The organism is Embleya sp. NPDC050154, from assembly GCF_044460165.1.
Lineage (GTDB): Bacteria > Actinomycetota > Actinomycetes > Streptomycetales > Streptomycetaceae > Embleya.
In genome coordinates, this window is the sequence record NZ_JBITJP010000025.1 from 114,410 (window position 1) to 171,334 (window position 56,925).

General features: G+C 70.9%; 52 protein-coding genes, 1 tRNA gene and 1 pseudogene (1 of these 54 running past the window's edge). 12 read left to right on the forward strand and 42 right to left on the reverse strand.

Translation table 11 applies throughout. The features are described from left to right. From ACIBSV_RS39055 to ACIBSV_RS39075, 5 genes are all read left to right on the forward strand, one after another. Positions 1-176, forward strand: partial view of an extracellular solute-binding protein gene (locus ACIBSV_RS39055; RefSeq protein ID WP_395871739.1) — the 3' portion only. 1,117 nt of this gene lie to the left of the window's left edge; 176 of the gene's 1,293 nt are visible here — the last part of the coding sequence; the start codon falls outside the window, past its left edge; it ends in the stop codon at positions 174-176. A 4-nt stretch (positions 177-180) separates the two neighbouring features. Beyond that, positions 181-1,146 carry a carbohydrate ABC transporter permease gene (locus ACIBSV_RS39060; RefSeq protein ID WP_395871741.1) on the forward strand — a complete coding sequence of 322 codons (966 nt, stop codon included), beginning with the start codon at positions 181-183 and terminating at the stop codon, positions 1,144-1,146. Between the two features lie 113 nt (positions 1,147-1,259). Then, the gene (locus ACIBSV_RS39065; RefSeq protein WP_395871743.1) at positions 1,260-2,090 is read left to right on the forward strand and encodes a carbohydrate ABC transporter permease; all 831 of its coding nucleotides are present in this window, start codon (positions 1,260-1,262) and stop codon (positions 2,088-2,090) included. A gap of 7 nt (positions 2,091-2,097) precedes the next feature. Then, positions 2,098-3,741, forward strand: a complete 1,644-nt coding sequence (locus tag ACIBSV_RS39070; protein WP_395871745.1) for a beta-N-acetylhexosaminidase — start codon at positions 2,098-2,100, stop codon at positions 3,739-3,741. A gap of 292 nt (positions 3,742-4,033) precedes the next feature. Beyond that, a complete protein-coding gene (locus ACIBSV_RS39075; protein ID WP_395871747.1) occupies positions 4,034-4,477 on the forward strand; it encodes a nuclear transport factor 2 family protein in 444 nt (147 codons plus the stop codon). Between the two features lie 162 nt (positions 4,478-4,639). Here the strand turns inward: ACIBSV_RS39075 and ACIBSV_RS39080 are convergent, their stop codons facing one another. From ACIBSV_RS39080 to ACIBSV_RS39095, 4 genes are all read right to left on the reverse strand, one after another. Then, a complete protein-coding gene (locus ACIBSV_RS39080; protein WP_395871749.1) occupies positions 4,640-5,656 on the reverse strand; it encodes an NUDIX hydrolase in 1,017 nt (338 codons plus the stop codon). A 268-nt stretch (positions 5,657-5,924) separates the two neighbouring features. Continuing rightward, positions 5,925-6,761 (reverse strand): DUF1932 domain-containing protein, encoded by an 837-nt coding sequence (locus tag ACIBSV_RS39085; RefSeq protein WP_395871751.1) that lies wholly within the window; start codon positions 6,759-6,761, stop codon positions 5,925-5,927. Further along, positions 6,758-7,210 (reverse strand): guanylate kinase, encoded by a 453-nt coding sequence (locus ACIBSV_RS39090; protein WP_395871753.1) that lies wholly within the window; start codon positions 7,208-7,210, stop codon positions 6,758-6,760. Before ACIBSV_RS39090 ends, ACIBSV_RS39085 begins: the two co-directional genes overlap by 4 nt. Before the next feature lie 296 nt (positions 7,211-7,506). Beyond that, positions 7,507-7,589: transfer RNA gene (locus ACIBSV_RS39095), tRNA-Tyr, on the reverse strand. Positions 7,590-7,764: 175 nt separating this feature from the next. On the opposite strand from ACIBSV_RS39095, the gene ACIBSV_RS39100 reads away from it, so the two are divergent. Further along, positions 7,765-8,253, forward strand: coding sequence for a YajQ family cyclic di-GMP-binding protein (locus ACIBSV_RS39100; protein WP_026217952.1), 489 nt, complete (start codon positions 7,765-7,767; stop codon positions 8,251-8,253). Positions 8,254-8,449: 196 nt separating this feature from the next. On the opposite strand, the gene ACIBSV_RS39105 is transcribed toward ACIBSV_RS39100, so the two are convergent. The 13 genes from ACIBSV_RS39105 to ACIBSV_RS39165 all read right to left on the reverse strand — a co-directional run bounded on the left by ACIBSV_RS39105 (position 8,450) and on the right by ACIBSV_RS39165 (position 20,699). After that, positions 8,450-9,430, reverse strand: coding sequence for a glycosyltransferase family 2 protein (locus ACIBSV_RS39105; RefSeq protein ID WP_395871755.1), 981 nt, complete (start codon positions 9,428-9,430; stop codon positions 8,450-8,452). Between the two features lie 214 nt (positions 9,431-9,644). Next, on the reverse strand, positions 9,645-10,049 hold the full coding sequence (locus tag ACIBSV_RS39110) for a YccF domain-containing protein (RefSeq protein ID WP_395871757.1): 405 nt from the start codon (positions 10,047-10,049) through the stop codon (positions 9,645-9,647). Between the two features lie 113 nt (positions 10,050-10,162). Further along, complete coding sequence (gene htpX, locus ACIBSV_RS39115) at positions 10,163-11,023, reverse strand: zinc metalloprotease HtpX (protein WP_395871759.1); 861 nt, start codon at positions 11,021-11,023, stop codon at positions 10,163-10,165. Between the two features lie 169 nt (positions 11,024-11,192). Next, positions 11,193-12,770 (reverse strand): NADH-quinone oxidoreductase subunit N, encoded by a 1,578-nt coding sequence (locus ACIBSV_RS39120; protein WP_395871761.1) that lies wholly within the window; start codon positions 12,768-12,770, stop codon positions 11,193-11,195. A gap of 1 nt (position 12,771) precedes the next feature. After that, positions 12,772-14,283 (reverse strand): NuoM family protein, encoded by a 1,512-nt coding sequence (locus ACIBSV_RS39125; protein WP_395871762.1) that lies wholly within the window; start codon positions 14,281-14,283, stop codon positions 12,772-12,774. 52 nt (positions 14,284-14,335) lie between these two features. Further along, on the reverse strand, positions 14,336-16,228 hold the full coding sequence (locus ACIBSV_RS39130) for an NADH-quinone oxidoreductase subunit L (protein WP_395871764.1): 1,893 nt from the start codon (positions 16,226-16,228) through the stop codon (positions 14,336-14,338). Then, complete coding sequence (nuoK, locus tag ACIBSV_RS39135) at positions 16,225-16,548, reverse strand: NADH-quinone oxidoreductase subunit NuoK (RefSeq protein WP_395871766.1); 324 nt, start codon at positions 16,546-16,548, stop codon at positions 16,225-16,227. Before nuoK (ACIBSV_RS39135) ends, ACIBSV_RS39130 begins: the two co-directional genes overlap by 4 nt. 7 nt (positions 16,549-16,555) lie before the next feature. Beyond that, on the reverse strand, positions 16,556-17,116 hold the full coding sequence (locus ACIBSV_RS39140) for an NADH-quinone oxidoreductase subunit J (protein ID WP_395871768.1): 561 nt from the start codon (positions 17,114-17,116) through the stop codon (positions 16,556-16,558). Further along, on the reverse strand, positions 17,113-17,667 hold the full coding sequence (locus ACIBSV_RS39145; protein ID WP_395871770.1) for a NuoI/complex I 23 kDa subunit family protein: 555 nt from the start codon (positions 17,665-17,667) through the stop codon (positions 17,113-17,115). The genes ACIBSV_RS39140 and ACIBSV_RS39145 overlap by 4 nt, the downstream gene beginning before the upstream one ends. After that, complete coding sequence (locus tag ACIBSV_RS39150) at positions 17,667-18,623, reverse strand: NADH-quinone oxidoreductase subunit H (RefSeq protein WP_395871771.1); 957 nt, start codon at positions 18,621-18,623, stop codon at positions 17,667-17,669. The genes ACIBSV_RS39145 and ACIBSV_RS39150 overlap by 1 nt, the downstream gene beginning before the upstream one ends. Continuing rightward, positions 18,620-19,738, reverse strand: coding sequence for an NADH-quinone oxidoreductase subunit C (locus ACIBSV_RS39155; protein ID WP_395871773.1), 1,119 nt, complete (start codon positions 19,736-19,738; stop codon positions 18,620-18,622). The genes ACIBSV_RS39150 and ACIBSV_RS39155 overlap by 4 nt, the downstream gene beginning before the upstream one ends. Then, positions 19,735-20,337 carry an NADH-quinone oxidoreductase subunit B gene (locus tag ACIBSV_RS39160; protein ID WP_395871775.1) on the reverse strand — a complete coding sequence of 201 codons (603 nt, stop codon included), beginning with the start codon at positions 20,335-20,337 and terminating at the stop codon, positions 19,735-19,737. Before ACIBSV_RS39160 ends, ACIBSV_RS39155 begins: the two co-directional genes overlap by 4 nt. Then, positions 20,328-20,699, reverse strand: a complete 372-nt coding sequence (locus tag ACIBSV_RS39165) for an NADH-quinone oxidoreductase subunit A (protein WP_395871777.1) — start codon at positions 20,697-20,699, stop codon at positions 20,328-20,330. Before ACIBSV_RS39165 ends, ACIBSV_RS39160 begins: the two co-directional genes overlap by 10 nt. 269 nt (positions 20,700-20,968) lie before the next feature. Between ACIBSV_RS39165 and ACIBSV_RS39170 the strand changes: the two genes are divergently transcribed. The 5 genes and pseudogenes from ACIBSV_RS39170 to ACIBSV_RS39190 form a co-directional block, all read left to right on the forward strand. Continuing rightward, positions 20,969-22,303 carry a sensor histidine kinase gene (locus ACIBSV_RS39170; RefSeq protein ID WP_395871779.1) on the forward strand — a complete coding sequence of 445 codons (1,335 nt, stop codon included), beginning with the start codon at positions 20,969-20,971 and terminating at the stop codon, positions 22,301-22,303. A gap of 119 nt (positions 22,304-22,422) precedes the next feature. Continuing rightward, positions 22,423-23,067: a response regulator gene (locus ACIBSV_RS39175; RefSeq protein WP_395871781.1), complete on the forward strand. Its 645-nt coding sequence runs from the start codon at positions 22,423-22,425 to the stop codon at positions 23,065-23,067. Positions 23,068-23,345: 278 nt separating this feature from the next. Continuing rightward, on the forward strand, positions 23,346-25,208 hold the full coding sequence (locus ACIBSV_RS39180) for a 2-oxoacid:acceptor oxidoreductase subunit alpha (protein WP_395871783.1): 1,863 nt from the start codon (positions 23,346-23,348) through the stop codon (positions 25,206-25,208). A gap of 67 nt (positions 25,209-25,275) precedes the next feature. Continuing rightward, positions 25,276-26,271 carry a 2-oxoacid:ferredoxin oxidoreductase subunit beta gene (locus ACIBSV_RS39185; RefSeq protein WP_395871830.1) on the forward strand — a complete coding sequence of 332 codons (996 nt, stop codon included), beginning with the start codon at positions 25,276-25,278 and terminating at the stop codon, positions 26,269-26,271. A gap of 174 nt (positions 26,272-26,445) precedes the next feature. Beyond that, a pseudogene (locus ACIBSV_RS39190) lies at positions 26,446-28,401 on the forward strand (APC family permease); the annotation flags it as partial. 371 nt (positions 28,402-28,772) lie between these two features. On the opposite strand, the gene zapE reads toward ACIBSV_RS39190, so the two are convergent. From zapE to ACIBSV_RS39210, 4 genes are all read right to left on the reverse strand, one after another. Beyond that, a complete protein-coding gene (gene zapE, locus ACIBSV_RS39195; protein WP_395871785.1) occupies positions 28,773-29,978 on the reverse strand; it encodes a cell division protein ZapE in 1,206 nt (401 codons plus the stop codon). A gap of 64 nt (positions 29,979-30,042) precedes the next feature. After that, positions 30,043-30,549, reverse strand: coding sequence for a helix-turn-helix domain-containing protein (locus ACIBSV_RS39200; RefSeq protein WP_395871832.1), 507 nt, complete (start codon positions 30,547-30,549; stop codon positions 30,043-30,045). A 124-nt stretch (positions 30,550-30,673) separates the two neighbouring features. Continuing rightward, positions 30,674-30,952, reverse strand: coding sequence for a hypothetical protein (locus ACIBSV_RS39205; protein WP_395871787.1), 279 nt, complete (start codon positions 30,950-30,952; stop codon positions 30,674-30,676). Between the two features lie 18 nt (positions 30,953-30,970). Beyond that, positions 30,971-31,540, reverse strand: coding sequence for a Uma2 family endonuclease (locus ACIBSV_RS39210; protein ID WP_395871789.1), 570 nt, complete (start codon positions 31,538-31,540; stop codon positions 30,971-30,973). A 134-nt stretch (positions 31,541-31,674) separates the two neighbouring features. On the opposite strand from ACIBSV_RS39210, the gene ACIBSV_RS39215 reads away from it, so the two are divergent. Beyond that, positions 31,675-32,016 carry a VOC family protein gene (locus ACIBSV_RS39215; protein WP_395871791.1) on the forward strand — a complete coding sequence of 114 codons (342 nt, stop codon included), beginning with the start codon at positions 31,675-31,677 and terminating at the stop codon, positions 32,014-32,016. A gap of 123 nt (positions 32,017-32,139) precedes the next feature. Here ACIBSV_RS39215 and ACIBSV_RS39220 read toward each other — a convergent pair whose 3' ends face one another. From ACIBSV_RS39220 to ACIBSV_RS39320, 21 genes are all read right to left on the reverse strand, one after another. Then, entirely contained in the window at positions 32,140-32,613 is a 474-nt protein-coding gene (locus ACIBSV_RS39220; RefSeq protein WP_395871793.1) for a hypothetical protein, read from the reverse strand. 113 nt (positions 32,614-32,726) lie between these two features. After that, positions 32,727-33,242 carry a hypothetical protein gene (locus ACIBSV_RS39225; RefSeq protein WP_395871795.1) on the reverse strand — a complete coding sequence of 172 codons (516 nt, stop codon included), beginning with the start codon at positions 33,240-33,242 and terminating at the stop codon, positions 32,727-32,729. Between the two features lie 122 nt (positions 33,243-33,364). Then, complete coding sequence (locus tag ACIBSV_RS39230; protein ID WP_395871797.1) at positions 33,365-34,753, reverse strand: S8 family serine peptidase; 1,389 nt, start codon at positions 34,751-34,753, stop codon at positions 33,365-33,367. Between the two features lie 78 nt (positions 34,754-34,831). After that, complete coding sequence (locus ACIBSV_RS39235) at positions 34,832-35,752, reverse strand: ABC transporter permease (RefSeq protein WP_395871799.1); 921 nt, start codon at positions 35,750-35,752, stop codon at positions 34,832-34,834. Further along, complete coding sequence (locus tag ACIBSV_RS39240) at positions 35,739-36,692, reverse strand: ATP-binding cassette domain-containing protein (protein ID WP_395871800.1); 954 nt, start codon at positions 36,690-36,692, stop codon at positions 35,739-35,741. The genes ACIBSV_RS39235 and ACIBSV_RS39240 overlap by 14 nt, the downstream gene beginning before the upstream one ends. Further along, positions 36,689-37,762, reverse strand: coding sequence for an outer membrane lipoprotein carrier protein LolA (locus ACIBSV_RS39245; protein ID WP_395871802.1), 1,074 nt, complete (start codon positions 37,760-37,762; stop codon positions 36,689-36,691). Before ACIBSV_RS39245 ends, ACIBSV_RS39240 begins: the two co-directional genes overlap by 4 nt. A 247-nt stretch (positions 37,763-38,009) precedes the next feature. After that, positions 38,010-39,020, reverse strand: a complete 1,011-nt coding sequence (locus tag ACIBSV_RS39250; RefSeq protein WP_395871804.1) for a polyprenyl synthetase family protein — start codon at positions 39,018-39,020, stop codon at positions 38,010-38,012. 43 nt (positions 39,021-39,063) lie between these two features. Beyond that, entirely contained in the window at positions 39,064-40,650 is a 1,587-nt protein-coding gene (gene nuoN, locus ACIBSV_RS39255) for an NADH-quinone oxidoreductase subunit NuoN (RefSeq protein WP_395871806.1), read from the reverse strand. A gap of 2 nt (positions 40,651-40,652) precedes the next feature. After that, positions 40,653-42,290, reverse strand: coding sequence for an NADH-quinone oxidoreductase subunit M (locus tag ACIBSV_RS39260; protein WP_395871808.1), 1,638 nt, complete (start codon positions 42,288-42,290; stop codon positions 40,653-40,655). A 64-nt stretch (positions 42,291-42,354) separates the two neighbouring features. Next, on the reverse strand, positions 42,355-44,289 hold the full coding sequence (gene nuoL, locus ACIBSV_RS39265) for an NADH-quinone oxidoreductase subunit L (RefSeq protein WP_395871834.1): 1,935 nt from the start codon (positions 44,287-44,289) through the stop codon (positions 42,355-42,357). A gap of 70 nt (positions 44,290-44,359) precedes the next feature. Then, positions 44,360-44,659, reverse strand: a complete 300-nt coding sequence (gene nuoK / locus ACIBSV_RS39270) for an NADH-quinone oxidoreductase subunit NuoK (RefSeq protein ID WP_020549317.1) — start codon at positions 44,657-44,659, stop codon at positions 44,360-44,362. Further along, positions 44,656-45,660, reverse strand: a complete 1,005-nt coding sequence (locus ACIBSV_RS39275) for an NADH-quinone oxidoreductase subunit J (RefSeq protein WP_395871810.1) — start codon at positions 45,658-45,660, stop codon at positions 44,656-44,658. Before ACIBSV_RS39275 ends, nuoK (ACIBSV_RS39270) begins: the two co-directional genes overlap by 4 nt. Then, positions 45,657-46,241 carry an NADH-quinone oxidoreductase subunit NuoI gene (nuoI, locus tag ACIBSV_RS39280; protein ID WP_395871812.1) on the reverse strand — a complete coding sequence of 195 codons (585 nt, stop codon included), beginning with the start codon at positions 46,239-46,241 and terminating at the stop codon, positions 45,657-45,659. Before nuoI ends, ACIBSV_RS39275 begins: the two co-directional genes overlap by 4 nt. A gap of 4 nt (positions 46,242-46,245) precedes the next feature. Beyond that, entirely contained in the window at positions 46,246-47,574 is a 1,329-nt protein-coding gene (gene nuoH / locus ACIBSV_RS39285; RefSeq protein ID WP_395871836.1) for an NADH-quinone oxidoreductase subunit NuoH, read from the reverse strand. An 11-nt stretch (positions 47,575-47,585) separates the two neighbouring features. Continuing rightward, the gene (locus tag ACIBSV_RS39290) at positions 47,586-50,141 is read right to left on the reverse strand and encodes an NADH-quinone oxidoreductase subunit G (protein ID WP_395871814.1); all 2,556 of its coding nucleotides are present in this window, start codon (positions 50,139-50,141) and stop codon (positions 47,586-47,588) included. 1 nt (position 50,142) lies between these two features. Next, positions 50,143-51,480 carry an NADH-quinone oxidoreductase subunit NuoF gene (gene nuoF, locus ACIBSV_RS39295; RefSeq protein WP_395871816.1) on the reverse strand — a complete coding sequence of 446 codons (1,338 nt, stop codon included), beginning with the start codon at positions 51,478-51,480 and terminating at the stop codon, positions 50,143-50,145. Further along, a complete protein-coding gene (gene nuoE, locus ACIBSV_RS39300) occupies positions 51,477-52,337 on the reverse strand; it encodes an NADH-quinone oxidoreductase subunit NuoE (protein WP_395871818.1) in 861 nt (286 codons plus the stop codon). The genes nuoF and nuoE overlap by 4 nt, the downstream gene beginning before the upstream one ends. Continuing rightward, on the reverse strand, positions 52,334-53,671 hold the full coding sequence (locus ACIBSV_RS39305) for an NADH-quinone oxidoreductase subunit D (RefSeq protein WP_395871821.1): 1,338 nt from the start codon (positions 53,669-53,671) through the stop codon (positions 52,334-52,336). The genes nuoE and ACIBSV_RS39305 overlap by 4 nt, the downstream gene beginning before the upstream one ends. Next, a complete protein-coding gene (locus tag ACIBSV_RS39310; RefSeq protein ID WP_395871822.1) occupies positions 53,671-54,420 on the reverse strand; it encodes an NADH-quinone oxidoreductase subunit C in 750 nt (249 codons plus the stop codon). The genes ACIBSV_RS39305 and ACIBSV_RS39310 overlap by 1 nt, the downstream gene beginning before the upstream one ends. Next, a complete protein-coding gene (locus ACIBSV_RS39315; protein WP_395871824.1) occupies positions 54,417-55,037 on the reverse strand; it encodes a NuoB/complex I 20 kDa subunit family protein in 621 nt (206 codons plus the stop codon). Before ACIBSV_RS39315 ends, ACIBSV_RS39310 begins: the two co-directional genes overlap by 4 nt. A gap of 94 nt (positions 55,038-55,131) precedes the next feature. Beyond that, positions 55,132-55,491 carry an NADH-quinone oxidoreductase subunit A gene (locus ACIBSV_RS39320; protein WP_395871826.1) on the reverse strand — a complete coding sequence of 120 codons (360 nt, stop codon included), beginning with the start codon at positions 55,489-55,491 and terminating at the stop codon, positions 55,132-55,134. Positions 55,492-56,925 lie beyond the last annotated feature (1,434 nt).

A 56,925-nucleotide genomic window follows, 5' to 3' on the forward strand; every position in this document is an offset into this window, starting at 1 on the left:
TCGACACCCTGAACGCGGGCACCAAGTTCGTGCCCAAGGACGCCGCGTGGGCCAAGATCGACTCGCAGTCCGTGGTGCCGACCATGTTCCAGAAGGTGGTCACCGGCAAGTCCGACGTCCCGGGGGCGACGGGCGAGGCCAAGACCGCGATCGACAACGCGTTCGCCGGGAAGTAGCACGGTGACCACGACCACCACGCCCGCGCGGGCGGACCGGCCGGCCTCGGCCCCGGTCCGCCCGCGCGGCGGCGCGAAGAAGACGAGGCCCGGGCGGCGCCGCTCGTGGATGCCGCTGTGGCTGTTGCTGCCCTCCGCGGTCGTCCTGATCCCGCTGTTCGGCTACCCGCTCTACCAGCTCGGCCTGCTCTCCTTCCTGAAGTTCGGGCAGCCGCAGGCCTCGGCGGGCGAGGTCGCGGAGTTCGTCGGCTTCGACAACTACTCGACCCTGCTGGGCGACGACCAGTTCTGGGACGTGCTGACCCAGACCGTGATCTTCGCGGCGGCCTGTGTGGTGGCCACCCTCGCGGTCGGCGCGGCGCTCGCGGTGCTGTTGACCCGGATCGGCAAATGGCCGCGGCTGCTGCTGATGTTCGCCGCGCTCGGCGCGTGGGCGGCCCCGGCGATGACCGGCTCGACGGTGTGGATGTTCCTGTTCGACACCAACCTGGGCCTGGTCAACGAGGTCCTGGGCATGCAGGGCCACAACTGGTTCTACGACAAGTGGTCCGCGTTCGCGCTGGTCGGCGTCGTGGTGGTGTGGCACTCGTTCCCGTTCGTGATGATCTCGCTGTACGCGGGCATCGAGTCGATCCCGGTCTCGGTCCTGGAGGCGGCCCGGCTGGACGGCGCGTCCACCTGGACCACCTTCCGGCACGTGATGTTGCCGATCCTGCGGCCGATCCTGACCATCGTGGTGATCCAGTCGATCATCTGGGACTTCAAGGTCTTCACCCAGATCTACGTGATGACCGGGGGCGGCGGCATCGCCGGCCAGAACCTGGTGCTCAACGTGTACGCGTACCAGAAGGCGTTCGCGTCCTCGGACTACAGCCTGGGCGCGGCGATCGGCGTGCTGATGACGCTGATCCTGCTCGTCGTCACGGTCTTCTACATCCGCGCGCTGCGTCGCTCCGGGGAGGAGCTGTGAGCACTGTGTCCACTTCTTCGGGCTCCGCGGTTCCCGGGTCGGGCGCCGCCGCCGTTCGCCCCGACCGGCCGCGTCGCCCCGTCGGGCCGCGTCGCTCCAAGGGGAACCGGAAGGTGTCCCGGCGGATCGCCAACACGACCGCGATCGTCGTCGCGCTGCTGACGGTGTTCCCGCTCTACTGGATGGTGCTCTCCGCGATCAAGCCGGACGGCGAGATCAACTCGGTGAACCCGCGGCCGTGGACGTGGCATCCGACGCTGGACAACTTCCGCGACGCGTTCGGGGTCAGCGGCTTCGGCGGCTATTTCCTCAACAGCCTGATCGTGGCGACCGTGGTGGTCGTACTCTCCGGACTGGTGTCGTTCCTGGCGGCGGTGGCGCTGACCCGGTTCAACTTCAAGTTCCGCACGACGATCCTGGTGATGTTCCTGGTCGCCCAGATGGTGCCGGTCGAGGCGCTGACCATCCCGCTGTTCTTCCTGGTCCGCGACATCGGCACGGTGGCCCCCGGATTCGGGCTCAGCACGCTGGGCTCGCTGATGCTGGTCAACCTGGCCTTCTCGCTGCCGTTCGCGATCTGGATGTTGCGCGGCTTCGTCAAGGCGATCCCCGAATCGCTGGAGGAGGCCGCCCGGATCGACGGCGCGAACCGGTTCACCATCCTGTGGCGGATCCTGTTCCCGCTGGTCGCGCCCGGGCTCGCGGCCACGTCGGTGTTCTCGTTCATCACCGCGTGGAACGACTTCGTGTTCGCGAAGACCTTCATCCTGGACACCGACCACCAGACGCTGCCGGCGGCGCTGATGGTGTTCTTCAAGCCGGACGAGAACGACTGGGGCGGCATCATGGCCGCCTCCACCCTGATGACCATTCCGGTCCTGATCTTCTTCGTGCTGGTCCAGCGGCACCTGGTCTCGGGGCTCGGCGGAGCGGTGAAGGACTGATTCCTCCATGACCACCTCCTCGTCCTCCTCGACCGGCGCCTCCTCCTCGCCGTCGCCGGCGACGTCCGTGCTGCCGCGGCCGGCTCGGGTCGTCCCGGGCGCGGGCACGTTCACCCCCACCGCGACCACGGGTGTGACCCATCCGCCGGAACTGGCGGCCGAGGCGGCGTGGTTGCGCGGCGCGCTCGGCCCGGCGACCGGATGCCTCCTGGGGTCCGGTCCGGGCATCACGCTGCTGCTCGACCCGGACGCGCTGCCGGCCGAGGGGTACCGGTTGGAGGTCACCGCGACGGCCGTCGAGCTGCGCGGCGGTTCGGCGGCCGGGGTGTTCGCGGGTCTGCAGACGCTGCGCCAACTGCTCCCGGCGGACGCGTTCCGGCGCGCGCGAGTGGGCACGGCCGGGTGGTCGCTGCCGGTGTGCGTGATCGAGGACGAGCCGGCCTTCGCCTGGCGCGGGGTGATGCTGGACGTGGCCCGGCACTTTCTGCCCAAGCAGGACGTGTTGCGCTTCGTGGATCTGATGGCTGTGCACCGGTTGAACGTGCTGCACCTGCATCTGACCGACGACCAGGGCTGGCGGATCGAGGTGCCGGGGTGGCCGCGGCTGACCTCGGTGGGCGCGTGGCGCACGGGCAGCATGCGGGGATCGCGGCAGCACGAGATGTTCGACGAACGTCCGCACGGCGGCTACTACACCGGTGCGGACCTGCGCGAGATCGTCGCGTACGCGGCCGATCGGCACATCACCGTGGTGCCCGAGATCGACCTGCCGGCGCACGTACAGGCGGCGGTGGCGGCCTATCCGTCGCTCGGCGCGGTGCCGGTGGAGGGGGTGCGCACCCGGTGGGGCGGGTTGTCCGACGGGGTGCTCGCGCCGACCGAGGAGGCGCTGGGGTTCTGTCGCGACGTGCTGGCCGAGGTGTGCGCGATCTTCCCGTCCCGGTACGTGTGCGTGGGCGGCGACGAGGTGCCGACCGGGCCGTGGGAGCGGATGGGGCACCCCGATCCGGGGTCGCTCGGCGGCTGGTTCGTGGCCGAGCTGGCCAGGATGCTGGCCGCGCGGGGGCGGCGGCTGTTCGGCTGGGACGAGGTCCTGGCGGGCGGCGCGGCGGTGCCGGCGGACGCGCTGATCGGCGGCTGGCGCGGCGAGCACGGCACGATCGCGGCGGCGCGGGCCGGCTTCGAGGTGGTGGCGTGCCCGGACACCTCGGTGTACTTCGACTACCGGCAGAGCGAGGGCGCGGACGAGCCGATTCCGGTCGGGCCGTTGTTGACGTTGGCGGACGTGTACGCCTTCCGGCCGGTGCCCTCGGCGCTGACGGCCGAGGAGGGCGCGCGAGTGCTGGGCGGGCAGGCGCAGATCTGGACCGAGCACATGGACTCGGTCCGGCGGATCGACTACATGGCGTTCCCGAGGTTGTGCGCGTTCGCCGAGGCGGTGTGGTCGGGGCCCGGCGACTTCGCCGAGTTCACGGAGCGGTTGACGTCGGCGCACCTGGCTCGGCTGGACGCGCTGGGGGTGGAGTACCGGCCCTTGGCCGGACCGCATCCGTGGCAGACCCGGCCGGACGCGATCGGGTGGCCTCGGGAGCGGGCGGATCGTGAGGCGGAGTTGTTGGAGTTGACGAGGGACATTCGGCGGGGGGTTTGAGGCGGGACTGGGCGGGGGTTGAGGCGGGGCTGGGGCGGGGGTTGAGGCGGGGCTGGGGCGGGGGTTGAGGCGGGGCTGGGGCGGGCGGGGCTGGATCGAGTCATTCGAGCCGAGACATCTGACGCTGCGTCAGCTACGGTCGGGCGGTCGGGCTGCGGCGGGCTGCGGGTCGTAGTGCGTCGCGGGACGCGGTGGGCTGCGAGTCGCGTTGCGTTCCGTTGCGGGACGCGATGCGCCGTGGGTCGAGCCGTGGCCGTCGGTCGAAGCGTCGAGAGGTCGAGAGGTCGCCGTCATGTCGTCCGGATACCACGCGATTCCGAATCTGATCGGGCTGTACGCCGAGCGCATCGACGCCGGCGACTACGCGGGCGTGGGCGAGTTGTTCGCGCACGCGGTGATCACCGCCGAGGGCCAGGACCTGAAGGTGGCCGGGGCGGACGCCGCCCGGGCGATGTTCGAGGCGTGGACGCGCCGCTATCCCGACAACGGCACACCGCACACCCGGCACGTGACCACGAACCTGATCCTGGACGTGGACGACGAGGCGGGCACCGGAACGTGCCGCAGCTACGTGACGGTCTTCCAGGCACTTCCCGACTTCCCGCTCCAACCCGTCTTCACCGGCCGCTACCACGACACCTTCGAACGGCCCGAGGGAACCTGGCGCTTCACCCGGCGCCACATGATCACCGACTACGTGGGCGACCTGAGCCGGCACCTGAACCAGTCGTTGTGACCGGGCGGGCGTGCCCGACTCGTGGTGACGCGCCGAAGCGCGCCCGACCGGACCGGTCGTCGTGACGGACGAGGTACGCCCGACGGTCGGCCCGATCACACCGGACCGCTCGTGGCCCCCGCGGTTCCGGCAGCCGGTGCGGGCCGCGCCCGCTCCGCGCGCCTACTCGAACGTGACGCCCTCCGGTGGTACGTCCACCCGGCTGTCGTCGTCGAGGATCGGGACGCCGAGGCGTTCGTGGGCGATGCGTTGCGCGGCCAGCGCCTGGGGCAGGCGCGCTTCGTAGCCACCGCCGAGGAGTGCGGCGGCTCGGCGCGGGGTGACCAGGGCGCGGCTCCACGACCATCCCGTCGCCGGGTCGGGGGCGAGCGGTCCGAGTGAGGCGATCCGGGCGGCGCTGCGGGACCTGACGTCGCCGCCGTCCGGGTCGGACAGATAGCCCACGTGGGTGGTCTTGCCCAGCACCGCGTTGGCCTCCTCGGCGACCTCGCGCGTCAGGGTCGCGAGCGCGTCCACGTCCTCCGGTTCGGCGCCGCCGCCGGGCAGCGCGTACCCGTCGTCCGGGTCACCGACCAGCAAAACCCGACCCTCCGGGTCGAACAGCCAGCCCGCCGCGCGGCGGACCGGGGCCCCGGCCGGGATCGGTTCGTCCTCGTGCCACACCCGCTCCTTGGCCGGCCGGTACTCGCGCCCGTCGACCACGTACAGACACGCCCCCGACGCGTACGCCTCCAACGCCACCGACACCCGCCGCCGAGTCCGCCCGGCAAAGCGCGGCAGCGCCTGGTCGGGCGTGAGCACGTACACCGCGTGTGACCCGGCGTCGACCGGGACCAGTGCGGCGACCTGCTCGTCGGTCAGCGTCGGCCCGTCGAAGAGGAAGTCGAGCACGACCCGGCCGTACGCCCCGGCCATCGAGGTGCACACCGCGAGCAACCGGCCGACGGTGAGGTCGAGAGCCAACACCTCCCGCACCGCACGCCGGGCGGCCTCGTGCGGAGCCTCCCCCGGCTCGGCCGTCCCGCCCGGAAGGCCGAGTCCCGGCTTGCGACCGGGATCCAACACCACCAGCCCGCCATGCCGATCGCGCAGCAGGACGGACGCGGCCACCGGCATCCCCGGCGAGGTCGCGTGGTAGTCGATCGGTCCCTGGGATACCGGCTCGTCGTTACCGCTCACGCTCATCCGCTCCCCCGCCGCGTCCGTCGTAGTCGTGGCTCCATCCTGGCCGACGATCGGATGTACCGAATTTCGGGGGCTGGATGCGGGACCGGATGCGGGGCCGGAGGCGGGGCGAACGTGGGGCGGATGGGCGGGTCCGATGCGCGGGTTCGGCGCGGGTGCCGGGGGCCGGGTACCGGGTACCGGGTGCCGGGGCCGGGGCCGGGTGCCGGGGCCGGGGCCGAATACCGGGGCCGGGTGCGGGAGTCGGCCACGGATGCCGCCGCTACGGGGTGTCGCGCAGCATCTCGATGGCCTCGGTCGGGTCGAGTTCGGTGTCCTTCGCGGGCGCCCACCGCGCGAGGACGTCGGCGGCGCCGAAGGCCATCTCGGCGGGCAGGCCGACGGCCGTCAGGGCCGCGGCGACCTCTCTCATCTCCGGCTCCCAGCGCCAGGCCTTGGCGGCGGCATCCGCGATGTAGTCCGGCTCCGCGAGATGCCGCGTGGAGTGATCCCGGGCGATGTCGAGCAGTTCCGCCCCGACGCCGTATTCGCTCGCCATCGCATGCGCCACGGCGGCAAGCGCCCTGCTCGCCTTCTGATAGCTCGCGAACGACAACTTCAGCCCGGACGCCTGCCCGATCCCGCCGGGAAGGGCTCGCACCCGCACCCTCGTGTCGGCGAACAACTCGGCGACACGAGCCACCTCGTCGCCCGCACCGGACAGGTAGAGGCGAGGAGACCGGGTCGGCGAAGGCGGGGACCCGACCACACCTCCATCGACAACGGCGGCGCCGCCCGCGCCAAGCAGCGCGGCCATGCGCCCCATCCGCTCCGGGCTCACCGCGTTCGCCTCCACGTACAACCCGGCGTACCGCCGCTCGGCGACCGAACGGGCAACCGCCTCCGCCGCCCCGGGAGGGCACAGCGAGATCACACAGGCACAGCGATCGAGCAACTCGTCGAGCTCCTCGACGGGTTCGAGACCGAACCTGTCCGCGCGTGCCGCGGTCGCCGCACCACGACCCGTGGGACACCACAACACGGTGATCCCGCGGCCGGTCAACTCCCCCGCCACCGCCGCGCCCATGCTGCCCGGATGAAGCATTCCGATCGTGGTCATGAGGCCCCTCGAAGCAGGTGGGCCGGGGTGAATCGATCCGGCGCCCGGTCACGCACAGCCTGCCGGATCAGCGCCGCGGACTCGTCCGGCGACGTCCGATCGGTCCGCACGATCACGGACCACCGCACCTCGCGGCGCGCCTCCAGATCGGCGTACGTCTCCTCCCAGACCCGCAACCGAGCATCACCGTCGACATCACCCCGACCGACCGAACGCTCGGCGGTGACGTCCCGCGAACACCACAACAGAACCCGCGTCCAGTGCACCGGATACGCCGCAAGCGCGAAGACCGCGTCGACCTGTCCGACGTGCACCACGGGAACACACCCGCGTGCCGTAAGCCGATCGAGCTCGGGTACGTCCGTCGCGTACTCCGCCCCGTAACGCCGGTTGCCGTGCACGATCAACCCGTCCCGCCGCATCCCCGCCAACACCCGGGAATCCGTCATGCGATACCCGGACGAACGCCCCGGCCCGGCCTTCAACCGCCGGAAGTGAACAAACGCCCCGTCCAACCGCGACAAAGCCGCCGTGACCGTGTCCTTCCCAGCCGCCGGCGGCCCATAAAGAACCACAGCCCCCGAAGTCACCGCCACCCTCCCCACCCACAACCCACGAGCGCAGCAGTATGCCGCCGACCCCACCCCACCCGCCCACCACCCACAACCCGCCGAACGGCCGGCCTCCGGACACGACAAAGGCCCCCGACCAGCGTTTCCGCTGATCAGGGGCCTTCTTCACGGTGTGGCGGGTGTTGGGTTCGAACCAACGTAGGCATACACCGGCAGATTTACAGTCTGCTCCCTTTGGCCACTCGGGCAACCCGCCGTGTGCGCCTTGCGGCGCGACGGGACAACAATAGCGGACCACCCGGGGTGCTTCGCCACTCGGTATCGGATCGGGCGGGGTGGGCGCGGCCGGAGTCCGGGTCGTGGGGGACGCTCTAGGCTGGAGGGGTTGCCTTCCCTCTCACTTCAGATCCCACAGAAAGCGATTCCGAGCCTTGGCTGACTCCTCTTTCGACATCGTGTCCAAGGTCGACCGTCAGGAGGTCGACAACGCGCTGAACCAGACCTCGAAGGAGATCGCGCAGCGGTTCGACTTCAAGAACGTCGGCGCGCACATCGGCTGGACCGGCGAGCAGATCGAGATGCGCGCCAACTCCGAGGAGCGCGTGAACGCGATCCTCGACGTGTTCCAGGGCAAGCTGATCAAGCGCAGCATCTCGCTCAAGTCGCTCGACGCCGGGGAGCCGAAGGCTTCCGGCAAGGAGTACAAGATCTTCGCGTCGATCCAGGAGGGCATCTCCCAGGAGAACGCGAAGAAGGTCTCCAAGATCATCCGCGACGAGGGGCCCAAGGGCGTCAAGGCGCAGATCCAGGGTGAGGAGCTGCGCGTGTCGTCCAAGAACCGGGACGACCTCCAGGAGGTCATCGCGCTGCTCAAGGGCAAGGACCTGGACTTCGCGCTGCAGTTCGTGAACTACCGCTGACCGAGGCCGCCACCCTGCGGCGGCGGGATCGTGGCGGGCCCGGTGGGTGACGGGTCGAGGGCACGGCGAGGGCGGATCGCCGGTCGGACACGGCCGGCGGATTCACCGCCCTCGCTGTGCCCTTTCTGTGCTCTTTCGCGCAGTCGAGGAGGGCGGTGTCCGCGTGCCGCGATCGGGTTCCCGAGCCGGAACCGCCCTACTGCTGCACGCGCTCCACCAGAGGCCCGCACGCGTCGATCGTCGGGGTGTGGGCGCCGGTCAGCACGGCGGACAGGCGGGTGGGTACGGCGTCCTCCTCCAGCCGGCCGGTGAAGCCCGCGTGCAGGACGCGCAGGGCGTCCTCGTAGGCGAACGGGGCCAGGTGGGCGCCGGTGGACAGTTGCTCCCGGGCGATCGCGAACATGGTCAAAGCGTGTCGGCGGAAGCGCGCGACACGGCCGGTGGGTGGGACCGGCCAGCGGGCGATGATCGTGCGGTAGGTGTCCTCGTACCGGCCCAGCGAGTCGAGTCGGGCCGCCGCGCCGCCGGACAGGCTGGAGTCGGCGGGTTCGCGGTGGTAGACCACGCCGGGCTCGGACAGCCGGGCGAACGACCAGCCCCGATCGTGCACCAGCCGCAACCACAACGACCAGTCGACCAGGAGGGGCAACTCCGGGTCGAAGCGGAACCACGACGCGGGCGCGGTGTGCGCGGGATTGCGGGCGACCACGGCGGTGGTCGGCACGAAGTTGGCCACCGAGAGCATGTCCGGGTCGTACGGGAAGTCGTAGCGATACGGGCTGCCCGGTGTCTCGCCCGGCGACGCCCGGTCGCCGCTGAGGATGCAGTCCGCGTACACGGCGTCGGAGCCGGTGCGCTCCAGGGCGGCCAGGGCCCGGTCGAGATGGCCGGGCAGGTACATGTCGTCGTCGTCGAGGAACGCGACGAACCGCCCGGTGGCGATCTCCAGACCGGCGTTGCGCGCCGCCGCCGGGCCGCGCGAGCGCGGGAAGGAGAGCAACCGCACGGTCATCCCCCGCACGCCCAGCGGCAGCACGCCCGCCACGTCCGCGCCGCCGTCGTTGACCACGACGACCTCGATGTCCCGCGTGCCCTGGAGGGCCACGCTGCGCAGGGCATCGGCCAGCAGGGCCGTGCGGTCGCGGGTCGGAACGATGACACTGACCGTCGCCGCCACGGCAACCTCCGCGCTTCCCGGTGTGGGTCTGCTTCCCGGGATGGGTGTCTTCTCCGTCCACCCGGGCCTACCGGGACATATCGACACACCGGGAGCGCGGCTGGAGCGGTTGGCTCCGGTCTCCCTCGTACGAGACCACACGATTGGCCTGTCCGGGCTCAGCAACCACCCGACGGGCGATCACCGAGGCCCGAACCCGCTCGAACCGACCCGCTCAGACGCCCACGTGCATCGGGTCGTCGGTCGAGACGATCTCGCGGCCCAGCGGAGTCAGCGACACCGGGATCAGCTTGAAGTTCGCCAGCCCGAGCGGGATGCCGATGATGGTGACGCACAGGATGAGGCCGGTGACCAGGTGCGCGAGCGCCAGCCACCAGCCGAACAGCACGATCCACAGGATGTTGCCGAGCATCGACCCGGTGCCGGCGTCGCGACGCCATTCCACCCGGCGGCCGAACGGCCACAGCGCGTAGGCCGCGATCCGCCAGGACGCGATGCCCAACGGGATGGTGACGACGAGGAAGAACAACAGAAAGCAGACGATGCCGGCGATGGCGTAGCCGATGGCCAGCCACAGGCCGGAGAACACGAGCCAAATGATGTTCAGGACAGTTTTCACGAACTTGTTCTACCCCGCCCCGGGCCCGCTGACGTCCCCCGCAGGACTGGCGGCCCACCGAATGCACCCGCCGGGCCGACTGCCGCCTCGGCGCCCCGCCTCGGCGCCCCGCCTCAGTGCCCCGCCATCGCCTCGAGCCGCGCGATCCGCTCCGCCATCGGCGGGTGCGTCGAGAACAGCTTGCTCATCCCGCCCGCGCCCCGGCGGAACGGGTTGGCGATCATCAGCGAACTGGTGGTCTGCAGCTTCGGCTCCGGCGGCAGCGGCAGCGCCTGCGTGCCCGCGTCCAGCTTGCGCAGCGCGCTCGCGAGCGCCATCGGGTCTCCGGTGAGGCGGGCCCCGGAGGCGTCCGCCTGATATTCACGCGAACGACTGACCGCCAACTGGATGACACTGGCCGCCAGCGGACCCAGGATCATGATGGCCAGCATCCCGAACAGGCCCGGCCCCTCGTCGTCGTTGCTGCGGCCGAACGGGATCAGCCAGGCGAAGTTGACCAGGAACATGATCACGCTGGCCAGCGCACCGGCCACCGACGAGATCAGGATGTCCCGGTTGTAGACGTGCGACAGCTCGTGTCCGAGCACCCCGCGCAGCTCGCGCGCGTCCAGGATGCGCAGGATGCCGGTCGTACAGCACACCGCCGCGTTGCGCGGGTTGCGGCCGGTGGCGAACGCGTTCGGCGCCTCGGTGGGCGAGATGTACAGGCGCGGCATCGGCTGCCGGGCGTCGTTGGAGAGCTCGCGCACGATCCGGTACAGCTCGGGGTTCTCCGCCTCGCTGACCGGTCGCGCGCGCATCGAGCGCAGCGCGATCTTGTCGCTGTTGAAGTAGGCGTAGCCGTTCGTGGCCAGGGCCACGAACAGGGCGATGATCAACCCGGTCCGACCGAAGAAGCTGCCGACGACCAGGATGAGCGCCGACATGCCGCCGAGCAGTACGGCGGTCTTCAGTCCGTTGTGCTGGCCGTGCACGGCAGAGTCCTCTCGCAAGCGTCCCAGGGGTGACAATGCGGGTCCGTGCGGGGTATCCGCCGGCTTGTCGCCCTCTGCCCGTTGTCTCTTCCTTCGCAACGGGACAACGCCTCGCAGAGTTCCCTCCCGAGGCGGGCGTAACCCCCCGCTCCGGGACCGGAACCGCAGGTCAGCCGAGTAGACCCGGCACGGTGAGCACGTGCAGCACAAGCTGTGGCGCGACCGAGAGCAGCACCCCGAGCGCCCCCGTGAGCACCAGCGCGGCGACCAATGGAGCCGGCGTCCGACCGCCGTCGACACCGCCGGGCGAGCCGGCCGAGACGCCCGAGCCCTCCGCGCGCCCCGACTCCCCCGCGCCCCCGACCGCGCCCGGCACCCCGGGTGCCGCGGGAGCGAACAACTGCGCCGTCCAGGCCAGGTAGTAGTACAGCCCGATCACCACGTTGACCGCCATCACCACCGCGAGCCACCCGGTGCCGGAGTCGATCACCGCCTGGAACACGGTCACCTTCGCGAACAGCCCGGCCAGCCCCGGCGGGATGCCCGCCAGACACAGCAGGAAGAACGCCATCGCCGCGGCGCCGACCGGGCGCGAACGGAACAGCGCGCGGTGGTCGGAGACCAGCCCGCCGCGCTCGCCGGCCACCAGCGTCACCACCGCGAACGCGCCGAGGTTCATCACCGCGTACACCGCGAGGTAGGCGACCGCCGCGGGCAGCGTGTCGGCCAAGTCCTCACCGTGCCCGGCGGCGGTTCCGAACGGGACCAGTACGTAGCCCGACTGGGCGATCGAGGACCACGCCAGCAGCCGCACCGCGTCGGTCTGCCGCAGCGCGGCCAGGTTGCCCGCGGTCATCGTCACCGCGGCGAGCACCGCCATGGCCGGACCCCAGATGTGCGCGTACGGCCGGAACGCGATGCCGGCGACCAGGAGCAGCCCGGCGAACCCGGCGGTCTTGGAGACCACGGACAGGTAGGCGGCCACCGGGATCGGCGCGCCGCGATAGGTGTCCGGCACCCACGAGTGGAACGGCACCGCCGCGACCTTGAACGCGAACCCGACCATGGTCAGCACCGCGCCGGTCGCGGCCACCTTGGTCAGCCGCGGGTCCAGGTTCTCCAGGTCGCTCGCGATCCTGGCCAGGTGCACGCTGCCGGTGCTCCCGTAGACCAGGCTCACGCCGAACAGCATCACCGCCGTGGCGGCCACGGACAGCAGGAAGAACTTCAGCGCGGCCTCGCCGCCCTGGCCGTCCCGACGCAGGCCGACCAGCGCGAACGCGGGCAGCGACAACGTCTCCAGGGCCACCACCAGGGTGAGCAGGTCGCGCGCGCCGGCCAGCGCGACCGCGCCGGTCACCGAGGACAGCAGCAGGAAGTGGTACTCGCCGCCGGGCACCTCGCCCTCGTCGCCGTCCGCACTGTGCCGGGTCATCGGCATGGACAGCAGCACGACCACGAACGCCGACCCGAGCAGCACCAGTTGCAGCACCAGGGTCAGGTCGGTGACCACGTACGAGCAGCCCGACGGCGAACAGAACGTGCCGCGCGCCTCGGAGTCGTCCGCGCGCAGCGGCACCAACAGCACCAGCGCCGCGCCGAGTCCGGCCAGGGTGAGCCAGGGCAGCGCGGCCTTGCGCGCGCCCTCCAGGAACAGGTCCGCGAGCAGCACCACGAGGGCGGCGACCGCGACGGCGACCACCGGCCCGATCGCGAGCCAGTCGATCGACTGGACGTCGAACGGCATGTCAGCTGCCTCCCATGAGGGCACGCACGGCCGGGTCGGTGATCGCGAGCACGGTGGCCGGCCACACTCCGGCAAGCAGGGTCAGCGCGACGAGCGGGGTCCACACCACGACTTCGCGGCCGGTCACGTCCACCTCGGGCCGCCCGGTCGGGGCCTCGCCCGCCGGGCCCATGCACAATCGGCGCACCAGGCCGAGCATGTAGGCCGCGGTCAGCACGGTGCCCAGGCCGGCCAGGACCAGGAAGGTCCGGTAGCCGCCGGTGGACAACCCGGCCGCGGGCTCGTACGCGCCGTACATCGCGAGCAGTTCGCCCCAGAAGCCGGCCAGCCCGGGCAGCCCGAGCCCGGCCACCGCGCCGAACGCCACGAGTGCGCCCAGTCGCGGGGTCCGCCCGTACATCCCGCCCCCGAGTCGGCCCAGCAGCGCGGTGCCGTGCCGGTCCTTGACCGCGCCGGCCAGGAAGAACAGCAGGCCGGTGATCAGGCCGTGGCCGATGTTGACGAACAACGCGCCGTTGATCCCCTGCGGGGTCAGCGTCGCGATGCCCAGCAGCGCGAAGCCCATGTGGCCCACCGACGAGTAGGCGATGATGCGCTTGAGGTCGCCGTCCGGGTCGCGCAGCAGGGCCAGGCACACCAGCGAGCCGTACACGATGCCCACCACGCCGAACGCGGCCAGATACGGCGCGAACGTCTCGGCGCCCTCCGGCAACATCGGCACCGCGATCCGGATCAGGCCGTACGTGCCCATCTTGAGCAGCACGCCGGCCAGCAGCACCGAGCCCGCCGTCGGCGCGGCGGTGTGCGCGTCGGGCAGCCAGGTGTGCAGCGGCCACATCGGCACCTTGACCGCCAGGCCCAGGCCGATCGCCAGGAACGCGAGCACCTGGGCGCCGTGCGACATGCCCGCGCCGTGCCGTTCGGCGAGCTCGACCATGTCGAAGGTGCCGGTCTTCGCCTGGATCAGCAGGAAGCCGAGCAGCATCACGGCCGAACCGAGCAGCGTGTACAGGATGAACTTGTACGAGGCGGGGCCGCGCTCGCCCGGACTCCCCCAGCGGTTGATGAGGAAGTACATCGGGACCAGCACGACCTCGAAGAACAGGAAGAACAGGATCAGGTCGAGCGCCGCGAAGGTGCCCAGCGTGCCGGTCTCCAGAAGCAGGAACAGCGCCACGAACGCCCGCGAGTCGCCGCCCGGCGGAATGTTCCACAGGCTGTGCACGGCGACCAGCAGCGTGAGCAGCGCGGTGAGCAGGAGCAGCGGCAGCGAGATGCCGTCGATGCCCAGGTGAAAGCGCAGGCCCAGCGAGGGCGCCCAGGACGCGTCGGTCTCGAACTGCATGCCACGCCCGCGGTCGAACCCGCACGCGAGCACGACGGCGCCGACCAGGGTCGCCGCGCTCGCGGCGACGCCGACCAGCCGGGCCGCGCGATCACCGACCCCGGGCAGCAGGAGCAGGGCGGCGCCGAGCAGCGGCGCGGCCACGACGAGGATCAGCACGACGCTCACCGCGAGGTCTCCTGGGCATGAGGGGGCGTCGGGGGCAACGGTCGACGGCGCGTCACGAGCCCACCGCCACCGCGACGGCGAGCACGACCACGCCCGCGAACAGGCCGGTCAGGTACAGCCGGACGTTGCCGTTCTGGCCTCGCCGGATTCCGCCGCCGAGCAGCCACGCGCTCTGTGCGGCGCCCTTGACGTAGGTGTCGACGACGGCCCCGTCGGTGAACCGGGACGCCTTGGCGGCGAGTCGGACGGGGGTCACGACCAGCGCCGCGTACAGCCCGTCCACATCGAACCCGCGCAGTGCCGGGCCGCGCAGCGGACCCAGCGCGCGGGCCGGATCGGCGGCCGGGTCGCGCCGCCACAGCGCGGCGACCGAGCCGGCCCCGAGCCCGAGCGCGATCAGGGCGAGCACCGTGGTCAGCGGGTTCGGGGTCAGTTCGGCATAGCCCAGGTCGCTGCCGAGGGGCGGCAGGCCCGGGAAGGCCACGAAGCCGAACAGCACGGTGGGCACCGTGAGCACGATCAGCGGCCACACCATCGCGGCGGGCGCCTCACCCGGGTGGGCGGGCTCGCCGTAGTCCGCGGCGTCCGCGTGCGCGGGCACCTCCGCACCGGGCGCCGTCTCGCGCGCCGGCCCGAGGAACACCCGCAGCCACACCCGGGTCGCGTAGGCCGCGGTCAGCACGGCGGTGAGCAGGCCGGCCACCAGGACCAGCCAGCCGGCCACCTGCGGTACCGAGCCGTGGCCGGCGGCGGTGTGCTCGGCCGCGCCGAGCACCGCCTCCTTGCTGAAGAAGCCGGAGAACGGCGGGACACCCGCGAGCGCGGCGAGCCCGGCGGTCATCGTCCAGAACGCGATCGGCGCGCGGTGCCGCAGCCCGCCCATGCCGGCCAGCGCACCGGTTCCGGCGACGTGGATGGCCACCCCGGCGCCGAGGAAGAGCAGCGCCTTGAACGCGCCGTGCGAGAGCAGGTGGAACACCGCCGCGTCGCGCCCGCCGACCGCGAGCCCGCCGGTCATGTAGGCGAGTTGGCCGACCGTCGACCACGCGAGCACCCGCTTGAGGTCCTCTTGGGCGAGCGCGGCCAGCGCGGAGCCGATCATCGTCACCGCGGCCAGCACCGCGAGCACGATCAGCGTCGCGTGCGCGGCCAGGAAGGCCGGGTACAGGCGGGCCACCAGGTAGGCGCCGGCGGCGACCATGGTGGCCGCGTGGATCAGCGCGGACACCGGGGTCGGGCCGGCCATCGCGTCCGGCAACCAGGTCTGCAGCGGTACCTGCGCGGACTTGCCCGCGACGCCGCCCAGCAGCAGCAGGGTGCCCGCGGTCACCCACCCGGCGCCGCCCTCGGGCACGGCGGCGAGCACGTCCCGGATCCGGAACGAGTCGGCGCCCGCGGTGAGCACGAGGATGCCGATCAGGAACGGCACGTCGCCGAGCTTGGTGACCACGAACGCCTTGATCGAGGCGGAGCGGGCCGCCTCGGTCTCCCAGTGGTGGCCGATCAGGAAGTACGAGCAGACGCCCATCACCTCCCAGCCGACCAGGAGCACGATCAGGTCGCCGGTGAACACGACGAGCAGCATCGCCGCGGTGAACAGCGACACCAACGCCGCGTAGGACGAGTAGCGCGGGTCCTCGCGCAGGTAGGCGGCCGAGTAGACCTGCACCAGCAGCGCGACCACGGTGACCAGCACCGCGGACAGCGCGGCGAGGCCGTCCACCCGTAGCCCCAGCGTGATGTCCAGGGCGCCGGTGGGGGTCAGCCGCACCACCGACTCGCGCGTGTCGTCGCCGATGCCGGCGGCCACGACGATCGCGAGCACGGTCGCGACCAGGGCCGCGGGTACGGCGAACAGGACCGGGCGCACCCGGCGCCCGAGGAACAGCCCGAGCAGGGCCGCGAGCGCGGGCAGGCCGGTGGCCGTCGCGGCGGCGACCGTCATACCGATCCCTCCTTGTGCTCGGCGAGCTCGCGCAGTTCGGGAACGTCGGTGGTGGCCCGGTTGCGGAACACCATCAGCACGATGGCCAGCCCGAGACCGATCTCGGCGGCGGCGATGGTGATCACGAACAGGGTCAGCGCCTGACCGGCGTGCAGCGTGTCGCGCAGATACATGTCGAACGCGACCAGGTTGACGTTGACGGCGTTGAGCATCAGCTCGATCGACATCAGCACGAGAATCGCGTTGCGGCGCGCGATCACCCCGTAGAGCCCGATGCCGAACAGCAGGACGGCGAGGACGAGCGGATAGACCAGATGCATCGCGGGGTCAGTCCTTCCGGCCCGAGCGCACGCCCGATCGGGAGCGGGACAGCACGATGGCGCCGATCAGCGCGGCCAGGAGCAGCACGGACAACACCTCGAACGGCAGCACCCACACCTTGAACAGGCTCTCCCCGGTGACCCGGGTGCTGCCCACGCTGTCGTCGCCCAGATGCAGGTAGGCGGTGCGGAAGGCGTCCACGATCACGGTGAGCAGGGTCGCGGTGGCGCCCAGCGCGACCACGGCGGCCGGGATCCGGGCGGCGGGGTCGGCCGGTTCGGAGTATCCGATCGGCGCCTTGGTGAGCATCAGGCCGAACAACAGCAGCACCACGACGGCGCCGACGTAGATCAGCACCTGGACCCAGGCGATGAACTCGGCGGTGAGCAGCAGGTACTCGGCGGCCAGCCCGCCGAGCGTGACCACCAGCCACAGCGCGGCGTGCACGACCTGACGGGTGCTCACCACGAGCAGCGCGGAGCCGAGCACGACGACGCCGACCAGGACGAAGGCGATCTCGGCGCCGGTGGGCGAGAGGAATCCGTGCTCGGTGGCGGCGAGGTTCACGGGGTCTCCTCCGCTTCCGGTGTGGCGGCCCGGGCCGCGGCCGCGGCCTTCTCCGCCTTCTCGACGGCCTTGCGGGCCTGGATCAGTTCCTTGGGGTCCTCGGCGTGTTCGTCCAGCGCGGGTGGTGGCGGCACGGTCCACATCCACTCGCGCAGCTTGTCCTTCTCGTGCGTGAGTTCGTGGATGTCGCCGGTCGCGTACTCGAACTCCGGCGACCAGAACAACGCGTCGAACGGACACACCTCGACGCAGATGCCGCAGTACATGCACAGCGCGAAGTCGATCGCGAAGCGGTCGAGCACATTGCGGGTGCGGTCGCGCGCGCCGGGTTCGCGGGCGGGCACGACCTCCTTGTGCGAGTCGATGTAGATGCACCAGTCCGGGCATTCGCGCGCGCACAACATGCAGACCGTGCAGTTCTCCTCGAACAGCGCGATCACCCCGCGCGAGCGGGGCGGCAGTTCCGGGAGGACCTCCGGATAGGACTGTGTGACGGACCTCTTGGTGAGCGTCCTCAGGGTCACCGCGAGGCCCTTGGCCAGGCCCTTCATCAGGTCGCCACCTTTACCACGCCGGTCAGGACGAGTTGGCCGAGCGCGAGCGGGACGAGCACCGTCCACGCGAGCTTTTGCAGTTGGTCCTCGCGCAGTCGCGGATAGCTGACTCGCAGCCAGATCACCACGAACGCCAGGAGGCCGGTCTTGAGCAGGGTCCACAACCAGCCGACCGAGTCCGACCACGGGCCGTGCCAACCGCCCAGGAACAGCACGGTGGTCAGCGCGCACACGATCAGGATCCCGGCGTACTCGGACAGCAGGAACAGTGCGAAGCGCAGGCCGGAGTACTCGGTGTAGGCACCGAAGATGATCTCCGAGTCGGCGACCGGCATGTCGAAGGGCGGGCGCTGGATCTCGGCGAGGCCGGCGGTGAAGAACACCACGCCGCCGATCGCCTGCCAGGGCAGCCACCACCACTCGAAGCCCTCGACGATCCCGGTCAGCGACACGGTCCCGGCGGCCATCGCGACCGAGGCCGCGGCCAGCAGCATCGGCAGTTCGTACGCCATCAACTGGGCGGCCGAGCGGATGCCGCCGAGCAGCGAGTACTTGTTGGCCGAGGCCCAGCCGCCCATCAGCGAGCCGAGCACGCCCACGCCCATCACCGCGAGCACGAACACGATGCCGGCGTCGACGGTCCGGCCGACCAGGCCGTTGGGGCCGATCGGGATGGCGATCAGCACCACGAAGTAGGGGATCAGCGCGACGGCCGGCGCGAGCTTGAACACCCTGCGGTCGGCGCCGGCCGGGACGATGTCCTCTTTCTGCGCGAACTTGACGCCGTCGGCGACCAACTGCGCCCACCCGTGGAAGGCGCCCGCGTAGATCGGGCCGACCCGCGCCTGCATGTGCGCCATCACCTTGTGCTCGGTCTGCCCGATCAGCAGCGGCAGCACGAGGAACGCCCCGAGCACGAGAACGAGCCGGAGGCACACGTCGAGGAGACTCACGGGGTGTCCCCTTCGGTGGACGGGCGGGTCGGACCGCTCTCGCGCGGTTCGACGGCGGGCGCCTCGGGCGACGCGGCGGATTCGGCGGGTGCGGTGGACTCGGCCGGCGCCTCGGGCTCGGATGGCGCCGCAGGCTCGGATGGCGCCTCGGGCGACGCACCGGATTCGGAGGGCGTCGTGGACTCGGGCCGCGCGGCGGGCTCGGGTGGCGCCCCAGGCGCCGATGCGGGCTCGGGTGGCGCCGCAGGCGCCGGTGACGCCGGCTCGGTCGGCGGAGTCGAGTCGGTCGCGGGAGGCTCGGGCGACGCCGGCTCCGGCGCGGCCGGCGGCGCGGCGCTCTGGCTCGCCGAACCCTGCGACACGCTGCGGGTGCGACGCGCGGGCGGTGCGCCCTCGCCCGGCTGGCTCGCCGAACCGGCCGCGGCGCCGCGGGTGCGGCGCGCCGGCGGCGCGCCCTCGCCGGCCTGACTCGCCGAGCCCGCCGCGGCGCCGCGGGTGCGGCGTGGGCGTTCCTCGGCGGCGGCAGCGGCCTCGGCCGCCGCCTCCTCCTTGTGCGGACCCCAGGTCGCCGGATCCGGTACGCCCGGCGGCAACGTACGGCGGCGGCCCGGCGAGCGGCCGGGCCCGGCACCGTGGTCGGACTCGCCCGGTTCCTTGGCACCGGGCCACGCCTTGGCCACCCGCGCGGCCAGGACGAACTCCTTGCGCAGCGGGTGTCCCTCGAAGCCGTCCGGCAACAGCAGCGGATCCAGGCCCGGGTGGTCGGTGAAGTCGATGCCGAACATCTCGTGCGTCTCCCGCTCGTGCCAGCGGGCCCCCGCGTACACCCCGGTCACGGTCGCGAGCACGGCGGCCTCGCGCGGCACGCGGGTACGCAGCAGCAGCCTGGGCCCGGTCGGGATCGCGCACACGTGCGCGACCACGTCGAACCCCTCGGCGAGTTCGTCGACACCGGTGAGCCAGTCGAAGAACGCGCAGCCGAGCACGTCGCGCGCGGCGGTCAGCGCGGCCGGCCAGTTCTGCGCCGCGACATCGACGGTGACCAGTCCGTACGCGTCCGACACCGCGAGCACCAGCTCCTCGCCCAGCCCCGCGCGGATCTCCTCCGGGGTCATCCGGCATCCCCCGCCGCGGGCTTCGGCGGCGCCACCAGCGGTCGCGCGAGCGCGGCGGCGGGCAGCTTGCGGGCGTACCGGGCGGCCGGGTTCTCCACCGCGATCCGCTCCTGGAGCTTGAGGATGCCCTGGAGCAGCGCCTCGGGCCGGGGCGGGCAGCCGGGCACGTACACGTCGACCGGCACGATCTGGTCCACGCCCTTGGTGACGCAGTACGAATCCCAGTACGGACCGCCGCAGTTCGCGCAGGACCCGAACGAGATGACGTACTTGGGCTCGGGCATCTGCTCGTACAGCCGCTTGATCGCGGGCGCCATCTTGTCGCTGACCGTCCCCGAGACCACCATCAGGTCGGCCTGCCGGGGCCCGGGCGCGAACGGGATCACGCCCAGTCGGATGAAGTCGTGCCTGGCCATCGAGGACGCGATGAACTCGATCGCGCAACACGCCAGGCCGAAGTTGAACACCCAGAGGGAGTAGCGCCGTCCCCAGTTGAGCACGAGCCGCACCGGGTCCGGCGCGAGCCGCGAGAGCACCCCGAGCCGCGGCTGCGGGAGGTCGACCGGTGTGCGTTCCACCGGTGCCGGTGTCAGGTCCATGCGAGGACACCCTTTCGCCACGCGTACAGCAGTCCGGTGGCCAGGAAGCCGACGAACACGAACATCTCCACCAGGGTCGCGGCGCCGAAGCCCGGCGCGTCGAACACCGTCGCCCAGGGGAACAGGTAGATCACGTCGACCGCGAAGATGACGTAGAGGTACGCGTAGAGGTAGTACCGGATGTGGACCTGCGCCCACCCCACCCCCACCGGGTCGACCCCGCACTCGTACGTCGTGAGCTTCTCGTGCGTGGGTACGCTCGGTCGCAACAGTCGCCCGCCGGCGAACGCCACCGCGACGAAGGCCGACGCGACGAGCAGCACCAGACCCACGAGCGCGTACGTTCCGTAGTAGCCCTCCACCTGGCGCCTGCCTCCCGATCCGACATTGCCCGAACGTTGCGTGGACGTTGCTTACGTTTGTGGCACGGGAGTCTAGGGGGGTTGCGCCGGACCTGTCCCCGGTGTCCAATCCGCCGACCGGCCGGATCGGCGATACCGCTCCCGAAGCCAAGGTGGTAGGGACAACCCCACCCCCAAGACACCGACCCGCGCCATGGGACCCGCCCGGGTCACCGGGCAGAGTTGACCCAACGGATCGGCTTCTCTCCCAGCGAGGCAACTCCATGTCCATGCCCTCACCCGTGACTGCCTACGACGGGTCCACAGGTGATGCCCCGGCCCGAGCGCGGCCGGGCATCCTGCGCGCGCCGTTCACGGTGCGCACGTGGACCGACACGATCCATCTCGTGCTCAATCTGCCCATCGGCATCGTCGGTTTCACCTACGCCGTGGTGTTCATCGCGCTCGGCGTCGGTCTGACCCCGCTGTTCCTGATCGGGTTGCCGATGTTGGCGTTGACCCTGATGGGCAGCCGGCTGTTCGGCCGGATGGAGCGGGCCCGGGCGAGCGCGCTGCTGGACGAGCATGTGCGCGCACCGGCCCCGCTCCGGCCGCGGCCGGGGTTCACCGGCTGGATCAAGTCCGCGCTGACCGACCGGACCGGGTGGCGGGCCTGCCTGTATCTGTGCGTGCAACTGCCCTGGGGCGTCTTCACCTTCGCCGTCACCACGGCGCTGTGGGCGGCGTCGCTGACCATGGTCACCTATCCGCTCACCCAGCCGCTGTATCGCCGGGCCGACATGCCCGGCGCGAAGCTCTCCGGCGACGGGCCGCACGCGCCGGGCGCCGACCACTACCTCGCCGGGCCTGGCCCGGTGACGCTGACCATGGCGGCGGGCGTGCTGCTGCTCCTGGCGACGCCGTGGCTGGTGCGCGGGATGGCCAACGTGGACCGGGTGATGGTGCGCGGACTGCTCGGCCCGAAGTTCCTGTCCGAGCAGGTGCGCGACCTGACCGTGTCCCGGGAGGCCGCCGTCGACACCGCCGCGTCCGACCTGCGCCGGATCGAGCGCGACCTGCACGACGGCGCGCAGGCCCGACTGGTCGCCCTGGCGATGGACCTGGGCATGGCGAAGGAGAATCTGAACGCGAGCCAGGACACCGAGACCGCGCGGATGGTCTCCTCCGCGCACGACGAGGTCAAGCTCGCCCTCCAGGAACTGCGCGACCTGGCCCGGGGCATCCATCCGGCGGTGCTCACCGACCGGGGTCTGGACGCGGCGCTGTCCTCGATCGCGGCCCGCTGCACGGTCCCGGTCCGGGTCGAGGTGGACCTGCCCGGTCGGCCGGCCGCGCCGATCGAGTCGGTCGCCTACTTCTGCGCGTCCGAACTGCTGACCAACGTCTCCAAGCACGCCCGGGCCACCCACGCGTGGGTGACCGTGGGCCACCAGGACGGCCGGATGTATCTGATCGTCGCCGACGACGGCGCCGGTGGTGCCTCGACCGGCAAGGGGTCCGGGCTGGCCGGCCTGATCGAGCGGGTGCGCGGGGTGGACGGCACGCTGACCGTGGACAGCCCCGAGGGCGGGCCCACCAGGGTCACCGTGTGGCTGCCGCTGTGAGGACGCGGCGGGGCTGAGATCCGACCCGCCCGCGGTACACCGCATCGACTCGAATCCGGAAGACTGTAGCCGCACCCGCTCCTCGGGTGCGGCTACCGGATTTGGGGGATGTGAACGCTGTGCGCGTCGTCATCGCTGAGGATTCCGTACTACTTAGAGACGGTTTGTCCCGCTTGTTGACCGCTCGCGGCCACGAGGTCGTGGGCGAGGTCGGGGATGCCGAGCGGCTGGTCGCCGTCGCGGGCGAGCTGCTCCCGGACGTGTGCGTGGTGGACGTGCGCATGCCGCCCACGCACACCGACGAGGGCATTCGCGCCGCGGTGCGGATGCGGGCGACGCTGCCGCAGGTCGGCGTGCTTGTCCTGTCACAGTACGTCGAGGAGCAGTACGCGACGGAGTTGCTGGCGGGCAACACCAGCGGGGTCGGCTATCTGCTCAAGGACCGGGTCGCCGACGTCGGCGACTTCGTCGCGGCGGTCGAGCGGGTCGCGACCGGCGGCACGGCGCTCGACCCCGAGGTCGTCTCCCAGTTGCTCGGCCGTTCCCGCAAGCGCGACGTGGTGGAAAAGCTCACACCGCGCGAGCGCGAGGTGCTCGGCCTGATGGCCGAGGGGCGCACGAACGCGGCGGTCGCGCAGGCCCTGGTGGTGTCCGACGGAGCGGTGGAGAAGCACGTAAGCAACATCTTCGGGAAGCTCGGTCTCGCGCCCAGTGACACCGATCACAGACGAGTCCTCGCGGTACTCGCATATCTCGGATCCTGACATCGTAGGGATCGAATTACTGGACCCATGCAATCATCCGGTCGATCGGAGCAGCCGTCCCGAATCGGGACGGGCTCTTGGTTTGCTCGGATATAGGCGGATATGTGCCCCCCTGCGGGTCATGTCCGCAGCGTGACACCGCTCACGTCACGCGCCAGGGCGGATCCTCGCCCGCTCCGGGGGGCGCCACGGCCCCCATCTGTACCGCCGTACGATGAAACTGCGACATCCGCGCGGTGCGCGGACCAACCGCCGCAGCGCCGAGGAGGTCCTTCCCCGTGACCAAGCAGGTCAAGCAGCTCGACCGGGTAGTGATCCGGTTCGCCGGCGATTCCGGTGACGGAATGCAGCTGACGGGCGACCGTTTCACGTCCGAGACGGCGACGTTCGGAAACGATCTGTCGACCCTTCCCAACTTCCCCGCCGAGATTCGGGCGCCCGCGGGCACCCTGCCGGGCGTGTCGAGTTTCCAGCTCCACTTCGCCGACCACGACATCCTGACGCCGGGCGACGCCCCGACCGTCCTGGTCGCGATGAACCCGGCGGCGCTCAAGGCCAACATCCGCGACCTGCCGCGCGGGGCCGAGATCATCGTCAACACCGACGAGTTCTCCAAGCGCGCGATGGCGAAGGTCGGCTACGCGAACAGTCCGCTGGAGGACGGCTCGCTGGACGCGTACAACGTGCACGCGATCCCGCTGACCACGCTGACCGTCGGTTCGCTGGCCGAGTTCGAGATCTCCAAGAAGGACGCCGAGCGGGCGAAGAACATGTTCGCGCTCGGCCTGCTGTCCTGGCTGTACCACCGGCCTACCGAGGCGACCATCGCCTTCCTGCGCAAGAAGTTCGCCAAGCTGCCGGTGATCGCCGAGGCCAACGTCGCGGCGTTCAAGGCGGGTTGGAACTTCGGTGAGACCACGGACGACTTCGCGGTCTCCTACGAGGTGGCCCCGGCGAAGCTGCCGGCCGGGACGTACCGCAACATCACCGGCAACCTCGCGCTGTCCTACGGCCTGGTGGCCGCCGGGCAACTGTCCGAGCTGCCGGTCTACCTCGGTTCGTACCCGATCACCCCGGCCTCGGACATCCTGCACGAGCTGGCCAAGCACAAGAACTTCGGCGTGCGCACCTTCCAGGCCGAGGACGAGATCGCGGGCATCGGTGCCGCGCTCGGCGCGTCCTTCGGCGGCGCGCTCGGGGTGACCACCACGTCCGGCCCCGGCGTCGCGCTCAAGTCCGAGACGATCGGCCTGGCCGTCTCGCTGGAGCTTCCGCTGCTGATCGTCGACGTGCAGCGCGGCGGACCCTCGACCGGCCTGCCGACCAAGACCGAGCAGTCCGACCTGCTCCAGGCCATGTTCGGGCGCAACGGCGAGGCCCCGGTGCCGATCGTGGCCCCGCAGACCCCGTCCGACTGCTTCGCGGCCACCATCGAGGCGGCCCGGATCGCGCTGAAGTACCGCACCCCGGTCTTCCTGCTCTCCGACGGCTACCTGGCCAACGGCTCGGAGCCGTGGCGCCTGCCGGAGACGTCCGAACTGCCGGACCTGCGCGTCGAGTTCGCGACCGAACCGAACCAGGAGATGCCGGACGGGACCAAGGAGTTCTGGCCCTACAAGCGCGACCCCGAGACGCTGGCCCGCCCGTGGGCGGTCCCCGGCACGCCGGGCCTGGAACACCGGATCGGCGGCATCGAGAAGGCCGACGGCATCGGATCGATCTCCTACGACCCGGCCAACCACGACCTGATGGTGCGCACCCGACAGGCCAAGGTCGACGGGATCGCGAACGACATCGAGCCGCTGTGGGTGGACGACGCGACCGGTGACGCCAAGGTGCTCGTGATCGGGTGGGGTTCCACCTACGGTCCGATCGCCGCCGGTGTCCGTCGGGTGCGGGCCGCGGGCGGCAAGGTCGCGCAGGCCCACCTGCGTCACCTCAACCCTTTCCCGGCCAACACGGCCGAGGTGCTCAAGTCGTACGACAAGGTGATCGTCCCGGAGATGAACCTGGGTCAGCTCGCCCTGCTCCTGCGCGGGAAGTTCCTCGTGGACGCCATGTCCTACACCCAGGTTCGCGGTCTGCCGTTCAAGTCCGAGGAACTGGCTCACGTGATCCAGGAAGTGATCGAGAGTGTCTGAGTCTGCGAACGGCGCCGGCGGTTTCCCTTCGCTGTCGCTGATCCCGAAGGCCGACGGCAAGCAGTCCATGAAGGACTTCAAGTCGGACCAGGAGGTGCGCTGGTGCCCGGGTTGCGGGGACTACGCGATCCTGGCGGCCGTGCAGGGCTTCATGCCCGAACTCGGTCTCCGCAAGGAGAACATCGTGTGGGTCTCGGGCATCGGCTGCTCCAGCCGCTTCCCGTACTACATGAACACCTACGGCATGCACTCGATCCACGGGCGCGCGCCGGCCATCGCGACCGGTCTGGCCACCTCGCGCGAGGACCTCTCGGTATGGGTGGTCACCGGTGACGGCGACGCGCTGTCCATCGGCGGCAATCACCTGATCCACGCGCTGCGGCGCAACGTCAACCTGAAGATCCTGCTGTTCAACAACCGGATCTACGGCCTGACCAAGGGTCAGTACTCGCCGACCTCCGAGACCGGCAAGATCACCAAGTCCACCCCGATGGGCTCGCTCGACCACCCGTTCAACCCGCTGTCGGTGGCCATCGGCGCCGAGGCCTCGTTCGTGGCCCGGTCGATCGACTCCGACCGCAAGCACCTGACCTCGGTGCTGCGCGCGGCGGCGGCGCACGAGGGCACCGCGCTGGTGGAGATCTACCAGAACTGCAACATCTTCAACGACGGCGCGTTCGAGCAGCTCAAGGACCCGGAGAAGCGGGACGACGTGACCATCCGGCTGGAGCACGGGCAGCCGATCCGGTTCGGCTCGGACGGGCAGTTCGGCGTGATCCGGGGTGCGCGCGGTTCGCTGGACGTGGCCGAGGTGGCCAAGGTCGGCGAGGACGCGCTGATGGTGCACGACGCGCACGCGGACAACCCGGAGTTGGCCTTCGCGCTGACCCGGCTGGGCGATCTGACCAGCAACACGCACACCCCCATCGGCGTCTTCCGCGACATTCGGCGCCCGGTCTACGACCGGCTGATGTCGGCCCAGATGGCCGAGGCGGCGAGCACCCAGGGCGCCGGCGACCTGGCCTCGCTGATCCGGGGCAACGACACCTGGACGATCAACTAGCGACACCGGCACGACCGGCGACGCCGGTACACGCGGATGGGGCCCGGCGGAATTCCGCCGGGCCCCACGCGTGTGCCGGGCCCGCGCCCGGCCGCACGTACCGGGCCTGCGCCACCGCCCCTGTTCGGCCGAGCGCGGGCATGTGCGCCGGGGCGCCGGGGCAGCCGAGGGGTCATGCAGCCACCGACCGGCCCGCCCGCTCCGCTCAGCGTGGACGTCCGGATTCCCGAGACGGTCGGATACCGGCTCAAGAAGCGACTGCTCGGCCCGCCGCTGGTGACCTCGCGGCTGCGCGGCGAGAAATTGTCCAACCCGACCGCGCTGGGCGTATTGGCCTCGGACTGCATCTCGTCGTCGGCGTACGGCACCGAGCAGATGTTGCGGGCGCTGGTGCCCTACATCGGCCTCGCGGCGTTCACCCTGCTCCTGCCGGTCACCTACGCGATCCTCGCGGTGCTGCTGTTGCTGACCCTGTGCTATCGGGACGTGGTGAGCCTGTACAGCAAGGCGGGCGGCTCCTACATCGTCGCGCGCGACAACTTCGGGCCGCGCGTCGCGCAGGTCGCCTCGGTCGCGCTGCTGATCGACTACGTGGTCACCGTCGCGGTGCAGACGGCGGCCGGCACCGACGCCATCGCCTCGCTGCTGCACCTGCTGTGGGGCACCGATATCAGCGGCTGGAAGCCGGAGATCTGTGTCGGCGTGGTCGCGGTGCTGTTCTACGGCAACCTGCGCGGGGTCAAGGAGGCCGGGCGCACGTTCGCGCTGCCCGCATACCTGTTCATGGGCGCGATGGCGATCGTGTTCGTGGTCGCGCTGGTGCGCTGGGCGAGCGACGGCGCGCTGCCGCAGGCGGACGTACACGCCGCCGGCGCCGTGCCGCTCGGCGAGTCCGGCAACGGACTGCTCTACGGCGCCTCGTTGTTCGTGGTGCTGCGGGCGTTCGCCAACGGCGGCTCCTCGCTGACCGGTCTGGAGGCGCTCTCGAACAGCGTGTCCACCTTCCGCGAACCGCGCGCCCGCAACGCGCGCAAGACGCTGGTGGCGATGTCGCTGGTGCTCGCGACCCTGGTGCTGGGCATCTCGCTGCTCGCGCACGCCACCCACGCGATCCCCTACCTGGAGGGCGATCCGACGGTGATCGCGCAGGAGGCGCACCTGGTCCTGGGTGAGGGCGTGCTCGGTCGGGCCGGGTTGATCTTCGTGCAACTGGCCACCGCGCTGATCCTGTACACCGGCGCGAACACGCCGTTCAACGGCTTCCCGTTCCTGGCCGACTTCGTCGCCGAGGACGCGTTCCTACCGAAGATGTTGCGCAAGCGCGGCCACCGGCTGGCCTTCTCGAACGGGATCATCCTGCTCGCGGTGCCCGCCGTCGCGCTGCTGCTGGCGACCGGGGCGAGCGTGGACTCGCTGGTCGCGCTGTACGCGATCGGCGTGTTCACCGGGTTCATGATGGCCGGCGCCGGGCTGACCAGGCACCACTGGAGGGTGCGCACCGGTCACTGGCGGGCCGCGACCGTGCTCAACGCGCTCACGGCCGTGGTCTCCGCCGCGGTGGTGCTGATCTTCGCGGTCACCAAGTTCACCGAGGGCGCGTGGCTGGTGGTGGTGCTCTTCCCGTTGGGCGTGTGGGCGCTGATCGGGGTCAACCGGCGCTACCGCGAGGAGGCGGCGGCACTCGCGGTGGCACCGGCCACGGCGGACTTCAACATTCGCGATCGCTCGGTGGTCGTGGTGCTGGTCGACTCGCTCGACGTCGCGGTGCTCCAGGCGGTGCGCTACGCCCGCTCGCTGCGCGCGGACGACCTGCGCGCGGCGCACTTCGTGCTGGACAGCCGGCATGCGAAGAAGCTGAGCAAGCGGTGGGAGGCGAGTCGGGCCGCCGACATCCCGCTTGAGCTGATCGAGTGTCCGGACCGGCGGCTGGCCCGGGCGGTGCTGGAACTGGCCGCGCGCGAGGTGGCGGACGGCGCGTCCGGAATCACCATGCTGCTGCCTCGGCACACCTATCCACCGGGCATCGGGCGCCTGCTGCACGGCCGCACCACCGACTCGATCGCGTCGGCGCTGACCCGGGTACCGCACGCGATCGCCACCATCGTGCCGTTCGACGTGGCCGCGGCGATGGCGCACCGGCCGATGCCGACGGAGCCTGCGGCGGCCAGGTGTGTGACCCGGTTGTTGCCGACGATGGACGCCGAGCCGGAGTCGGCGGACCGCGTGGCGGGTGCCACGTCGGTGGCCGAGCTCAAGTGGCGGCAGCGAGCCGAGGTGGTCGGCCGGGTCCGGTCGGTGTCCACGTCGCCGGAGAGCGCCCGGCCGGCCCTGGAGGTCGAGCTGTACGACCGCACCGGCGGCCTCAGGCTGCTCTTCCACGGCCGCCGGCACCTCGCGGGCGTGGAACCGGGCCGCCGGATGCGGGTGCACGGGGTGGTCGGCGAGTCGGAGGGCCACCTGGCGATGTCCGACCCGAGCTATGAACTGCTGCCGGAGGACGACTAGCGGGAGTGCTCCGCGCCGCCGCCTTTGTCGGCGCTCTCGGCGCCCTCGACGCCCTCGACGCCCTCGACATCCTCGACGCTCTTGCCGCCGACGCCGTTGTCCGAGCCGACGCCGTTGTCCGAGCCGTCGCCGCGGCGGAGCAGGCCCAGGCGGCTGGCCGTGCGGGTGATGTCCGTCGGCAGGTCGTCGCCGGCGAGGATTTCGGTCAGGGTGCGGTCGCTGCACAGGAAGAGCCGTACGTCGGCGTCGCAGCAGACGTCGATCAGGTTCACGAACCGCTGCCGGGCCTCGGCGCTCGCCGTCTTGAGCGCGGGCAGCCCGTCGAGCACCCACGTGGGGTACGTCTCGGCCAGGACGAGGTAGTCCAGCGGCGACGTCCGGCCCTCGCACAGCGCCGCGAACCCGCCCCACAACTCGCCCGGTCGGGCCGCCGCGACGGCGAGCTCGCGGTGGTTGACCCGCAGCGTGACCGCCTCGTCGGGCGTGGGCGGTACGAGTTGCTGCCCGCGCAACTGCTCGGGGTCGCCGGGCCACAACACCGCTCCGCGGGCGAACGCGGTGTCCAGGGTCTCGGTCCGGGGCAGCAACCGGTAATCCTGCGGTCCGGCGACGGTGACCACGGTCATCCGCGCCTCGATCTCGCGGATCGTCGGCTCGAACAGGTGGTGGTGGAGCGGGTTGGGCAGCAGCCCGGCGGGCGGGTAATTGGACGTGCAGACCAGAACCACCCCGCGCGCGTGCAGTTCCCGCAGCAGGCGGGTGACCAGCATCGCGTCGCCCGGGTCGTGCACGTGGAACTCGTCGAAGCACAACAGGTCGACGTCGCCGACCAGTTCGGACACGGCCGCGTCGACGGCGCTGCGCTCGTGGCCGTGGTCGTCGCGGTGCCGGCGGACCGCCTCGTGCAGGCGTCGGAAGAAGGCGTGAAAGTGCACCCGCGTCCGGCGCTCGGCGGGCAGCGGTACGGCCGCGAAGAACGTGTCGAGCAGCCAGGTCTTGCCCCGGCCGACCGGACCCCACAGGTACAGCCCCGCTGCCGGCCGGCGATGGAACAAGCCGTGCCCTCGGCCCCGACCCAGCGCCGCGCCGAGCTCGGCGAGCCGATCGGCGGCCTGCTCCTGTGCCGCGTCGAGCAGGTATCCGCGCGCACGTGCGGTCTCGTGGAAGTGGCCTCGCATCGTCTCGACCGTTGTCCGCCCCATGATCGGGATCGTAGTGAACGGCCCTTCGAGGGCTTCGCCGCCGGCCGGGATCGGGCGGCGCGGGTCAGGGGCGCGCGGCGAACAGCACGGTCAGGAGCGGTACGACGCGCATCGCGGGTACCTCGTAGTGCCCTCGGCCCACGGTGCGCAGCCAGCCGGCCGCGACCAGTTGGCGCAGGTGGTGGTAGACCTGCCCGCTGGTCCCCATCCCCTCCAGGGCGCCGAGTTCGGCCGCGGTGTCGGTGCCGCGCAGGATCTCGCGCAGCAGGGACAGTCGTACGGGGTGGCCGAGGGCGCCCAGGTGCTCGGCGAACGGCGCCCAGTCCTCGGCGAGCAACGCGTCCGCGTCGGCGGCCAGTTGCCACTCGACGGGCGTTCCCTGGGGCAGTCGCAGGGCGCCGGTGTACAGCAGCGCGCCGATCCCGTAGTGCTCCTTGAGCCCTTCCAGGGCCCAGAATGCCTCGGCGTCCGGGCTCGGCACGAACCGGTCGGCCGATCCGGTCGGCGGTTCGGCGGCCGCGGCCTCCAGCGCCGCGACGCGCTCGGTCAACGCGTCCAGGCGCGCGAGCAGGGCGGCCGGGTCGATCTTGTCGGCCTTGTCGGTCTTCTCGGTCGCAGTGGTCGGGTCGTTCCGTTCACTGTCGTCGTCCGGTCGATGCGCCACGTCGTGATTGTTACGCAGTTACGTAATCTCTTCAATCCATCGACGAGTCGTCGGCCCGCACGGGTATCGCGTGGTATTCGACCTCGACGTAGAACTGACCGTTGGGCTTCTTCAGCCGGCGCACGGTGCGGTGCCCGGTGGCGCCCAGTTCGCGCAACGCCTTCTGCACCCGGTACGGCCCTTCCGGCATCACGTCGGCCACATCCTTACCGGTGAACTTGATCCCCGCGGGCACCGCCAACATGCACGCGAGCACCCGCCGGGCGAGCGGGCTGAGGTCACTGTCGGCGCGCTCCGGTTCGCCCGTCACGGCGTCACCTCCCGCTGTTCAGTCGACCAGGTCGGCTGTGTCGATGGTCACCGAGAACGGTGCCGGCAGGGTCAGCTTCTTGCCGAAGGCAACCTCGTTGCGGCCGGCATAGGCATCACGCTCGGGGTCGGAGTACAGGATCACCTTCCCGTTCTGCCGGTCGATGAGCAGGTGGAACGGGATGCCGGCGAGCGCGTACGCCCGATGGTTCTTCATGCGGTCGCGGTTCGGATCGGAGGACGTCACCTCGACCACGAGCAGCACGTCGTCCGGTGGCATCCAGGACGGCGCGTGGCGCAGCCCTCCGTGCGGCACATAGGTCGCGTCCGGCACGACGAAGTCGCCACTGGGCAGCGCCAGCCCCTTGTTCCCGGACGCACTCAGCGCGACCGCGGACCCCAGCATCTGCAACCGGAGCTGGTCGACGATCGTCTCGTGGTCTCCGTCCGGCGGTGGCGCCACATTGGTATTCCCGTCGATGAACTCCACACGATCGTTTTTCAGCCGCTCGGACAGCGCGAAGAACTCGGCGAGTAGCGGCTCCTCATCGGTTTCCACATGATGGGGATACACCGATCCGACGGTCATCACACCCGGTCCTCCTCTCTCCGAGGCAACTCCGTCAGCCTAGTTTCGGCTCCGACCACACGGTAGCCTCCCCGATCCGGTTCACCCGATCGAGCCGAGGCGGGGTCTTCCGGGCTTGGCCTAGGCTGCGGCGTATGCGCGTGGACCTGCATCAGATCGTGGTGGACGCCCGGGAGCCCCGGCAGTTGGTGCGGTTCTGGGCCGGCCTGCTCGGCGGCGAGCCGGTGGATCGGGAACGGGGTTGGTCGCATGTCGAACCGCCCGGGGCGGTGCGCATGTCGTTCCAGCCCGTGCCCGAGGACAAGGCCGGGAAGAACCGACTGCACCTGGACCTGCGGGTGACCGACATCGACGCCGCCGTGGCCCTGGCGGTCTCCCTCGGCGCCGACGCCCGGGGCGCCACGGTCACCGACGAGCAGGGCTCGTTCCAGGTGATGAGTGACCCCGAGGGCAACGAGTTCTGCTTCGTGACCTGATCCCGGCAGCCGCCCGCACCCCCCGGAAACGCGGCGACGGATCGGCACGAGACAGGGAGTCGGCGGGACACATTCGCCGCTCGCTGCTTCGCGCCGATCCGTCGATCGTCGGGTCGGACCCGGTCAGGCCGCCGGGACCACCGCTTCGCGGGCCAGCACCCGCTGCGTGGCCTTCGGGTCCTTCTTCGCGAAGATCACCAGGCGCATGAAGGCGAACCGGCCGAGGCCGGCCAGGCCCGACGCGGACAGGTACACCGACTGCTCGACCAGCACACCGGCGTTCGGCTCGATCGCGCGCAGGACGAGCATCGCGGCGGTGGTGAACAGGTAGCAGACCAGGACGGTCAGCGCCGCCTTGACGTGGTCGCTCTTGCCGGGCTTGTCCTGGCCGAAGGTGAACCGGCTGTGCAGCTCGGTGGCGATCAACGTCGAGCCGACGGTCACCAGCGCGTTGGCGGCGGCGAACGGCACGTGGCCGGAGAGCAGGACCAGCGTCGCGCTGCTCGCGAGGCCGACACCGCCGCCGAAGACGACGAAGCGGACGAAGGAGCCGATCACTCCGGGTGCCTTGGCGGTGGTGTTGCCCGTGGTGTCCATGTGCAAGAGCATCCGCTTCACCGCCGGCAGCCCCCGCACAAACCACTGACCGCCCCGACAGCCCGCTGTCAGCGCGGGCCCCGGCTGTCAGCCGGCCCCGCCGACCTGCGCGTTCACTCGAAGTTCCAGTCCCGCGGCAACTCGGCGGCACAGCAGGCGCAGACGAAATCGTCCTCCTTGACCACCGCGCGCTCACCGCAATCCGGACACCGGCGGAACACGAACACGTCGGTGAAAGCGTCCGGACGGGCCACACCGATGCGCGCGAGGGCCGCGGCGACCGCCGGCCACGAATCCGGTTCCGGGCAATAGCCGGTCGACTGGTTGCCGATCCCGACCACCGCCCACGCCCCGTCCTCGACCCCGAAGGCGATCTCTCCGGCGCCGAGCACCCGTCCGCCGCCCGCACAGGCCACGTGCTCGCTGCGACGCGGGGCGAGCCGCAGCACCCCGTCGAGCGCGACCACGTACGTGAAGGGCTCGGCCAGGTCGCCGCGCTCCTGCGCCCCGAGCCAGGCCGCCAACTCGCCGGCCGAGCGGATCGGCCGGCCCCCGCCCGAGCCACGCACCACCTCGGCGCGGATGTCCGCCGGCCCGACATAGCGATAGCTGCGGAAGCGAGCACTCACGGCACCACCCTGCCGGCCCGGGCACGCCGACACGCGGGTGTTTCGGCGCGGGCCGAGGTGTCGGGTGACCCGCTCCGCGCGCCCGTGGTCGGCGCACGCCCCCGGTGCCGTGCGCGACCGGCTCACTTCCCCGGGCGCACCGCGTGGAACGCGTCCACCAGGCCGTGGCCGTGGAACGAGTCGATGTCGCCGGACGCGGTGCACGGCGCCGCGCACGGCAGTCGGGTCGCCGTCGCGTACAACCGGGCGGTGATCGCGGCCGGCCCCCACGCGGGATGCGCCGAGGCGATCAGCGCGGCCACCCCGCTCACCGCCGGCGCCGCCATCGACGTGCCCGCCTTGTGCGCCCAACCGCCCTCGCGCGCCGTCGACAACACGCCCTCGCCGCCCGCCCCGCCGCCGCCCGGGCCGGCCAGGTCCACCACACCCAGGCCCGTGTTCGAGTAGCCGGCCCGGCGCCCGTCCGCACCGACCGCCGCGACCGTGACCACACCCGGGAGTTCGGCCGGCAACATCCGGCACGCGTCGGTCACCGGCCGCGGCCTCACGGGCCGTTCGGCCGCGTCGTCGGGGCTGTACGGATCCACCGTCTTGTGCGCGAGGTCGTAGTCGGCGTTGCCCGCCGCCGCGATCGACAGCACGCCCCGATCGGCCGCGTACGCCGCCGCCCGGCGTACCGCCTCGTGGATCACCGCCTGGTCCTCGTCGTCCGGACACAGCAGCCACCACGGGTCGTTGTAGTAGCTGTGGTTGGCGATCCGCAGCCCCCGGTCCGCGTGCTCGGCGAGCCAGACGAACCCGCACACGCTCGCCTCGCCGTGGAACATCGCGTCCGCGTCACCGATCCGCAACGCCGCGATCCGCACCCCGGGCGCCACGCCGACCACGCCCGTGCCGTTGCGGGCCGCCGCGATGGTGCCGGCCACGTGTGTGCCGTGATCCGAGCGCGGGGCCCGCCACGCCGCGTCCGCCTGGATCGGCCGGCCCGTCGAACAGTCCGCGGACAACGCGGCGTCGAAGTTCGGCGCCAGATCCGGATGCCGATCGTCCACGCCCGTATCGGCCACCGCGACCACGACGTCGGGAACCCCCTCGGTGATCCGCTGCGCCTCGTACGCGTGCACCATCGCCAGGTTCCACTGGGCCGCCTCGGCCGGATCCGCGGCCGGCGCGCCGGTCCGCTCCGCCGCCCGCACCGGCACCGTGCGCGTCGCGCCGACCCGCGCCACCCCGGGCCGCCCGCGCACCGCCGCCGCGAATCCCGGCCCGCCGTGCGCCACCACCACCCCGATCCGCCCGTACGCCTGCACCACCGTGCCCCCGGCCCGCCGCACCGCCGCCTCGGCGAGCGCCGCGCCCGCCGCGCCGTCGGGCCGGGTCAGCACCAGGTACGAGTAGGTCTCCGGCGGTGTGTCCGCCGACCGCGCCGCCGCGGGCACCGTCCCGAACACCGCGGCCGCGGCCGCGGACACCATCGCGATCGCCGCGCGCATCCTCATGGGGCCGTACATGCACCCGGGACACCCGCGCCAACCGGACATTCACCCGGACGAGTCGCCCACCCGGACCACCGGCCGACCCGCCCGCGCTCACGTGGTGATGTCGCGTTCGGTCATCCGGGCCCAGGCCGCCGCACCGAAGATGGCCGTGTAGGCCGTCTGGACGCCCAGGTTGCGCAGGATCTCGTCGGTGGGGATCGGGTCGCGCAGCAGGTCGCCGAAGCTCATCCAGCCGTCGGTGAACAACCACGGGTGGATACCCGACAGTTGCGGGATCCCGGTGAGGATCGCGGTCACGATGACCACGCCCACCGTGGTGGCCATCGCCGCGACCGGCACCGTGGTCAGCGTCGACACGAACAGCCCGATCGCCGCGAGGCCGACCAGCGAGGCCGCGACGCACAGCGCGATCAACAGCGCGCGCCAGGACGCCTCGGCCATCGAGATGGTGTCCCCGGTCAACAGCGGCACATCGCCCATCGGGAACAGCGCGGCGCCCACCACCAGCGCGGACAGCGCCACCGTGAGCGTGGCGGCCAGGCAGAAGGCCAGCACGCCGGCGAACTTCACCAGCAACAACCGGGTCCGGCCGGCCGGCGCGACCAGCAGATAGCGCAGCGTCCCGGCGTGCGCCTCGCCCGCGATCGAGTCCCCCGCCACCACGCCGACCGTCATCGGCAGGAAGAACGGCAGCGCGGCGGCCAGCGACGCGAAGACCAGGAACAGCCCGTTGCCGGTGACCTGGTTCACGAAGTCCATTCCCCCGCCGCCACCGCCCGAGGAACCCCCGTCGTGGAAGTAGCGCAACGCGACCCCGAGCATGACCGGCACGAAGGCCAGGAAGCCCAGCATCGCGGCCGTGCGCGGGCGCAGGAAGACCAGGCGCAGTTCGCTGCGCATCAGCCCGCGCAGCCGCGGCAGTCGCTCGGACCCGAACGTCTCGGTGCCCGTCGAGTACCGGAACGCGGGCGACAGGACGCCCGTCTTGGGCAGTGCGTCAGTCGGTGACATCGAAGCCTTCTCCGGTCAGGGCGACGAACGCGTCCTCCAGGGACGGCCGCGCGAGGGTGAACGAACGGACCCGGACGTCGGCGCGCACCAGCGCCGCACAGACCTCGTCGGGCTCCAGGGGAGCGGGGTCGGCCTCGACACCGTCCGAGGTGGTGACGATGTCGCTCGCGCCGAGCCTGGTCAGCACCACGACCGCCGCCTCCGCGTCGGGAGTCGTGACCACCAGGCGGGCCCGGGTGCCCGCGCGCAGCGATTCCACCGTGCCCTGGGTGATCAGCCTGCCGTGGCTCATCACCGCCACGTCCGTGCACACCTGCTCGATCTCGTCCAGCAGATGCGAGGACAGGAACACCGTCGTGCCGTCTGCGGCCAAGGCGCGGATCAGCGCCCGGATCTCGCGCATCCCCTGCGGGTCCAGGCCGTTGGTCGGCTCGTCCAGCACCAGCAGGTCGCGCGGTCGCAACAGCGCGGAGGCGATGCCGAGCCGCTGCTTCATGCCCAGCGAGTACGCCCGCGCCTTGCGCCCGGCCACCGCCGTCAGCCCGACCTTGGCCAGTGCCTCGTCCACCCGGGCGGCGCGGGTGCGCGGATCCGACGTGGGGTCCGCGGCGTCCAGCCGCTCCAGGTTCTGCCGACCCGTCAGGAAGCCGTAGTGGGCCGGGCCTTCGATCAGCGCGCCGACCCTGGGCAGGACCTGCCCGACGGCCCCGGGCATGGGGCCGTCGAGCAGGGTGACCGAACCGCCGGTCGGCCGGATCAGGCCGAGCAACATCCGGATGGTCGTGGTCTTGCCGGAACCGTTGGGCCCGAGGAACCCGAAGACGGAACCGGCCGGCACGGTCAGGTCGAGTCCGTCCACGGCGAGCCGGTCCCGGCCGTAGCGCTTGGACAGCCCCTCGGTACGGATCGCCGCGGCGCCGACCGCCGTGGACGCGCTCATCGCTGTGCCGCGATCCGCTGGAGCGTGTCCGCGTCGACCGCGCCGGCGAAGATCCGGCCCGAGTCGGTGCTCAACACGTTCAGCAGCCGGGTGTCGATCAGCGTCCCGCCCGGAACCGGCTTGCCCAGCTTGCCCAACAGCCGGGTGGCGTCCTCGGCCTCCCCGCCGGCGGGCAACTCGACCACGGTGGCCCACCCGTCGCCGAACAGACCCGGGTTCTGCTTCGGCTGCTCCCCGGTGGGAGCGGTGGGCGGGTTCGGCGCGGCGGGCGGCTCGGGCATCGCCTCGTTCGTCGGCACCTCCTTGACCCGCGCCCCGGCCGGCGGCTTGAAGTCGAACGTGTCGGCCGCCGGCTTGTCGTAGGAGACCTTCTCGAAGCCGATGTCGATCGCGGGCTTGCCGCCCTTGACGGTGTCGACCGTCACCCGCAGCGGCACCCCGGTCCTCGCGTCCACGAACACCGTCGCCGCGGCGATCAGGCTGCCCTGGGCCTTGGGCGCGAAGCGGAGCTTGTAGACGTCGTGCCCGGCGACCCGGGCGGTGCCGTCGGCCCGGACGTCGGTGCTCGGGCCGACCAGGTCGAGCAGTTGCCCGGCCGCGTCCTGCGGCGTGACCGGCAGCAGCGAGGCCACGTCCGGCCGGCTCGTGTCGATCGTGCCGTGGGTGGCCGCGTGCGCACGGCTGTCGTAGGTCCACACGTCCCGGCCGTTGTGGATGACGTTGTACTCGGCCAGATCGGACATGATGCCGATCCGCTGTCGGTCCGGGCCGTCCACGGCCACCTGGAGCTTGTTGGTGCCGGACAGCAGCGCCTGTGGGCCGCCGCCGGCCTTGCCGGGCAGGGCGGGCAGGCCCAGGTCGGTGTCGATGCGGACGGTGCCGGTCAGCGCGTCGGCCCGGGCGGCGGCGACCTTGGCGACGAGTTGATCGGCGGTCTGGTCCGGTAGCCCCGGATGCGAGTCGTCGGCGAACGCGGCGGGGCCGAACGTCACGGCGCCCACGGTCGCCGCCGCGATCGCGGCCGGCACCGCGAAGCGCCACGGAACGGATCGGCGGGTGGTGCGGGTCATGGAGATTGCCCCCTGATTCGAGTGTCGAATGCGACACCACAAGGGGATCATCGGGACCGGGCACTCGGCGTCGGCCTCACGTCACCGCAAAACGTCACCCTCAAGACGTGCGCCGCACCCGAGCACGGGACTTGATGGTGACGCACCACCTCCCGCGCTACTCCCGAGGGAGCAGCCGGCGAGCACTCCCGCGGTAGACCGCGGCCCGCCCACCCGACGTCACGGGTGGGCGGGCCGGCATCGAAAACTACGCGCTGCGCTCCACGACCAACTCGCACAACGAGGACAACGCCCGCTTCGCGCTGCACTCCGGCAGCGGCGCCAGGACCTCCCGAGCCGCTTCGGCATAACGCCGAGTGTCCTCGCGGGCCTTGGCGAGTGCCGGGTGCGCGCGCAACAGCGCGAGCGCCTCGGCGTGCTCGTCGTCGTCGGTGATCGGCCCGTCCAGGAGGTTCAGCAGGTGCCGGTCGGCCGCCGGCGACGACCCGGCCACGCCCGCCCGCAGGTGCAGCACCGGCAACGTCGGCACACCCTCGCGCAGGTCGGTGCCCGGTGTCTTGCCGGACTCGGTCGCCTCGCTGGCGATGTCGAGCACGTCGTCGGCCAGTTGGAACGCGACGCCGAACCGCTCGCCGTAGCGGGTCAGGATGTCCACCACGTGCTCGTCCGCGCCCGCGAACATCGCGCCGAACTGGCCCGAGGCCGCGATCAGCGAGCCGGTCTTGTCCGCCATCACCGACAGGTAGTGCTCGACCGGGTCGTCGCCGGGGCCCGGTCCGACCGTCTCGCGGATCTGGCCGGTGACCAGTCGGGCGAACGCCCGCGCCTGGATCCGGACCGCCTCGTTGCCCAGGTCGGCGACGATCTCCGAGGCTCGGGCGAACAGGAAGTCGCCGGTCAGGATCGCGACCGAGTTGTCCCACCGGGAGTTCGCGCTGGGCGCGCCGCGCCGCAGCGGAGCCTCGTCCATCACGTCGTCGTGGTACAGCGTGGCCAGATGGGTCAGTTCGCACACCACCGCCGCGGGCACCACGCCCGGGGCCTGCCAGTCGCCGAACTGGGCGGCGAGCAGCACCAGCAGAGGCCGGAACCGCTTGCCGCCCGCCTCCACCAGGTGCCGCGAGGTCTGCGTCAGGTAGGGGAACTCGCTCTTGGTGGCCGCCAGGAGCTCCTGCTCCACGGCGGCCATCCCCGCCCTGATATCGGCGTCGAGAGTCTCGTCCGTGACGCTCAGCCCGAAGGGCCCCACGATCGCCATGACGGTTCTCTCCTGTCGATCACGCAGAGTCTCTGCGTCGTGCTCAATGGACGAACAAGGCTGCCTTGTCCGCGAGGTCCAGTACCGGCTGCGGGAGGATGCCAAGGACCACGGTAACGGCTACCCCGAGCGCGATGGCAGCGGTGGTCATCACGCTGGGTACGACAACCGTCGGACCGTCGACCTTGGGCTCCGAGAAGAACATCAACACGATCACCCGCACGTAGAAGAACGCGGCGATCGCGCTGCACAGCACACCGACCACCACGAGGCTGCCCGCACCCCCTTGCGCCGCCGCCTGGAAGACCGCGAACTTTCCGGAGAAACCGCTGGTCAGCGGGATTCCGGCGAAGGCGAGCAGGAACAGAGCGAACACTCCTGCGACCAGCGGGGAGCGCCTGCCCAGACCCGCCCAGTGGGACAGATGGGTCGCCTCGCCGCGGGCGTCGCGTACCAGTGTGACCACCGCGAAGGCACCCAGAGTGACGAACCCATAGGCCACAAGGTAGAACATCGTGGACGACACGCCCGCGTCGTTCATCGCGATCATTCCGGTCAGAATGAAACCCGCGTGGGCGATCGACGAGTAGGCCAGCAGTCGCTTCACGTCGGTCTGGGTGATCGCGATGATCGCGCCGGCGACCATGGTCAGGATCGCGACGCCGATCATCACCGGCCGCCAGTCCCAGCGCATGCCCGGCAGCGCGACGTAGAAGAACCGCATCATCGCGCCGAACGCGGCGACCTTGGTGGCCGCCGCCATGAACCCGGTGATCGGGGTCGGCGCGCCCTGGTACACGTCCGGCGTCCAGGAGTGGAACGGCACGGCGCCGACCTTGAACAGCAGGCCGACCGCCACCATCGCGAGCCCGATCAGCAGCAGCGCGTCGTTGTCCATCGCGCCCGCCGAGGCCACGCCGATCCTGTCCAGCGAGACACTGCCGGAGTAGCCGTACAACATCGCCACGCCGAACAGGAAGAACGCCGAGGAGAACGCGCCGAGCAGGAAGTACTTGAGCGCCGCCTCCTGGGAGAGCAGCCGGTTGCGCCGGGCCAGCCCGCACAGCAGGTAGAGCGGCAGCGACAACACCTCGAGCGCCACGAACATCATCAGCAGGTCGTTCGCCGCCGGGAAGAGCAGCATGCCCACCAGCGAGAACATGGTCAGCGGGAAGACCTCGGTCTGCGTCCACCCGGCCGCCGTCGCGTCCTTCTCCTGCTGACTGCCCGGCGCCGCCGCGGCCTGCGGGGCGAACGCGTCGCCGCCGGCCGGTTCCAGCCTGCGCTCGCCGATCAGCAGCACCGAGGCGATGCCGATCAGCAGCAGCGTGCCCTGCAGGAACAGCGACGGGCCGTCCACGGCGACCGCGCCCATCGCGGTGATGCTGCCCCGGTGGTCGTCCGGGAGGTCCCGGGCGAGCCAGACGACCGCGCCGAAGGCGCCGATCATGCCGACCAGGGCCACGGTGAGCTGCGCGCGGTAGCGGGCCGGTCGGGGCAGGAACGCCTCGATCAGCACGCCGACCACGGCGACGCCCGCGATGATCAGGATCGGCGAGAGCTTGCCGTACTCGACGGTGGGCGCGTCCACCTTCGTCGCGGCGAGCGTTGCCGTAGCGGCGGTGCTCATGCTCACTTGGAGCCTCCAGTGGTGTGCGCCTCGGTGCCCGCGGCCTGTTCGATGGGCTTGGTGGGCGCCGGGTCCTTCTGTTCCACCCGGCTGAGCGTGTGGTCCACGGCCGGGTTCACCGCGTCGAGCACCGGCTTGGGATAGACGCCGAGCACGAGCAGGAACGCGATCAGCGGTACCACGACCGCCAGTTCACGCGGCACCAGGTCGCGGAGCTTCTCATTGCCCGGCCGCAGTGGGCCGGTCATCGTGCGTTGGTACAACACCAGCACGTACAGGGCGGCGAGCACGATGCCGGTGGTGGCGAAGATCGCGGCCACCTTGTACTTCGCGAACGCGCCCACCAACACCAGGAATTCGCTCACGAACGGGGCGAGTCCCGGCATCGAGAGGGTCGCGAGTCCGGCCACCAGGAACGTACCCGCGAGAATGGGGGCGACCTTCTGCACGCCGCCGAAGTCGGCGATCGTCTTGCTGCCGCGGCGGGTGATCAGGAAGCCCGCGATCAGCAGCAGGGCCGCGGTGGAGAAGCCGTGGTTGACCATGTACAACGTCGCGCCCGACTGACCCTGACTGGTCATCACGAAGATGCCCAGGATGATGAAGCCGAAGTGCGAGATGGACGTGTACGCGATCAGCCGCTTGATGTCGGTCTGGCCGACCGCCAGCAGCGCGCCGTAGATGATCCCGATCACCGCGAGCGTGACGATCACGGGGGCGAAGTACTTCGACGCGTCCGGGAAGATCTCCAGGCAGAACCGCAACATCGCGAACGTGCCGACCTTGTCCACCATCGCGGTGACCAGCACCGCGATGCCGGGTGTGGCCTCGGTCATGGTGTCCGGCAGCCAGGTGTGGAACGGCCACAGCGGGGCCTTGACCGCGAACGCGAACATGAAGCCCAGGAACAGCGCCTTCTCCGCGGTCGGATCGATGTCGAGCTGACCGGTGGCCACCGCCTGCGAGATCTTCACGAAGTCGAACGTGCCGTTGCCGTCGATCCCGATGCCCTGGTTCGCGGTCGCCACGTACAGCCCGACCACGGCGGCCAGCATGACCAGTCCGCCGAGCAGGTTGTAGAGCAGGAACTTGACCGCCGCGTAGGAGCGTTGCGCGCCGCCGTAGCCGCCGATCAGGAAGTACATCGGGATCAGCATGGCTTCGAAGAAGACGTAGAACATGAACACGTCGGTGGCCGCGAAGGACACCACGACCATGGCCTCGACCAGCAACATCAGCGCGAAGAACGCGTGCGTGCTGCGCGGCGCGGGCTTGCCGGTGCCGGCCGAGCCGTCGGCGTTCACCGGCGCCTGGTCCGCGTCGTGCCAGGAGGCCAGGATCAGCAGCGGCATCAGCACCGCGGTGAGCAGGATCAGCACCAGGCCGATCCCGTCCACACCCAGCGACCAGCGCACCCCGAACGAGGAGATCCAGCTGTAGCTCTCGGTGATCTGGAAACGGCCGCCGTCGTTGTCGAACCTGGTCGCCACCGCGATCGCGACGGCCAGTGTGAGCAGGCTGAACAGCAGCGCCACGTTCTTGGCGAGCTTGCGCTTGCCGGCCGGAACGGCGGCGACGCACAGGCCACCGACGAACGGCAGCGCCGCCAGCGTCGTCAGCCAGGGAAAGTGGCCGTTCATCGAAGTCCCTCCGCCGAGGCGCCTACGGTGTGGGCGATCTGGGGTCGTGTCCGGATGGTCATGTTCAGGCCATCCGAGCCATCAGCGTGCAGGCCACGACCAGCAGCGTGCCGCCGAACATGGACAGCGCGTACGAGCGGACGAAGCCGGTCTGCACCTTGCGCACACGCGCCGAGGTGCCGCCGAAGAACGCCGCGAGTCCGCCCACGAATCCGTCCACGCCGCGGTTGTCGAACCACACGAGCAGGCGGGTCAGGTACTGACCGGGCCGCATCACCAGGCCCTCGTTGACCGCGTCCTGGTACAGGTCCCGACGAGCGGCCACGGTGACCAGGCTCGCGGCCGGCGCCACGGCGGGCACGTCCCGGCGGGCGTACTGCACGTAGGCCACCGCCGAGCCGAGCGCGACCATCGCGAGCGCCATACCGGTGACCGCCCACTCGCTCATCGGCAGGTCGCCGTGCGAGAAGCCGGTGACCGGCGTCAGCCACTTCACGAACGAGTCGTTGAGCACGAACAGGCCACCGGCGAACACCGATCCGAACGCGAGCAGGATCATCGGGCCGGTCATCGAGGTCGGCGACTCGTGCGGGTGCGGCTCGTGCCAGTCCGCCGGGGCGCCGACGGGCGCCTCCTTCCAGCGTTCCTTGCCGAAGAAGGTCATCAGCATCACGCGCGTCATGTAGAACGCGGTGAGGCCGGCGGCGAGCAGGGTGACCGCGCCCAGGATCCAGCCGGAGGTGCCGCCCTTGGCGAACGCCGCCTCGATGATCTTGTCCTTGGTGAAGAACCCGGACAGCAGTGGGAAGCCGATGATCGACAGGTAGCCCAGGCCGAAGGTGGCGAAGGTGATCGGCATGTACTTGCGCAGGCCGCCGTAGCGGCGCATGTCGACCTCGTCGTTCATGCCGTGCATGACCGAACCCGCGCCCAGGAACAACCCGGCCTTGAAGAAGCCGTGCGTGACCAGGTGCATGATCGCGAAGGCGTAGCCGATCGGACCCAGGCCCGCGGCCAGGATCATGTAGCCGATCTGGCTCATCGTCGAGGCGGCCAGCGCCTTCTTGATGTCGTCCTTGGCGCAACCCACGATCGCCCCGAACAGCACGGTGATCGCGCCCACGATGGTGACCGCGAGCTGGGCGTCCGGCGAGGCGTTGAAGATCTCCGCCGACCGCGTGATCAGGTACACGCCGGCGGTGACCATGGTCGCCGCGTGGATCAGCGCGGAGACCGGGGTCGGGCCCTCCATCGCGTCGCCGAGCCAGGCCTGGAGCGGGAACTGCGCCGACTTGCCGCACGCGGCGAGCAGCAGCATCAGGCCGATCGCGGTCATCGTGCCGTCGCTCGCGCTCGCACTGCCGCCGAGCACGTCGGCGAAGTCGAAGCTGCCGAACGTGGTGAACATCAGGAAGATCGCGACGGCCAGACCGAAGTCGCCGACGCGGTTCATGATGAACGCCTTCTTGGCGGCGGTCGCGGCGCTGGGCTTGTGCTGCCAGAAACCGATCAGCAGGTAGGAGGCAAGACCCACACCCTCCCAACCGACGTACAGCAGAAGGTAGTTGTTCGCCAGCACCAGCAGCAGCATCGCGGCGACGAACAGGTTCAGATAGGCGAAGAAGCGTCGACGGTTCTCGTCGTGCGCCATGTAGCCGATCGAGTAGATGTGGATCAGCGAGCCCACACCGGTGATCAGCAGCACGAACACCATGGACAGTTGGTCCAGGTGCAGGCCGATGTCGGCCTGGAACTCGTTGACCGGCGCCCAGGTCCACAGGTGCTGGTCGACGGAGCGGTCCGCGTCGTCCTTGCCGAGCATGGTCACGAACATGAGCGCGCCGACCACGAACGACCCGAGGGCCAAGGCGGTGGCGAGGATGTGGCCGAAGGCGTTGGTGCGCTTGCCGCCGACGAGCAGCAGCAGCGCGCCCAACAGCGGCAGGCCGACGACCAGCCACAGCGCCGAGAACGCGCCACTCGCCGCGACGGAGTGCAGCCCGCCGCCGCCCTCGTTGGCGAGCACGACGCCGGAGGCCAGGGAGGAGGTTTCGATCACCGGTTCCGACCTACCACTTCATGAGGCTGGCGTCGTCGACCGAGGCCGAACGGCGGCTGCGGAAGATGGCGATGATGATGGACAGTCCGACCACGACCTCGCACGCGGCGACGACCATCGTGAAGAACGCGATGATCTGGCCGTCGAGGTTGTCGTGCATGCGGCCGAACGTCACGAACGCGAGGTTGCACGCGTTCAACATCAGTTCGACGCACATGAACACGACGATCGCGTTGCGCCGGAGCAGGACCCCGGCCGCGCCGATGGTGAACAACAGCGCGGACAGGTACAGGTAGTTCACCGGATTCACGGGCGCCCCTCCTTGGAGCCTGCGCCGGCGGCAACCTCGTTGCCCGACCCGTCGCCCGCCGAGGTGTCGGCGTCGTCGTGTTCCTGCCGGGCGGTGGGCACCGGCGCGGACGAGGGTCCGTCCGACTCGTCCGGCCACGCCTCGTCGTCGGTGTCGGTGCCGGCGCTCTCCAACTCGGCGACGCTGTGCACCTGCTCGGCGCTGACGTCGCGGATCTGTCCGCGCGCACGGAGAGTGTTGTTGATCGACAACTGCGAGATGCTGCCGTCCGGCAGCAGCGCGGGCACGTCCACGGCGTTGTGCCGGGCGTACACACCGGGCGTGGGCAGCGGCGCGACCTGCTTGTTATCGCGCACCCGCTCCTCGGAGAGTTCGCGCTGGGATTTGCGCGCCACCAGCCGCTCGCGGTGCGCGAGCACCATCGCGCCGACCGCCGCGGTGATCAGCAGCGCGCTGGTCATCTCGAAGGCCCAGATGTACTTGGTGAAGATCTGGTGCGCCAGGCCTTGGACGTTGCCCTCGGCCACCGCGCGCAGTGCCTCGTCGTCGGTCTCGGCGGGGTAGACCGGGCGGCTGCCCGGCGTCTTGGTGGCCAAGGCGCTGAAGTGCGTGATGGACGCGTTGGCGATGCCGGCGACGAGCAGGATGCCGAAGCCCAGGCCGAGCCCCGCGGCGGCGATCCGCTGGCCCTTCAGCGTCTCCTTGAGCGAGTCCACCGAGGAGACGCCGACCAGCATCAGCACGAACAGGAACAGCATCATGATCGCGCCGGTGTAGACCACGATCTGCACGATGCCCAGGAACATCGCGCCCTGGGCCAGGTAGAAGATCGCCAGGCACATCATCGTGGTGACCAGCGCGAGCGCGCTGTGCACCGCCTTCTTCATGAAGACGGTGGCCAGGGCGCCGATCAGCGCGACGGCCGCGAGCACCCAGAACTGCAGCGCCTCACCGGTGGAGGTCTTGGTGACCTCGGCCGCGAAGTCGATTCCGGGGCTCATCGGCCCGCCTCCGTCCCCTGCTTGTGCGCCTCGGCCGTCTCGCGGGGCTGCCCCTGGGTCACCGTGCCGGGCGCGGCCGCGGTGACCTTGCCCAGGTAGTAGTCGGTGTCGGTGGTTCCCGGGTACATCTCGTGCGGCGCCGGGACCATGCCCTCGTACAGCGGCGCGAGCAGCTGTTCCTTGGTGAAGATCAGGCTCGCCCGGCTGGTGTCGGCGAGCTCGAACTCGTTGGTCATGGTCAGCGCCCGGGTCGGGCAGGCCTCGATGCACAGGCCGCAGAAGATGCAGCGCAGGTAGTTGATCTGGTAGTTGCGGCCGTACCGCTCACCGGGCGAGAAGCGCTCCTCGTCGGTGTTGTCGGCACCCTCCACGAAGATCGCGTCGGCGGGACACGCCCACGCGCACAGTTCGCAGCCGATGCACTTCTCCAGGCCGTCGGCGTACCGGTTGAGCTGGTGCCGGCCGTGGAATCGCGGTGCGGTGACCTTCTTCTCGTACGGGTAGTACTCGGTGTTCGCCTTCTTGAACATCGTCGCGAAGGTGACACCGAACCCCGCGACCGGTCCGAGGAACTTGGGCACGGGTCTATGCCTCTCCTTCAGTGCGGTCGGCCGGGGGCTCCGCCGCGGCCGGCACTCCGACCGGCTCGGGTTTGCGCACGTTGCGGCGCGGCACCGGCGGGAGTTGCTGTCCCGGCATCGGCGGTACGGGGAACCCGCCCGCCATCGGGTCGAACGGTTCGGGGCCGGCCGCCTTCGCGTCGGCCTCCTCGTCCTTGTTGGGCGTGACCGCGTCCCACAGGATCGACAGCAGGAGCAGGGCGACCACGCCGCCGGCGACCCACAGCACGATCCGGGACTGCTCGTAGCCCTCGTTCTTGAGCGCGCGCACGGTGGCCACCAGCATCAGCCACACCAGCGAGAGCGGGATCAGCACCTTCCAGCCGATCTTCATGAACTGGTCGTAGCGGAACCGCGGCAGCGTGCCGCGCAGCCAGATGAACACGAAGATGAAGGCCTGGACCTTGAGGAAGTACCAGAGGAAGGGCCACCAGCCGGAGTTGGCGCCGTCCCAGACCGCGGTGATCGGCCACGGCGCAAGGTAGCCGCCGAGGAACAGGGTGGTCGCCAGCGAGCTGACCACGACCATGTTCACGTACTCGGCGAGGAAGAACAGCGCGAACTTCAGCGACGAGTACTCGGTGTGGAAGCCGCCGACCAGCTCGCCCTCGGCCTCGGGGAGGTCGAACGGCGCGCGGTTGGTCTCACCGATCATCGCGACGACGTAGATGATGAACGAGACCGGCAGCAGGACGGCGTACCAGGTGTCCTGCTGGGCGGCGACGATCTCCGACGTGGACATCGAGCCGGCGTAGAGGAAGACCGCCGCGAACGACAGGCCCATCGCGATCTCGTACGAGATCATCTGCGCCGAGCTGCGCAGCCCGCCGAGCAGCGGGTAGGTCGAGCCCGAGGACCAGCCCGCGAGCACGATGCCGTAGATGCCCACGGACGCGACCGCGAGGATGTAGAGGACCGCGACCGGCAGGTCGGTCAGTTGCAGGTGTGTGCGCTCCCCGAAGATGGAGACCTCGGGGCCGAAGGGGATCACCGCGAACGCCATGAACGCCGGGACCATCGCCACGATCGGGGCGATGATGTAGACGGCCTTGTCTGCGCCCTTGACGGTGATGTCCTCCTTGAGCGCGAGCTTCACGCCGTCCGCGAGGGACTGGAGCAGGCCCTGCGGGCCGGTGTACTTGGGCCCGATGCGCATCTGCATCCAGGCCACGACCTTGCGTTCCCACCAGATCGCGAACAGCGTCATCACGACGCAGAACGCGAAGATGAGCACCGCCTTGAGCAGGACCAGCCACCAGACGTCGGTGCCGAACCCGACGGCGGCGAGCTGCATGCCGCTGTCCGTCACCGCTCCTCCTCGTGAACGTGTGCGGTCCGACCGTTGTGGCCGGTGCCGTTGGGTGGGCCTTCGGCCTGAGCGAGATCGACCACTGCCGGCCGGATCTTGACCACCTCGCCCGCGCCGACGCCCAGTGCGCGACGCACCGAGGAGCCCGGCGAGTTCGCGGGCAGGAACACCACGCGCTCGGTCATGTCGGTGACGCGCAGCGGCAACGTGACCTCCCCGTGCAACGAGGTCACGGTGACGCCGCCCCCGTCCTCGGCGCCGATCTCGGCGGCCGTGGACGCACACAGCCGGACGACCGGCGCACGCCGGGTGCCCGCCAGATGGGGTTCGCCGTCCTGGCCCCGGCCCTCGTCCAGGAGCAGACGCCAGGTGGCCAGTACGGCCTCGCCCGCGCCGGGACGCGGAAGTTCGCGGGCCCGGCCCTCGGGGGCCGGCCCCCGGTCGCCGGTCCACCGGCCGAGCCGGCGCAGTTCGCGCCGGGCGGCGGTGAGCGAGGGCAGTTCGATCGCGGTGCCCTCGCGCTGCTCGGCCATCGCCTCGGCGATCGCGTCGAGCACGCGCAGGTCGGACATCACCGCGGCCAGGTCGCCGGTGAGCTGGTCCTTCTTCAGCACGGTGGCGAACGGGCGCTCGCGGCCCTCCCAGTCGACGAAGGTGCCCGGCTTCTCGGCGGGCGCGGCGACCGGGAAGACCACGTCGGCGCGTTCGGTGACCGCGCTGTGCCGCAGTTCCAGGCTGACCACGAAGCGGGCCGCGTCCAGTGCGGCCAGGGCGCCGGCCGGGTCGGGCAGGTCGTCCACGTCGACGCCACCGACCACGAGCGCGGCCAGGCGCTGTTCGCGGGCCGCGGTGAGCATCGAGGTGGTGTCCAGGCCGTAGCCGCCGGGCAGGTCGGCGACCCGCCAGAGCGAGGCCACCTCGGCGCGGGCCGCCGGATCGCCGAGCGGTCGCCCGCCCGGGAGCACGTTGTACAGCGCGCCCGCGTCGAGCGCGCCGCGCTCGCCGGCCCGGCGCGGGATCCAGGCGAGTCGGGCTCCGGTACGCGCGGCCAGCGCGGTGACCTCGGCCAGTGCGCCCGGCACGCCCGCCAGTCGTTCGCCGACGAGCACGACGGCGCCGGGGGTGCGCAGCAGGTCCGCCGCGCCCCGGGCCAGTTCGCCCTCGATCGCCGGGTCGCCGAGGGCGGACAGCCACTCGGTCTCGGTGCCGGGCGCGGCCCGCAGCAGGCTGCCCTTCATCCGGATCAGGCCGGCCGAGGCGAACGGCGCGATGCCGTACACCTTCAGGCCCTTGCGGGCGGCCTTGCGCAGCCGCAGGAACACGATCGGCGACTCGTCCTCGGGTTCGAACCCGACGAGCAGCACACCGGGGGCCTTCTCCAACTCGGCGTAGGTCACGCCCAGCCCGGTACCGGCCACCTCGGCGGCGAGGAACTCGGCCTCCTCGGCGGAGTGTTCGCGGGCCCGGAAGTCGATGTCGTTGCTGTCCAGCGCGACCCGGGCGAACTTGCCGTACGCGTAGGCGTCCTCGAGGGTGGCCCGGCCGCCGACCAGGACGCCGGCCGAGCCGCGGGCGGCGGCCAGCCCGCGAGCGGCCACGCCCAGTGCCTCGGACCAGGACGCGGGAACCAGTTCGCCGCTGTCCTCGTCCCGGATGAGTGGGGAGGTGAGCCGGTCCTGTCGAGTGGCGTAGCGGAACGCGAAGCGGCCCTTGTCGCAGTTCCATTCCTCGTTGACCTCGGGGTCGTCGCCGGCCAGCCGGCGCAGCACCTTGCCCCGCCGGTGGTCCGCGCGCAGCGAGCACCCGGACGCGCAGTGCTCGCACGTGGTCGGGGAGGACACCAGGTCGAACGGCCGGGCCCGGAACCGGTAGGCGGCCGAGGTGAGGGCGCCGACCGGGCAGATCTGGATGGTGTTGCCGGAGAAGTAGGACTCGAACGGCTGCTTCTCGTAGATCCCGACCTGCTGGAGCGCGCCGCGTTCGATCAGCGCGATGAACGGGTCGCCCGCGACCTGCTCGGAGAAGCGGGTGCAGCGCGCGCACAACACGCAGCGCTCGCGGTCCAGGAGCACCTCGGAGGAGATCCGCAGCGGCTTGGGGAAGGTCCGCTTGACCTCGGTGAAGCGCGAGGTCGAACGACCCGCGCCCATCGCCTGGTTCTGCAGCGGGCACTCGCCGCCCTTGTCGCAGACGGGGCAGTCCAGGGGGTGGTTGATCAGCAGCAGCTCCATCACCCCGTCCTGCGACTTCTTCGCGACCGGCGAGGTGAGCTGGGTGCGCACGACCATGCCGTCGGTGACGGTGGTGGTGCAGGACGCGAGCGGCTTGCGCTGGCCCTCGACCTCGACCAGGCACTGCCGGCAGGCGCCGACCGGGTCGAGCAGCGGGTGGTCGCAGAACCTGGGGATCTGGATGCCGATCAGCTCGGCGGCCCGGATCACCAGGGTGCCCTTGGGCACGGAGACGTCGATCCCGTCCACCGAGATGGTGACGAGGTCCTCCGGCTTGGGGGCCGGCGGCCCGCTCGCGGGGGTGTTGGTCGTGACTGTCATGTCAGCTGTGCGCTCCTGCCCCGGTTGAAGCGGGGGCTGTCTTCGCCCACGCGGTGGATGCCGCGGTGTCGAACGGACAGCCGCCGTGCTCGAAGTGCGCCAGGTACTCGTCGCGGAAGTACTTGAGCGAGGACTGGATCGGGCTCGCCGCACCGTCGCCGAGCGCGCAGAAGGACTTGCCGAGGATGTTGTCGGCGACGTCGAGCAACGTCTCCAGGTCCTCCTCGGTGCCCTCGCCGCGCTCGAGTCGGGTGAGCAACTGGGTGAGCCAGTAGGTGCCTTCGCGGCACGGTGTGCACTTGCCGCAGGACTCGTGCTCGTAGAACTCGGTCCAGCGCAGCACGGCGCGCACCACGCACACGGTCTCGTCGAAGATCTGCAGCGCCTTGGTGCCGAGCATGGAACCGGCCGCGCCGACGCCCTCGTAGTCGAGCGGCACGTCCAGGTGCTCGTCGGTGAACATCGGCGTGGACGAGCCGCCGGGCGTCCAGAACTTGATCCGGTGCCCCTCGCGCACGCCGCCCGCCAGGTCCAGGAGTTGGCGCAGGGTGACCCCGAGCGGGGCCTCGTACTGGCCGGGTCGCTCGACGTGTCCGGACAGCGAGTACAGCGTGAAGCCGGGCGACTTCTCCGAGCCCATCGAGCGGAACCACTCGACGCCCTTGTTCAGGATCGGCGGCACCGAAGCGATCGACTCGACGTTGTTCACGCAGGTCGGGGACGCGTACAGGCCGGCCACCGCCGGGAAGGGCGGGCGCAGTCGGGGCTGGCCCCGGCGGCCCTCGAGCGAGTCGAGCAGCGCGGTCTCCTCGCCGCAGATATACGCGCCGGCGCCCGCGTGCACGGTGAGTTCGAGGTCGAAGCCCGAGCCCAGCACGTTCTTGCCGAGGTAGCCGGCGGCGTACGCCTCGCGGACCGCGTTGTGCAGTCGGCGCAGCACCGGGACCACCTCGCCGCGCACGTAGATGAACGCGTGCTCGGAGCGGATCGCGTAGGACGCGATGATCACACCCTCGATCAGCACGTGCGGGTTGGCGTACATGAGCGGGATGTCCTTGCAGGTTCCCGGCTCGGACTCGTCCGCGTTGACCACGAGGTAGTGCGGCTTGCCGTCGTTCTGCGGGATGAAGCCCCACTTCATGCCGGTGGGGAAGCCCGCGCCGCCGCGACCGCGCAGACCGGAGTCCTTGACGGTCTGGATCACCTCGTCGGGGTGCATCGCCAGCGCCTTGCGCAGTCCGTCGTAGCCGCCGCCGCGCCGGTAGGTGTCCAGCGTCCACGGCTGGTGCTCGTCCCAGTTCGCGGAGAGCACGGGGGTGAGGAGGGAGGGCTCGGTCACGGCGCTTGGTCCCCGTCCTGGTCGGTGGCGGGCGCGGGGTGGGCCGGGTCGGACTCGGCGGTGGGCGCCGGGGCGTCGTGCGAACTCGGGGTCCGCGGAGCCTCGTCCGCGCTCTCCTCGCCGGCGCGCCGGGGGGCGGGCGGGGTGGCGGTCCGGGCCGGCCGTTCGGTGTGCGTGCCGTTGGCGATGCGCAGCCCGACCAGACTGGCCGCGCCGCCGGCGCCGCCTTCGTCGACCGCGCCGGGTCGCTCGTCCGGGAAGCCGGCCAGGATCCGCGAGGTGTCCCGGAAGGTGCACAGTCGCGCGCCGCGGGTGGGCACCGCGTCCTTGCCCGCGCGCAGGTCGTCCACGAGTTCCTTGGCCGACTGCGGGGTCGCGTCGTCGAAGAACTCCCAGTTGACCATCACCACGGGCGCGTAGTCGCAGGCGGCGTTGCACTCGATGTGCTCCAGGGTGACCACACCGTCGGCGGTGGTCTCCTTGTTGCCGATCCCGAGGTGGTCCTTCAGGCTCGCGAAGATCTCGTCGCCGCCCATCACCGCGCACAGCGTGTTGGTACAGACGCCGACGTGGAAGTCGCCGCCCTGGCGGCGCCGGTACATCGTGTAGAAGGTGGAGACCGCGGAGACCTCCGCCGTGGTCAGGCCCAGCATGTCGGCGCAGAACTCGATGCCGGTGCCGGTGACGTAGCCCTCTTCGGCCTGCACCAGGTGCAGCAGCGGCAGCAGCGCCGAGCGGGCCTGCGGGTAGCGCCCGATCACCTCCTTCGCGTCCACCTCCAGGCGCGCGCGCACCGCGGGCGGGAACGGCGGAGCCGGCTTGGCCGGCGGCATCGGCATGCCCAGGTCCGTACTCATCGGTCGACACCTCCCATGACGGGGTCGATGCCCGCCACTGCGACGATCACGTCGGCCACCTGACCGCCTTCGCACATCGCGGCCATGGCCTGCAGGTTGTTGAACGAGGGGTCGCGGAAGTGCACGCGGTAGGGGCGGGTGCCACCGTCGCTGACCGCGTGTACGCCCAGTTCGCCGCGTGGCGACTCGATCGCGCTGTAGACCTGGCCCGGTGGTACCCGGAAGCCCTCGGTGACCAGCTTGAAGTGGTGGATGAGGGACTCCATCGAGGTGCCCATGATGTTCGCGATGTGGGCGGGCGAGTTGCCCAGGCCGTCCGAGCCGAGCGCGAGTTGCGCGGGCCAGGCGATCTTCTTGTCGCCGACCATGACCGGGCCGGGGGCCAGCCGGTCCAGGCACTGTTCGACGATCCGCAGCGACTGCTTCATCTCCTCGATGCGGATCAGGTACCGCCCCCAGGAGTCGCAGGAGTCCGCGGTGGCCACGTCGAACTCGTAGTTCTCGTAGCCGCAGTACGGCTGCGTCTTGCGCAGGTCGTGCGGCAGTCCGGTGGAGCGCAGCACCGGGCCGGTCAGGCCCAGGGCCATGCAGCCGGCCAGGTCGAGGTAGCCGATGCCCTGGGTGCGGCCCTTGAAGATCGCGTTGTCGTTGAGCAGCAGTTCGTACTCGCGGATCCGGCCGGGCAGGATGTTCACCAGCTCGCGGACCTTGTCCACGGCGCCGGGCGGAAGGTCCTGGGCGAGGCCGCCGGGGCGGATGTAGGCGTGGTTCATCCGAAGCCCGGTGATCATCTCGAACACGTCGAGGATCAGTTCGCGGTCGCGGAACCCGAAGGTCATCACGGTGAGCGCGCCGATCTCCATGCCGCCGGTGGCCAGGCAGACCATGTGCGAGGAGATCCGGTTGAGCTCCATCAGCAGGACCCGGATCACCTGCGCGCGCTCGGGGATGTCGTCGGTGATGCCGAGCAGCTTCTCCACCGCGAGGCAGTACGCGGTCTCGTTGTGCAGCGGCATCAGGTAGTCCATGCGCGTCACGAAGGTGACGCCCTGGGTCCAGTTGCGGAACTCCAGGTTCTTCTCGATGCCGGTGTGCAGATAACCGATTCCGCAGCGGGCCTCGGTGACGGTCTCCCCGTCGATCTCCAGGATCAGCCGCAACACACCGTGGGTGGAGGGGTGTTGCGGGCCCATGTTGACGACGATGCGCTCTTCCGCGTCCGCCGCGGCCTGGATCACTTCGTCCCAGTCGGAGCCGGTGACCGTGTAGACCCGGCCCTCGGTGGTCTCCCGCGCGTGCGCGGCGGATGGGGGTGTCGTTGTCTGATCGCTCATCAGTTGTACGACCTCCGCTGGTCGGGCGGCGGGATCTGGGCGCCCTTGTACTCGACGGGCACGCCGCCGAGCGGGTAGTCCTTCCGCTGCGGGTGGCCGGGCCAGTCGTCCGGCATGAGGATGCGCGTGAGCGCGGGGTGGCCGTCGAAGACGAGGCCGAAGAAGTCGTAGGTCTCGCGCTCGTGCCAGTCCAGCGCGGGATACACGCTCACCAGGGACGGCAGGTGCGGGTCGGCGTCGGGGACGCTCACCTCGAGCCGGACCGCGCGATTGTGGGTGATCGAGCGCAGGTGGTAGACCGCGTGCAGCTCGCGGCCGGTCTCCTGGGGGTAGTGCGTACCGGAGACGCCGGTACACAGCTCGAAGCGCAGTGCCGGGTCGTTGCGCAGGGTCAGCGCGATCCGGGGCAGCGACTCGCGGCGCACGTGGAAGGTGAGTTCGCCGCGGTCGACCACGACCTTCTCGATCGCGTCGTCGAACTCGATGCCGGCTTCCGCGAGGGCGCCGGAGAGCTCGTCGGCGACCAGGTCGAACTCGCCCTCGCCGTCCGCGGTTCCGCGCGGGCCGCCGTAGGGGCGGGCGGCGGAGCCGGGGAAGGCGACGGTACGGACCAGCTTGCCGTAGCCGGAGGTGTCGCCCGATCCGCTCGCGCCGAACATGCCGTGCCGGACCTCGATGGGTTCCACGTCGGCGTCGCGGGGGATGGGCAGCTGGGCCTTCTCCTCGGGGGTGCTGCCGGGAGTGGTCATCGGGCGCTCCCGTCGGGTGCGTGGCCGACCGGGATGCCGGGATCGAGCTCGTGCGCGCCGCGGCGGGCGCTCGCGGGCAACATCTCGATGGTGGGCAGCGCCTTCAGGGCGGCCTGTTCGGCGGCGCGGGCGGCCTTCTCGCGGTTGACGCCGAGCGGCGCCGCCTGGATCTCCTCGCGGAGTTTGATGATCGCGTCCATCAGCATCTCGGGTCGGGGCGGGCAGCCGGGGAGGTAGATGTCCACCGGCACCACGTGGTCGACGCCCTGGACGATCGCGTAGTTGTTGAACATGCCGCCCGAGGACGCGCAGACGCCCATCGACAGCACCCACTTGGGGTTGGGCATCTGGTCGTAGATCTGCCGCAGGACCGGCGCCATCTTCTGGCTGACCCGGCCGGCGACGATCATCAGGTCGGCCTGGCGCGGCGAGGCACGGAACACCTCCATGCCGAACCGGGCCAGGTCGTAGCGCCCCGCGCCGGTCGCCATCATCTCGATCGCGCAGCAGGCGAGTCCGAACGTGGCCGGCCAGAAGGATCCCTTGCGGAAGTAGCCGGCCAGCCCTTCCACGGTGCTCAGCAGGAAGCCGCTGGGCAGCTTCTCCTCGATACCCACGCGGATGCCCTCTCTCCGTCAGTCGTTGGGGGAAGCCTGTGGGGAAGCCTGGGCGTCTCGGCTCATCGGTCCCACATCATCCGTTGCTTCCACGTCAGTCCCAATCCAGGCCGCCGCGACGCCACAGGTAGGCGTACGCGACGAAGACCGCGGCGACGAACAGGACCATCTCGACGAGACCGAACATCCCGAGCGAGTCGAAGTACACGGCCCACGGGTAGAGGAAGACGATCTCGATGTCGAAGACGATGAAGAGCATCGCCGTCAGGTAGTACTTGACCGGGAATCGCCCGCCGCCGATCGGCTGCGGGGTGGGCTCGATGCCGCATTCGTAGGCTTCGAGCTTGGCCCGGTTGTAGCGCTTGGGCCCGGTGAGCGCCCCCATCACGAGGGAGACCACTCCGAAGGCCAGGGCAATGCCCCCGAGCACGAGGATCGGCGCGTACAGGTTCACCGCGCTCCCATCTCCCTTCTCAGTCCCCCGGAGTCACGCATGTGACCGGGTTCACAAGCTGCCGGAACGGCGCCCATCCTAGGCCCCTCACGATGTGATCTGCGACACGGGTAGGGAACGATCATGGTGTGATCTTCCCCACCTGATGATCGATCAGAAACGGTTGCGTGCAGGCAAAAATCACACAGGGTGAGAAATAGGGGAGCCTAAACGGTTCGGCACTCACGGACGATGTTGATCACGAAAATCGCCTATACCACCCGTTCACAAGCTCATCAAATTTGGCCGAACATGATCGGTTGTGATAGCCGCCGAGGGCGTTCGCACACAGAGTGTCACTGGAAAAGCCGCCCTGCGGGCGGGGCGGCTGCGCCGCCGGCGGCCTCCGGCCGCTCCCGGAAACGCCGCGCTTCGCGCGGCGGCGGCGGCCTCCGGCCGCTCTCCTCACGCGCTCGTCGATCACTGGTCGACGATCAAGTCGCGGGCGCTGACGCGCCGGGGAGTCACCGAGTTCGCAGCGGCGCCGGAAGGGGGGTGACGTGGATCGTGGCGGAGTGGTGGGCGGCGTGCTCTCGAAGCGGCACTCGGGGGTTCAATCGGTCGACCGGCCCGCGTCGCGTCACCTGGCGACCCTCCCCGCCCGGGCGGCCCAACTACCCCATCCACCACATCACTCACACCGGCGAACCAGCACATCCCGGGCACCGAGCGACACGGCATTACTCGCCAAGTCGTCAGCCCACCGAGCGCACGAACGTCTCGAACCGCGGCCCACTCTCACGCGGAACGCTCGGCCCCAACGAGCGATATCCCCGGCTCGTCCAGAAGGCCAAGGCTTCCGGCGCATCCGCCCGAGCGGGCTCGGTGGGTCGGTTGCGTCCTGTCGCCGAGAGGGGCCTGGATGACGTCTCGCAGGTTTCCTGGTAATCGACGGCAGCGGCAGGGACGGGTTGCTCTGTCTACGTCCGCTTGAGCACATCGCGGTCACCGGCGCGGGAGAACATCTCGGCGGGGTCCGTCGACGCGGCCTCGTGTTCTTGGTTCATGTGCCGAGTGTCGGTCTCGGCTCCGTCGACCGCGCCCGTCGGTTCCCGCGGGCGTATCGGTCGATGACCTCGGCGGACGGCGGGGTGCTCACGACGACGCATAGCGTCGGTGCGTCGGTGCGCATCAGGACCGGGTCGCTGGACGCCGATCGATGAATCCGTCGGCGCCGGCACTGACGCCGACCGCAGGCCGGCATGTGGGTGGCTGTGTTGATGGGTCTGTGGGCAGGGGCCCCGCCCCCCCCCGGGGGGGGGGGGGGGGGGGCGCCCGGGGGGGGGGGGGGGGGGGGGGGGGGGGGGGGGGGGGCGGGCCGGGGGCCGCGCCCCCCCCCCCACCACCACGGCGCGGGTATGGGAACCGCGCTCGGCGTGACGTTCGGGCTGACGG

Coding starts and splice junctions, on each gene's coding strand:
- ACIBSV_RS39070 (WP_395871745.1), top strand. CDS start 2,098: ATGACCACCTCCTCGTCCTCCTCGACCGGCGCCTCCTCCTCGCCGTCG.
- ACIBSV_RS39075 (WP_395871747.1), top strand. CDS start 4,034: ATGTCGTCCGGATACCACGCGATTCCGAATCTGATCGGGCTGTACGCC.
- ACIBSV_RS39085 (WP_395871751.1), bottom strand. CDS start 6,761: ATGACCACGATCGGAATGCTTCATCCGGGCAGCATGGGCGCGGCGGTG.
- ACIBSV_RS39090 (WP_395871753.1), bottom strand. CDS start 7,210: ATGACGGATTCCCGGGTGTTGGCGGGGATGCGGCGGGACGGGTTGATC.
- ACIBSV_RS39120 (WP_395871761.1), bottom strand. CDS start 12,770: ATGCCGTTCGACGTCCAGTCGATCGACTGGCTCGCGATCGGGCCGGTG.
- ACIBSV_RS39130 (WP_395871764.1), bottom strand. CDS start 16,228: ATGACGGTCGCCGCCGCGACGGCCACCGGCCTGCCCGCGCTCGCGGCC.
- nuoK (WP_395871766.1), bottom strand. CDS start 16,548: ATGCATCTGGTCTATCCGCTCGTCCTCGCCGTCCTGCTGTTCGGCATC.
- ACIBSV_RS39145 (WP_395871770.1), bottom strand. CDS start 17,667: ATGAAGGGCCTGGCCAAGGGCCTCGCGGTGACCCTGAGGACGCTCACC.
- ACIBSV_RS39155 (WP_395871773.1), bottom strand. CDS start 19,738: ATGACCCCGGAGGAGATCCGCGCGGGGCTGGGCGAGGAGCTGGTGCTC.
- ACIBSV_RS39160 (WP_395871775.1), bottom strand. CDS start 20,337: ATGGACCTGACACCGGCACCGGTGGAACGCACACCGGTCGACCTCCCG.
- ACIBSV_RS39170 (WP_395871779.1), top strand. CDS start 20,969: ATGCCCTCACCCGTGACTGCCTACGACGGGTCCACAGGTGATGCCCCG.
- ACIBSV_RS39185 (WP_395871830.1), top strand. CDS start 25,276: ATGAAGGACTTCAAGTCGGACCAGGAGGTGCGCTGGTGCCCGGGTTGC.
- zapE (WP_395871785.1), bottom strand. CDS start 29,978: ATGGGGCGGACAACGGTCGAGACGATGCGAGGCCACTTCCACGAGACC.
- ACIBSV_RS39210 (WP_395871789.1), bottom strand. CDS start 31,540: ATGACCGTCGGATCGGTGTATCCCCATCATGTGGAAACCGATGAGGAG.
- ACIBSV_RS39215 (WP_395871791.1), top strand. CDS start 31,675: ATGCGCGTGGACCTGCATCAGATCGTGGTGGACGCCCGGGAGCCCCGG.
- ACIBSV_RS39220 (WP_395871793.1), bottom strand. CDS start 32,613: ATGGACACCACGGGCAACACCACCGCCAAGGCACCCGGAGTGATCGGC.
- ACIBSV_RS39230 (WP_395871797.1), bottom strand. CDS start 34,753: ATGTACGGCCCCATGAGGATGCGCGCGGCGATCGCGATGGTGTCCGCG.
- ACIBSV_RS39235 (WP_395871799.1), bottom strand. CDS start 35,752: ATGTCACCGACTGACGCACTGCCCAAGACGGGCGTCCTGTCGCCCGCG.
- ACIBSV_RS39240 (WP_395871800.1), bottom strand. CDS start 36,692: ATGAGCGCGTCCACGGCGGTCGGCGCCGCGGCGATCCGTACCGAGGGG.
- ACIBSV_RS39245 (WP_395871802.1), bottom strand. CDS start 37,762: ATGACCCGCACCACCCGCCGATCCGTTCCGTGGCGCTTCGCGGTGCCG.
- ACIBSV_RS39250 (WP_395871804.1), bottom strand. CDS start 39,020: ATGGCGATCGTGGGGCCCTTCGGGCTGAGCGTCACGGACGAGACTCTC.
- nuoN (WP_395871806.1), bottom strand. CDS start 40,650: ATGAGCACCGCCGCTACGGCAACGCTCGCCGCGACGAAGGTGGACGCG.
- ACIBSV_RS39260 (WP_395871808.1), bottom strand. CDS start 42,290: ATGAACGGCCACTTTCCCTGGCTGACGACGCTGGCGGCGCTGCCGTTC.
- ACIBSV_RS39275 (WP_395871810.1), bottom strand. CDS start 45,660: ATGAGCCCCGGAATCGACTTCGCGGCCGAGGTCACCAAGACCTCCACC.
- nuoH (WP_395871836.1), bottom strand. CDS start 47,574: ATGCAGCTCGCCGCCGTCGGGTTCGGCACCGACGTCTGGTGGCTGGTC.
- ACIBSV_RS39290 (WP_395871814.1), bottom strand. CDS start 50,141: ATGACAGTCACGACCAACACCCCCGCGAGCGGGCCGCCGGCCCCCAAG.
- nuoE (WP_395871818.1), bottom strand. CDS start 52,337: ATGAGTACGGACCTGGGCATGCCGATGCCGCCGGCCAAGCCGGCTCCG.
- ACIBSV_RS39305 (WP_395871821.1), bottom strand. CDS start 53,671: ATGAGCGATCAGACAACGACACCCCCATCCGCCGCGCACGCGCGGGAG.
- ACIBSV_RS39310 (WP_395871822.1), bottom strand. CDS start 54,420: ATGACCACTCCCGGCAGCACCCCCGAGGAGAAGGCCCAGCTGCCCATC.